The 54,201-nt window shown below is 71.0% G+C and carries 56 protein-coding genes, 1 pseudogene and 1 riboswitch (2 of these 58 only partly in view); of the genes and pseudogenes, 25 read left to right on the top strand and 32 right to left on the bottom strand.

Annotation, left to right across the window (positions count from 1 at the left end; genetic code table 11):
- On the bottom strand, window positions 1–61 hold the beginning of the coding sequence (thiO, locus tag ABFJ78_RS06635) for a glycine oxidase ThiO (protein ID WP_436384834.1). The gene continues 1,013 nt to the left of window position 1, outside the view; the window shows 61 of its 1,074 coding nt (coding positions 1–61); the start codon lies at window positions 59–61; its stop codon lies off the left edge, out of view.
- Window positions 56–161, bottom strand: a riboswitch (TPP riboswitch). (Overlaps the previous gene by 6 nt.)
- A gap of 31 nt (window positions 162–192) precedes the next feature.
- On the opposite strand from thiO, the gene thiE reads away from it, so the two are divergent.
- Complete coding sequence (gene thiE, locus ABFJ78_RS06630) at window positions 193–852, top strand: thiamine phosphate synthase (RefSeq protein WP_436384832.1); 660 nt, start codon at window positions 193–195, stop codon at window positions 850–852.
- Window positions 853–1,018: 166 nt separating this feature from the next.
- Here the strand turns inward: thiE and ABFJ78_RS06625 are convergent, their stop codons facing one another.
- On the bottom strand, window positions 1,019–1,756 hold the full coding sequence (locus tag ABFJ78_RS06625) for a hypothetical protein (protein WP_436384830.1): 738 nt from the start codon (window positions 1,754–1,756) through the stop codon (window positions 1,019–1,021).
- Window positions 1,757–1,903: 147 nt separating this feature from the next.
- Between ABFJ78_RS06625 and ABFJ78_RS06620 the strand changes: the two genes are divergently transcribed.
- Entirely contained in the window at window positions 1,904–2,854 is a 951-nt protein-coding gene (locus ABFJ78_RS06620; protein WP_436384829.1) for a threonine ammonia-lyase, read from the top strand.
- 159 nt (window positions 2,855–3,013) lie between these two features.
- Here the strand turns inward: ABFJ78_RS06620 and ABFJ78_RS06615 are convergent, their stop codons facing one another.
- Window positions 3,014–4,546 (bottom strand): MFS transporter, encoded by a 1,533-nt coding sequence (locus tag ABFJ78_RS06615; RefSeq protein ID WP_436384828.1) that lies wholly within the window; start codon window positions 4,544–4,546, stop codon window positions 3,014–3,016.
- Window positions 4,543–5,298: a GntR family transcriptional regulator gene (locus tag ABFJ78_RS06610; RefSeq protein WP_086678867.1), complete on the bottom strand. Its 756-nt coding sequence runs from the start codon at window positions 5,296–5,298 to the stop codon at window positions 4,543–4,545. Before ABFJ78_RS06610 ends, ABFJ78_RS06615 begins: the two co-directional genes overlap by 4 nt.
- Window positions 5,299–5,446: 148 nt before the next feature.
- Between ABFJ78_RS06610 and ABFJ78_RS06605 the strand changes: the two genes are divergently transcribed.
- Window positions 5,447–6,493, top strand: coding sequence for an SIS domain-containing protein (locus ABFJ78_RS06605; protein WP_436385404.1), 1,047 nt, complete (start codon window positions 5,447–5,449; stop codon window positions 6,491–6,493).
- Window positions 6,490–7,446 (top strand): N-acetylglucosamine kinase, encoded by a 957-nt coding sequence (locus ABFJ78_RS06600; RefSeq protein WP_436384827.1) that lies wholly within the window; start codon window positions 6,490–6,492, stop codon window positions 7,444–7,446. Before ABFJ78_RS06605 ends, ABFJ78_RS06600 begins: the two co-directional genes overlap by 4 nt.
- Before the next feature lie 108 nt (window positions 7,447–7,554).
- On the opposite strand, the gene ABFJ78_RS06595 is transcribed toward ABFJ78_RS06600, so the two are convergent.
- Entirely contained in the window at window positions 7,555–8,217 is a 663-nt protein-coding gene (locus ABFJ78_RS06595) for a DUF3159 domain-containing protein (RefSeq protein ID WP_436384826.1), read from the bottom strand.
- Between the two features lie 255 nt (window positions 8,218–8,472).
- Here ABFJ78_RS06595 and ABFJ78_RS06590 point away from each other — a divergent pair, with 255 nt between their 5' ends.
- From ABFJ78_RS06590 to ABFJ78_RS06565, 6 genes are all read left to right on the top strand, one after another.
- Window positions 8,473–9,291: an SGNH/GDSL hydrolase family protein gene (locus ABFJ78_RS06590; protein ID WP_436384825.1), complete on the top strand. Its 819-nt coding sequence runs from the start codon at window positions 8,473–8,475 to the stop codon at window positions 9,289–9,291.
- 291 nt (window positions 9,292–9,582) lie between these two features.
- Window positions 9,583–10,311 (top strand): OmpA family protein, encoded by a 729-nt coding sequence (locus ABFJ78_RS06585; protein WP_436384824.1) that lies wholly within the window; start codon window positions 9,583–9,585, stop codon window positions 10,309–10,311.
- A 15-nt stretch (window positions 10,312–10,326) separates the two neighbouring features.
- Entirely contained in the window at window positions 10,327–10,716 is a 390-nt protein-coding gene (locus ABFJ78_RS06580; RefSeq protein WP_436384823.1) for a hypothetical protein, read from the top strand.
- Between the two features lie 57 nt (window positions 10,717–10,773).
- Entirely contained in the window at window positions 10,774–11,250 is a 477-nt protein-coding gene (locus ABFJ78_RS06575) for a DUF6932 family protein (protein WP_436384821.1), read from the top strand.
- Window positions 11,247–12,131, top strand: coding sequence for a hypothetical protein (locus ABFJ78_RS06570; protein WP_372670141.1), 885 nt, complete (start codon window positions 11,247–11,249; stop codon window positions 12,129–12,131). The genes ABFJ78_RS06575 and ABFJ78_RS06570 overlap by 4 nt, the downstream gene beginning before the upstream one ends.
- Window positions 12,132–12,381: 250 nt before the next feature.
- Window positions 12,382–13,050 (top strand): DUF4190 domain-containing protein, encoded by a 669-nt coding sequence (locus ABFJ78_RS06565; RefSeq protein WP_436384819.1) that lies wholly within the window; start codon window positions 12,382–12,384, stop codon window positions 13,048–13,050.
- 287 nt (window positions 13,051–13,337) lie between these two features.
- On the opposite strand, the gene ABFJ78_RS06560 is transcribed toward ABFJ78_RS06565, so the two are convergent.
- The 8 genes from ABFJ78_RS06560 to ABFJ78_RS06525 all read right to left on the bottom strand — a co-directional run bounded on the left by ABFJ78_RS06560 (window position 13,338) and on the right by ABFJ78_RS06525 (window position 23,869).
- Entirely contained in the window at window positions 13,338–16,106 is a 2,769-nt protein-coding gene (locus tag ABFJ78_RS06560; RefSeq protein WP_436384817.1) for a BTAD domain-containing putative transcriptional regulator, read from the bottom strand.
- Window positions 16,107–16,517: 411 nt separating this feature from the next.
- Complete coding sequence (gene thpD / locus ABFJ78_RS06555) at window positions 16,518–17,420, bottom strand: ectoine hydroxylase (RefSeq protein ID WP_436384816.1); 903 nt, start codon at window positions 17,418–17,420, stop codon at window positions 16,518–16,520.
- A gap of 31 nt (window positions 17,421–17,451) precedes the next feature.
- Window positions 17,452–17,844, bottom strand: coding sequence for an ectoine synthase (locus ABFJ78_RS06550; RefSeq protein ID WP_436384815.1), 393 nt, complete (start codon window positions 17,842–17,844; stop codon window positions 17,452–17,454).
- A 12-nt stretch (window positions 17,845–17,856) separates the two neighbouring features.
- Window positions 17,857–19,110 (bottom strand): diaminobutyrate--2-oxoglutarate transaminase, encoded by a 1,254-nt coding sequence (gene ectB, locus ABFJ78_RS06545; protein WP_436384814.1) that lies wholly within the window; start codon window positions 19,108–19,110, stop codon window positions 17,857–17,859.
- A gap of 15 nt (window positions 19,111–19,125) precedes the next feature.
- Window positions 19,126–19,635: a diaminobutyrate acetyltransferase gene (gene ectA / locus ABFJ78_RS06540; RefSeq protein ID WP_436384813.1), complete on the bottom strand. Its 510-nt coding sequence runs from the start codon at window positions 19,633–19,635 to the stop codon at window positions 19,126–19,128.
- 219 nt (window positions 19,636–19,854) lie between these two features.
- Window positions 19,855–22,788, bottom strand: a complete 2,934-nt coding sequence (locus ABFJ78_RS06535) for a patatin-like protein (RefSeq protein WP_436384811.1) — start codon at window positions 22,786–22,788, stop codon at window positions 19,855–19,857.
- 104 nt (window positions 22,789–22,892) lie between these two features.
- Window positions 22,893–23,357, bottom strand: a complete 465-nt coding sequence (locus tag ABFJ78_RS06530; RefSeq protein ID WP_436385403.1) for a zinc-binding dehydrogenase — start codon at window positions 23,355–23,357, stop codon at window positions 22,893–22,895.
- Window positions 23,294–23,869: an alcohol dehydrogenase catalytic domain-containing protein gene (locus ABFJ78_RS06525; RefSeq protein WP_436384810.1), complete on the bottom strand. Its 576-nt coding sequence runs from the start codon at window positions 23,867–23,869 to the stop codon at window positions 23,294–23,296. The genes ABFJ78_RS06530 and ABFJ78_RS06525 overlap by 64 nt, the downstream gene beginning before the upstream one ends.
- Before the next feature lie 115 nt (window positions 23,870–23,984).
- Here ABFJ78_RS06525 and ABFJ78_RS06520 point away from each other — a divergent pair, with 115 nt between their 5' ends.
- Window positions 23,985–24,344: a winged helix-turn-helix transcriptional regulator gene (locus tag ABFJ78_RS06520; protein WP_436384809.1), complete on the top strand. Its 360-nt coding sequence runs from the start codon at window positions 23,985–23,987 to the stop codon at window positions 24,342–24,344.
- Here ABFJ78_RS06520 and ABFJ78_RS06515 read toward each other — a convergent pair.
- Window positions 24,341–25,576: a DUF445 domain-containing protein gene (locus ABFJ78_RS06515; protein ID WP_436384808.1), complete on the bottom strand. Its 1,236-nt coding sequence runs from the start codon at window positions 25,574–25,576 to the stop codon at window positions 24,341–24,343. The genes ABFJ78_RS06520 and ABFJ78_RS06515 overlap by 4 nt on opposite strands.
- Before the next feature lie 4 nt (window positions 25,577–25,580).
- Window positions 25,581–26,372 (bottom strand): Abi-alpha family protein, encoded by a 792-nt coding sequence (locus ABFJ78_RS06510; protein ID WP_436384806.1) that lies wholly within the window; start codon window positions 26,370–26,372, stop codon window positions 25,581–25,583.
- A 72-nt stretch (window positions 26,373–26,444) separates the two neighbouring features.
- On the opposite strand from ABFJ78_RS06510, the gene ABFJ78_RS06505 reads away from it, so the two are divergent.
- Window positions 26,445–27,266, top strand: coding sequence for a maleylpyruvate isomerase family mycothiol-dependent enzyme (locus tag ABFJ78_RS06505; RefSeq protein WP_436384804.1), 822 nt, complete (start codon window positions 26,445–26,447; stop codon window positions 27,264–27,266).
- 111 nt (window positions 27,267–27,377) lie between these two features.
- On the opposite strand, the gene ABFJ78_RS06500 is transcribed toward ABFJ78_RS06505, so the two are convergent.
- The 4 genes from ABFJ78_RS06500 to ABFJ78_RS06485 are packed head-to-tail and all read right to left on the bottom strand — an operon-like array spanning window position 27,378 to window position 30,617.
- Window positions 27,378–27,824 carry a LapA family protein gene (locus ABFJ78_RS06500; RefSeq protein WP_436384803.1) on the bottom strand — a complete coding sequence of 149 codons (447 nt, stop codon included), beginning with the start codon at window positions 27,822–27,824 and terminating at the stop codon, window positions 27,378–27,380.
- Window positions 27,825–27,870: 46 nt separating this feature from the next.
- Entirely contained in the window at window positions 27,871–29,010 is a 1,140-nt protein-coding gene (locus ABFJ78_RS06495) for a dipeptidase (protein ID WP_436384802.1), read from the bottom strand.
- Between the two features lie 42 nt (window positions 29,011–29,052).
- Window positions 29,053–29,655 (bottom strand): alpha/beta hydrolase, encoded by a 603-nt coding sequence (locus ABFJ78_RS06490; RefSeq protein ID WP_436384800.1) that lies wholly within the window; start codon window positions 29,653–29,655, stop codon window positions 29,053–29,055.
- Window positions 29,652–30,617 (bottom strand): ring-cleaving dioxygenase, encoded by a 966-nt coding sequence (locus ABFJ78_RS06485; RefSeq protein ID WP_436384799.1) that lies wholly within the window; start codon window positions 30,615–30,617, stop codon window positions 29,652–29,654. The genes ABFJ78_RS06490 and ABFJ78_RS06485 overlap by 4 nt, the downstream gene beginning before the upstream one ends.
- Window positions 30,618–30,700: 83 nt before the next feature.
- Here ABFJ78_RS06485 and ABFJ78_RS06480 point away from each other — a divergent pair, with 83 nt between their 5' ends.
- Both ABFJ78_RS06480 and ABFJ78_RS06475 read left to right on the top strand, forming a co-directional pair.
- A complete protein-coding gene (locus tag ABFJ78_RS06480; RefSeq protein WP_436384798.1) occupies window positions 30,701–31,147 on the top strand; it encodes a MarR family winged helix-turn-helix transcriptional regulator in 447 nt (148 codons plus the stop codon).
- 53 nt (window positions 31,148–31,200) lie between these two features.
- On the top strand, window positions 31,201–31,581 hold the full coding sequence (locus ABFJ78_RS06475) for a VOC family protein (RefSeq protein WP_436384796.1): 381 nt from the start codon (window positions 31,201–31,203) through the stop codon (window positions 31,579–31,581).
- A 24-nt stretch (window positions 31,582–31,605) separates the two neighbouring features.
- Here ABFJ78_RS06475 and ABFJ78_RS06470 read toward each other — a convergent pair whose 3' ends face one another.
- The 8 genes from ABFJ78_RS06470 to ABFJ78_RS06435 form a co-directional block, all read right to left on the bottom strand.
- Window positions 31,606–32,526: a S41 family peptidase gene (locus ABFJ78_RS06470; protein ID WP_436384795.1), complete on the bottom strand. Its 921-nt coding sequence runs from the start codon at window positions 32,524–32,526 to the stop codon at window positions 31,606–31,608.
- Between the two features lie 9 nt (window positions 32,527–32,535).
- The gene (locus ABFJ78_RS06465; RefSeq protein ID WP_436384794.1) at window positions 32,536–33,390 is read right to left on the bottom strand and encodes an amidohydrolase family protein; all 855 of its coding nucleotides are present in this window, start codon (window positions 33,388–33,390) and stop codon (window positions 32,536–32,538) included.
- Window positions 33,387–34,931 (bottom strand): benzoate-CoA ligase family protein, encoded by a 1,545-nt coding sequence (locus ABFJ78_RS06460; RefSeq protein ID WP_436384793.1) that lies wholly within the window; start codon window positions 34,929–34,931, stop codon window positions 33,387–33,389. Before ABFJ78_RS06460 ends, ABFJ78_RS06465 begins: the two co-directional genes overlap by 4 nt.
- Before the next feature lie 8 nt (window positions 34,932–34,939).
- Complete coding sequence (gene boxB, locus ABFJ78_RS06455; protein ID WP_436384792.1) at window positions 34,940–36,361, bottom strand: benzoyl-CoA 2,3-epoxidase subunit BoxB; 1,422 nt, start codon at window positions 36,359–36,361, stop codon at window positions 34,940–34,942.
- Window positions 36,362–36,366: 5 nt separating this feature from the next.
- A complete protein-coding gene (gene boxC, locus ABFJ78_RS06450) occupies window positions 36,367–37,986 on the bottom strand; it encodes a 2,3-epoxybenzoyl-CoA dihydrolase (RefSeq protein WP_436384790.1) in 1,620 nt (539 codons plus the stop codon).
- A gap of 32 nt (window positions 37,987–38,018) precedes the next feature.
- Window positions 38,019–38,456: a hypothetical protein gene (locus tag ABFJ78_RS06445; RefSeq protein WP_436384789.1), complete on the bottom strand. Its 438-nt coding sequence runs from the start codon at window positions 38,454–38,456 to the stop codon at window positions 38,019–38,021.
- Window positions 38,457–38,553: 97 nt separating this feature from the next.
- The gene (locus tag ABFJ78_RS06440; protein WP_436384788.1) at window positions 38,554–39,456 is read right to left on the bottom strand and encodes a GNAT family N-acetyltransferase; all 903 of its coding nucleotides are present in this window, start codon (window positions 39,454–39,456) and stop codon (window positions 38,554–38,556) included.
- 151 nt (window positions 39,457–39,607) lie between these two features.
- Entirely contained in the window at window positions 39,608–42,034 is a 2,427-nt protein-coding gene (locus ABFJ78_RS06435; protein ID WP_436384786.1) for a beta-glucosidase H, read from the bottom strand.
- A gap of 74 nt (window positions 42,035–42,108) precedes the next feature.
- Between ABFJ78_RS06435 and ABFJ78_RS06430 the strand changes: the two genes are divergently transcribed.
- Complete coding sequence (locus tag ABFJ78_RS06430; RefSeq protein ID WP_436384785.1) at window positions 42,109–42,690, top strand: TetR/AcrR family transcriptional regulator; 582 nt, start codon at window positions 42,109–42,111, stop codon at window positions 42,688–42,690.
- A 773-nt stretch (window positions 42,691–43,463) separates the two neighbouring features.
- Window positions 43,464–44,168, top strand: coding sequence for an MBL fold metallo-hydrolase (locus ABFJ78_RS06425; protein WP_436384784.1), 705 nt, complete (start codon window positions 43,464–43,466; stop codon window positions 44,166–44,168).
- Window position 44,169: 1 nt separating this feature from the next.
- On the opposite strand, the gene ABFJ78_RS06420 is transcribed toward ABFJ78_RS06425, so the two are convergent.
- Window positions 44,170–44,553 carry a PPOX class F420-dependent oxidoreductase gene (locus ABFJ78_RS06420; RefSeq protein WP_436384783.1) on the bottom strand — a complete coding sequence of 128 codons (384 nt, stop codon included), beginning with the start codon at window positions 44,551–44,553 and terminating at the stop codon, window positions 44,170–44,172.
- Window positions 44,554–44,572: 19 nt separating this feature from the next.
- Complete coding sequence (locus ABFJ78_RS06415) at window positions 44,573–45,160, bottom strand: dihydrofolate reductase family protein (protein WP_436384782.1); 588 nt, start codon at window positions 45,158–45,160, stop codon at window positions 44,573–44,575.
- 87 nt (window positions 45,161–45,247) lie between these two features.
- On the opposite strand from ABFJ78_RS06415, the gene ABFJ78_RS06410 reads away from it, so the two are divergent.
- Window positions 45,248–45,703 carry a winged helix-turn-helix transcriptional regulator gene (locus ABFJ78_RS06410; RefSeq protein WP_436384781.1) on the top strand — a complete coding sequence of 152 codons (456 nt, stop codon included), beginning with the start codon at window positions 45,248–45,250 and terminating at the stop codon, window positions 45,701–45,703.
- On the opposite strand, the gene ABFJ78_RS06405 is transcribed toward ABFJ78_RS06410, so the two are convergent.
- Window positions 45,704–46,150, bottom strand: a complete 447-nt coding sequence (locus ABFJ78_RS06405; protein WP_436384780.1) for a MarR family winged helix-turn-helix transcriptional regulator — start codon at window positions 46,148–46,150, stop codon at window positions 45,704–45,706.
- A 55-nt stretch (window positions 46,151–46,205) separates the two neighbouring features.
- Between ABFJ78_RS06405 and ABFJ78_RS06400 the strand changes: the two genes are divergently transcribed.
- The 5 genes and pseudogenes from ABFJ78_RS06400 to ABFJ78_RS06380 all read left to right on the top strand — a co-directional run bounded on the left by ABFJ78_RS06400 (window position 46,206) and on the right by ABFJ78_RS06380 (window position 51,372).
- Window positions 46,206–46,667 carry a DUF1579 family protein gene (locus tag ABFJ78_RS06400; RefSeq protein WP_436385402.1) on the top strand — a complete coding sequence of 154 codons (462 nt, stop codon included), beginning with the start codon at window positions 46,206–46,208 and terminating at the stop codon, window positions 46,665–46,667.
- Window positions 46,668–47,042: 375 nt separating this feature from the next.
- Window positions 47,043–48,932 carry an ABC transporter ATP-binding protein gene (locus ABFJ78_RS06395; RefSeq protein ID WP_436385401.1) on the top strand — a complete coding sequence of 630 codons (1,890 nt, stop codon included), beginning with the start codon at window positions 47,043–47,045 and terminating at the stop codon, window positions 48,930–48,932.
- An 84-nt stretch (window positions 48,933–49,016) separates the two neighbouring features.
- A pseudogene (locus ABFJ78_RS06390) lies at window positions 49,017–49,874 on the top strand (wax ester/triacylglycerol synthase domain-containing protein); the annotation flags it as partial.
- Window positions 49,875–50,023: 149 nt separating this feature from the next.
- Window positions 50,024–50,491, top strand: a complete 468-nt coding sequence (locus ABFJ78_RS06385; RefSeq protein ID WP_436384779.1) for a WSD1 family O-acyltransferase — start codon at window positions 50,024–50,026, stop codon at window positions 50,489–50,491.
- The gene (locus ABFJ78_RS06380) at window positions 50,491–51,372 is read left to right on the top strand and encodes an alpha/beta fold hydrolase (protein WP_436384777.1); all 882 of its coding nucleotides are present in this window, start codon (window positions 50,491–50,493) and stop codon (window positions 51,370–51,372) included. The genes ABFJ78_RS06385 and ABFJ78_RS06380 overlap by 1 nt, the downstream gene beginning before the upstream one ends.
- On the opposite strand, the gene ABFJ78_RS06375 is transcribed toward ABFJ78_RS06380, so the two are convergent.
- Window positions 51,356–52,111, bottom strand: coding sequence for a 2-keto-4-pentenoate hydratase (locus tag ABFJ78_RS06375; protein ID WP_436384775.1), 756 nt, complete (start codon window positions 52,109–52,111; stop codon window positions 51,356–51,358). The two genes, ABFJ78_RS06380 and ABFJ78_RS06375, sit on opposite strands and share 17 nt — an antisense overlap.
- Window positions 52,108–52,899, bottom strand: a complete 792-nt coding sequence (locus ABFJ78_RS06370) for a 2-keto-4-pentenoate hydratase (protein WP_436384773.1) — start codon at window positions 52,897–52,899, stop codon at window positions 52,108–52,110. The genes ABFJ78_RS06375 and ABFJ78_RS06370 overlap by 4 nt, the downstream gene beginning before the upstream one ends.
- 139 nt (window positions 52,900–53,038) lie before the next feature.
- On the opposite strand from ABFJ78_RS06370, the gene ABFJ78_RS06365 reads away from it, so the two are divergent.
- The 3 genes in view from ABFJ78_RS06365 to ABFJ78_RS06355 are tightly spaced (at most 56 nt apart) and all read left to right on the top strand, a layout consistent with a single transcriptional unit that may run on beyond the window.
- Complete coding sequence (locus ABFJ78_RS06365) at window positions 53,039–53,542, top strand: VOC family protein (protein ID WP_400867658.1); 504 nt, start codon at window positions 53,039–53,041, stop codon at window positions 53,540–53,542.
- 56 nt (window positions 53,543–53,598) lie between these two features.
- The gene (locus ABFJ78_RS06360) at window positions 53,599–54,171 is read left to right on the top strand and encodes a hypothetical protein (protein ID WP_436384771.1); all 573 of its coding nucleotides are present in this window, start codon (window positions 53,599–53,601) and stop codon (window positions 54,169–54,171) included.
- A 24-nt stretch (window positions 54,172–54,195) separates the two neighbouring features.
- A protein-coding gene (locus ABFJ78_RS06355) for a CoA-binding protein (RefSeq protein ID WP_436384769.1) crosses the window boundary here: on the top strand, window positions 54,196–54,201 show its beginning. It continues 396 nt past the right edge of the window; the window shows 6 of its 402 coding nt (coding positions 1–6); its start codon is at window positions 54,196–54,198; its stop codon lies beyond the right edge, outside the window.

The raw sequence follows: 54,201 nt of genomic DNA, 5'->3' as shown, positions 1-54,201 counted from the left end.
CCGCGCGCCACGCCGTGGACAGGCCGATCACGCCGCCGCCCACCACTGCCAGGTTCGTCATGGGAATCACGCTCCCTGCGCCGGCATGACCCGGATCAGGTTCCACGGTCGGAGCGGCAGCTCCCTCTCAGCCCGTCCCTCGGGCTCCCGTGCGGACCCGTCCACCCTAGCTCGCCGGGTACGGTCGCCGCTATGCCCGCCCTCTCCGGTGACAAGATCCGCGCCCGCCTCGACGCGGCGCGCCTGTACCTCTGCACGGACGCCCGCACGTCCCGCGGCGACCTGGCGTCCTTCGCCGACGCGGCCCTGGCCGGCGGCGTCGACATCATCCAGCTGCGCGACAAGACCGGCGCTTTGGAAGCCGCTCAGGAGATCGCGGCGCTGGAGGTGCTGGCCGAGGCCTGCGCGCGGCACGGAGCGCTGCTGTCGGTGAACGACCGGGCCGACGTGGCGTTGGCGGTGGGTGCGGACGTGCTGCACCTGGGTCAGGACGACATCCCGGTGGGGCTGGCCCGCCGGATCCTCGGGGACGAGGTGGTCATCGGCCGGTCGACGCACTCCGTCTCGCAGGCTTCCGCCGCTGCTTCGGAGCCGGGGGTGGACTACTTCTGCACGGGGCCGTGCTGGCCGACGCCGACGAAGCCGGGCCGGTCGGCGCCCGGATTGGACCTGGTGCGTTCGACGGCCGCGGCCGCGCCTGCCCGGCCCTGGTTCGCGATCGGCGGCATCGACGGCGACCGGCTCCCCTCGGTGCTGGAGGCAGGCGCGTCCCGGATCGTGGTGGTCCGGGCGATCACCGAGGCCGAGGACCCGGAAGCCGCGGCGCGGGAACTGCGCGCCCGCCTCCCCTGACCAAGACAGACGGCCCCCGCCCATCCCTGGGGGGGCGTCCCCGTCCCAGTCTATCGGCCCCCGACCTGCAAAAACGGCCTCGCGCGAAGTTGTGGACAACTTCGCGCGAGGTCGTCGAAACCGGCGATGCCTGTGGACAAGGCGTTGCGATCTCAAGCCGAACCGGCTACGGCGTCGGGGGCGCCGCCGTGCCTTTGCTGGTCGGCGGGGTCGTCGTCGCCGGGGCTGACGTCGACGGCTGCTGCGTCGTCGTGCTCGGCGTTGTCGTCGGCGTCTCCGACGAAGTCGTCGGGGCCGTCGATGTCTCCGTCGGCGTCGACTCGCTCGGGGACACCTGCGTGTCCTCCGTCGGAGTCGAAGTCGACGGCGTCGTCGAGGGTGTCGGGTCGGTCCGGCCACCGCCGTTGCCGAAGATCTTGCCGATGCTCGTGCCCGTGCCGCCGCCGATCTGGGTGCCCGTCGCCGACTCGAAGCCGACTATCGCCAGGATCGCCACCGCGAACGCCGCCACGCTCGTGCCGATGATCAACGGCCAGCGCAGCTTGCGCAGCCGCGCCGACAGTCCCGACGGCTCCTCGGCAGGCGGTTTCAGCTGCACCGTCGGCTGCTCGGTGATGTCGATCGCCGGTCCGCGCCGCCGGATTCCCGATGTCGCCAGCTGGCGCGCCCTGAGCGCCGCCTCGCGGGTGCGCTGCAGCGAGCGCAGGTACAGCTCGCTGCCGACCGTCGACACCACGCTCGCCACGCCCGCGCCGACCACCGTGCCCGCCACGCCGAGCGTCGATCCCAGCAGCGCCGCGGTCACCGCCGCGAGCGCCGCCGCCAGCACCTGCGCGATCCGCAGGCCGGACTTTTCTTCCTTCTTCGTGTCCAACTCGGAAGCCGCTGCGTTCTCCTTGCTCATGATCCCGATCCGCTAGAAAGTCTTCTCCCCGTTCCCAACGTGTAAGGCGCGCGAGGAACTCCCCGCGTTGCCGGAGCGTGAGGAGCGCCACTCTCACTGTCCACAATAGACACTTCACGCCGAACACTTTCTTGACATACTCGGCACATGGAACTGGTGACGATCTCTGACATCGAGGCCGCGGCGAAGCGCGTCCAGGATGTCGCCGTGCGCACGCCCCTGTTGCTCCAGACGTGGGATCCCCGCGGAACCCTGTGGCTCAAACCCGAAAGCCTGCAACCGGTCGGCGCGTTCAAGGTGCGCGGCGCGTTCAACGCCATCGCCGGCCTCGACGACGAACGGCGTACCCGGGGCGTCATCGCGTACTCGAGCGGCAACCACGCGCAAGCGGTCGCGTACGCGGCGCAGCGGTACGGCGTGCCCGCGGTGATCGTCGTGCCGGACATCGCGCCGCGGATCAAGGTCGAGGCCACCCGCTCCTACGGCGCCGAGGTGATCGAGGTGCCGATCGGCGAACACGAGGGCAAAGCGCGCGAACTGGCCGCCGAACGCGGGCTGAGCCTCATCCCGCCCTACGACGACGCGGCCGTCATCGCCGGGCAGGGCACGACGGGCCTCGAGATCGCCGAGGACCTCCCCGACGTCGACGTCGTGCTGGTGCCGGTCAGCGGCGGCGGACTCGCCTCCGGCGTCGGCACCGCGATCAAGGCCCGCGCGCCGCACGCGAAGGTCATCGGGGTCGAGCCGGCGCTGGCCGGCGACGCGACCGAGGGGCACCGCCTGGGCCGCCAGGTCGACTGGCCGCAGGCCGACCGCGCCCGCACGATCGCCGACGGCCTCCGCGCGCAGCCGTCCGAGCTGACGTTCGCGCACCTGCGCGCGGTCGTCGACGAGATGGTCACGGTCACCGAGGACGAGATCCGCGAGGCCGTCCGCACGCTGGCCCGCAAGGCCCGGTTGGTGGCCGAGCCCAGCGGCGCGGTGACGACGGCGGCCTACCTGTTCCACGAGGCCGAGCTGCCGGCCGGCAAGACGGTCGCGATCGTCTCGGGCGGCAACGCCGACCCGGCGCTGTTCGCCGAAATCCTCGCGGGTTAGGGAGCCCCAAAGCGCCCCAATGTGGCCTTGGTTGCGTTGAATCAGCACTGCGGCGCGAAGCGCCTCCGTTGAGGGTGGCGGTGGGGGCATCGGCGGAGCACCCAAGGCGGCCTTGGGTGCGTGAGACGCAACCAAGGCCGCCTTGGGGCGCTTGGGGCCCTACGAGCCGGCCACCGGGGTCCCACCGCCGCGGACGTGCGTCGGCGGGCCCTCGACTCCGCAGTGGTAGCACTCGCCCAGGTGGGGGCACTCGTCCGACGGTGCGTCCGGAGCCGGCGACGACGGCGGTGCCAGCACCCCGTTGTGGATGCCCAGCGCGATCAACCCGCCCGCGATCGCCAGCACCGCGCAGATGACCAGCGCCATCCGCCAGCCCGCGGTGAGCGCCACCGGGTCCGCGTACGCCTCACCCGTCAGGCCGGCCGCCGCGGGCAGCACCGCCACCGCCAGGAGCCCGCCCGACCGCGCGATCGCGTTGTTGACCCCCGACGCCACACCGGCGTAGCGGTCCGGGGCCGCCGCCAGCACCGTCGCGGTCACCGGGGCCACCACCGTCGCCAGGCCGAGGCCGAACACGACCACCGCGGGCAGCACCGCGCCGAGGTAGGACGCGCCGGGCGCGATGCGCAGCATCAGCAGCATCCCGAGGCCGACCACGATCGGGCCGACCACCAGCTGCGTCCGCGGCCCGATGCGCTGGGCCAGCGCCCCCGACCGGCCGGACAGCAGCAACATGATCACCGTGAGCGGCAGGCCGGCCAGGCCGGCCGCCGTCGGCGAGTAGTGCAGCGACACCTGCAGCTGCATGACCAGCAGCATCATCACGCCGCCGAGCGCCGCGTAGACGACGAACGTCAGCGCGTTCGAGAGCGTGAACGTGCGGTCGCCGAACAGCGACGGCGGCACCAGCGGCTCACGCGAGCGGTGCTGGACGACGACGAACGCCGTCAGCCCCGCGATCCCCAGCAGGCCCGCGACCAGCACGATCGGGTCGCCGATGCCGCGGCCGGGCGCTTCCACCAGCGCGCCGGTGACCCCGGCGAGGCCGATCGCGCCGAGCGCCGCGGCGCCGAAGTCCGGGTGCCCGGTCGCGTCCGGGTCGCGGGACTCCGGGACGAACTTCCGGGCCATCAGCACGACGACGAGCGCGATCGGGACATTGATCAGGAACGCGAGCCGCCACGACCAGACCTGGACGAGGAAGCCACCGAGCAGCGGTCCGGCGGCCGCGGCGATGCCGCCGAGGCCGGACCACGCGCCGATCGCGCGGGCGCGGGCGTCGTGCGCGAAGGACGACTGGAGGATCGCGAGCGACCCCGGGGTCAGCAGCGCGCCGCCGACACCCTGCAGGATCCGCATCGCGACCAGCATCTCGGTGGACACGGCCGCGGCGCACAGCCCGGAGGCGACGCCGAACCAGACGACGCCGATCAGGTACATCCGGCGCCTGCCGTACCGGTCGCCGAGCGAACCGGCGACCAGGATGAGCGCGGCGAGCGCCAGCATGTAGCCGTCGAGGATCCACTGCAGCCCCGCGACGGAGGCGTTCAGCTCGGCGCCGATGCGGGGCAGGGCGACGTTGACGATGGTGCCGTCGAGCATCGCCATGCCCGAGCCGAGGATCGTGGTGGCCAGCACGCCGCGCGCGGCGTGCGTCCCCCAGCGGATCCCGGTGTCTTCCGTGGCGGTCACGGCATCAGCGTCGTGACGAACTTGTACCGGTCGCCGCGGTAGACCGAGCGGGCGTACTCGACGGGCTTGCCGTCCGTGGCGAACGAGTGCCGGGTCAGCCGCAGCACCGGCATGCCGACGTCGGCGCCGAGCATCTCCGCCTCCTCCGGGCCGGCGAGCGACGTCTCGATCGACTCCTCGGCGCGTTCGAGTTCGACGCCGTAGTGCTCGCGTAGAACGGCGTACAACGAACCGCCCGCCGAAACGTGCTTGCGCAGCCCGCGGAATCGGCCGGCGGGCAGGTGCGAAGTCTCCAGCGCCATCGGCTGCGAGTCCGCCAGTCGAAGCCGTCGAAGGCGAAGAATTTTCGCACCAGTGCGGATTCCGAGCAGTTTCGCGAGGTCGCCCTCGGCCGGCAGCTCCTCGAGTTCGAGCAGCTTCGACGACGGCTTCAGGCCCTGCCGGCGCATGTCCTCGGTGTAGGACGACAACTGCAGCCGCTGCGCGAGCTTCGGCTCGGCCGCGAAGGTGCCTTTGCCCTGCACGCGGTGCAGGCGGCCTTCGGCGGTGAGGTCGGCCAGCGCCTGGCGCACGGTGGTGCGGGAGACCGTGAACTCCCCGGCGAGCGCGCGTTCGGTCGGGATCGGCGACCCGGGCGGCAGCACGTCCAGGAGGTCGAGGAGGTGCTGCTTCAGCGCCCAGTACTTGGGCTCGCGCTGCCCGCGCATCCCGGCGACGGCGCTCGCCTCGCCCGTGGTGGTGGTCTCCAACATGCCCGACTCCCTATGTCTTCCCTCATCGCACGCCACGTCCCCGTAAGAAACGTACCCTTTTCCCCAAACGCGCCGCCCCACTAACATTGGTCTAGACCTGACCGACGCCGCCTGAGTCCGGTACATAATGCCGGAGGTGGAGAGGAAAATGATGACCGAACAACGGCCCGGCGAGCACATGGCCGCGGAGATCGCCCAGCAGCCGGAGGTCCTGGCGGGACTGGTGGAGCGTCAGGCGGAAATCGCGGAGGTGGCGGAAAAGATCTCACAGAGGCCGCCGCGCTTCGCTTTGCTCGCCGCGCGTGGATCGAGCGACCACGCAGCGTTGTACGCGAAGTACCTGATCGAGGTACTGCTCGGCCTTCCGGCTGGTCTTGTCTCCCCGTCCACGGCGACGCTGTACGGCGCGCGGCCCGACCTGCGGGACGTGCTGTTCGTCACGGTCAGCCAGAGCGGCGGCTCGCCCGACCTGATCGAGGTCACCGAAGCGGCGCGGCGCCAGGGCGCGCTGACCGTCTCCGTCACGAACACGCCGGACTCGCCGCTGCGCGCGGCGTCCGAACTCGGCGTCGACATCGGCGCCGGCGTCGAGAAGGCCGTCGCCGCGACCAAGACGTACTCGGCGACGCTGATGGCGCTCTACCTGCTCATCGACGCGGTCCGCGGCGGCAAGGCGGCCGACGCCGAGAAGATCGGCGAGCTGGCGAGCCAGACCCTGGACGGCGCCGCCGAGGGCGTCCAGCGCGCGGTCGACCGGTACCGCTTCGTGGACCGGGTCCTCACCACCGGCCGCGGCTACTCCTACGCCACCGCGCTCGAAGGCTCGCTGAAGCTGGCCGAAACCAGCTACCTCGCCGCCCGCGCGTACAGCGGCGCGGACCTGCTGCACGGCCCGGTCGCGGCGGTCGACGGCGAGACCGCCGTCCTCGCGGTGACCAGCAAGGGCCAGGGCGGGCAGGCGATGCACGAGGTCCTCGACGCCGTCGGCAAGCGCGGCGCGGACGTCCTCGCGGTCGGCTCGGCCGCCTCGGAGGTGCCGGCGGCGCTGCGCATCGACGTCGCGCCGACGGTCGAAGAGCTCGCGCCGATCCTGGAGATCCTGCCCATCCAGCGGATCGCCCTCGGCCTGTCGCTCGCCCGCGGCGGCGACCCGGACAGCCCGCGTGGCCTGCTGAAGGTGACCAAGACGAGGTGAGCTTCGCGATCGGTGTCGACGCCGGCGGAACGTCGACCAGGGCCGCGCTGGTCGACGCCGCCGGCGCGGTGCTGGGCACCGGGCGCGGCGACGGCGCCAACCCCAACTCGCACGCGCCCGAAGTCGCCGCGGGGCGGATCGCCGACGCGATCACCGCGGCGCTGGGCGCCCACGACCCCGGCGACGTGCGCGCCTGCGTCGTCGGCATGGCCGGCGTCAGCAAGCTCAGCGACGTGCGCGTGGCGGCGGTGTTCGACGCGGCCTGGACGCGAATCGGACTCACGCACGTCCGGGTGGTCGCCGACGCCGAAGTGGCTTACGCGTCCGCGACGTCGGCGCCGGACGGGACCGTGCTCGTCGCCGGGACCGGTTCCATCGCGGGCCGGATCCGCAAGCGGCGGCTGGCCGGCACCGCGGGCGGCTACGGCTGGCTGCTCGGCGACGAAGGGTCGGCGTTCTGGCTCGGCCGCGAAGCCGTCCGATCCACTTTGGATGCTCTCGGGCGCGGGCTGCCCCTCGACGGGCTGCCTTCGGCGGTGCTCGCCGCCGCGCTCGGACCGTCCGGTTTGGACGTCCGGACCGACACCGGCCGGCTCGCGGCGTCGCGCGCGTTGATCACCGCGGCCAACGCCGAGGCGCCGGTCCGGCTCGCCCGGTTCGCCCCGTTGGTGAGCGCCGCGCACGACGCGGGTGAGCCCGCCGCGCGCGGGATCGTCACCCGTGCGGCCGAACTTCTGGTCGCCAACGCCCTCGCCGCGCGCGAACCCGGCGAGTCGACACCGGTCGTGCTCGTGGGTTCGGTGCTCACCGGACAAAGCCCGATCGGCGGGCTCGTGCGCCGCGGTCTGTCCGGGCTCGAGGTGCTGACCAGCTCGGACGGCGTGCTCGGGGCCGCTTGGCTCGCCGCCGTGGACGCGTTCGGCGAAGGGGTGGTTAGACCAGTATTTCCCTAGAACGAGCAAAACCCTGGCCGGGAACACGTCAAAACGTCGACTGAACCCGGGTTTTCCGGGTAACGTAGGCAGTGGCCCCCGGACCCTCCCCCCTCGCCGGGGGCCGCCTTATGTCCGGGGTACGTCTCCCCCGCCGGTTTCGGGGGCCAAGCGCAGCCCCGGGTGCTCCGGCGGCAGGGCCCGGTAGAGCACCCAGCCGCTCACCGCGACGGTCAGCGCGACCAGGGGCCACGACAGCACCGTGCGGGCCACGCCGAGCGCGATCACCTGGCCGGACCACCACAGCAGGCCGTAGACGACCACGCGCAGCGTGTACTGGCCGAACACCCACACCCAGCTGGCGCGCGAGTACGCCTTCAGCAGCACGGGGTCGCGGCGCCAGCGCGTCTTCTGGCCGAGCACCAGGCCGACGACGACGCCGAGCAGCGGCCAGCGGATCACGATGCTGGCCGCCCAGAGCAGCGCGCTGGCCACATTGGACATCAGCTGCAGCAGGAAGAAGTCCTGGGCGCGGCCGGTGTGCAGGGCGATCAGCGCGGCCGCGATGACGGCGGCCAGGCTGACGACCACCGCGCGGACCTTCCCGCCGCGGACGACCCGGTAGGCACCGAGCGCGACGGCGACCACGATCGCGGCGCCGGCGCCCCAGGCGATGGACTGCCCGGCCGCGAGCCAGCCGGCGACGAACCCGACGGGCGGGATGCTGGCGTCGAGGGCGCCGCGACGGCCGCCGAGGATCTGCGCGAGCGACTCACGGGGTTCTGCGGACACGCCTCCAGCGTGCCGGATCGCGCGCCGGAGGCTCCAAGCAGGGAGATTTTCGCCACACCGGATGTGGTAATGGCCTTCGAGTGTGCTGTCTCACGGCATGCGGAAGGTGAAGACTACGTAATAGAGAGGCGGAGAAGACCGACAAGATAAGACACTGTTACCACAGGCTGAACGCGGGCAGGGGGTCCCGACGGTTAGTTGTGGTGTACAACTACATGTCGGGGAGTCGGTCGCAGGACGGGAAGGGGACCCAACGTGTACGGATTCGACAGCTATGTGGCGATCGGGGACAGCTTCACCGAAGGGCTCAACGACGGGCTCCCGGACGGCTCGTTCCGCGGCTGGGCCGACCGGCTCGCGGAGATCCTGGCGGGCGGGCGCCCCGACTTCCGGTACGCGAACCTGGCCCTGCGCGGCAAGATGCTCGGCGAGATCATGGACGAGCAGCTCCCGATCGCGCTGGAACTGAAGCCCGACCTGGTCACCCTGTGCGCGGGCGGCAACGACATCATCGTCCCGGGGGCGGACGTGGACGCGGTGACGGCGCGCTTCGAGGAAGGCGTCGCAAAGCTGCGCGAGGCGGGCATCCCGGTGCTGATCTTCAACGGCCCGGACACGAAGGTCCTGTCCGTGATGTCGGTGTTGCGCGGCAAGGTGGCCATCTACAACACGCACTTGTGGGCGATCGCGGAACGCTACGGCGCCCGGGTGGTGGACCTGTGGACGATGGGGCCGCTGCACGACCGCCGAGCGTGGAGCGACGACCGGCTGCACTTCTCTCCGGAGGCGCATCGCCGGATCGCGTTGAAGTCGGCGGAGGTCCTGGGGATCCCGGTGGCGGACGACTGGCGCGAGCCGTGGCCGTCGGAGGTGGCACCCTCGCGGTGGATCGACTCGCGGCGGTCGGATTTGACGTGGACGAAGGTGCACCTGCTGCCGTGGATCCGGCGGCAGCTGCGGGGGCAGTCCATGGGGGACGGGTTGTCGCCGAAGCGGCCGCAGTTGGCGCCGTTGCTGCCGTTGGATGTGCTCGAGGTGCCGGACTCCGCTCAGGCTCGGCAGCAGGCCAGCTGAGGGTTTCGGTTCGGGGAGGCCGGTTTCGAGGAGGCCGCTACCGGGGTGCCGGTGGCGGCCTCCGCGCATTCCGGGGGTTTGCGCGCTGCCCACCCCCGAAACCCACAGACATCCCCCACCGCTCCCAGGGGGGGCGTCCCCGGGTCCATTCTATCGGCCCTCCCCGACACAAAGTGCCGAACCGATCACCGCACCCCGAGTTGTCCACATGTCGACTTGCCTGGGGACAACTTGTGGAAGACCACCCTTCCCCGGCTCGCCAACCCGCTCCACCCGGCTTACAGTCCCCTTATGTCCGGTGGTCGTCGCTGGATCCTCGTGGTCCCGATCGCGGTGCTGGTCACCGCCTTGCTGGCCGGGGTCGTCACCTGGGCCCAAGCCGGGAACATCCAGCGTGACCTCGCCGCCGACGCCCAAGCTGCCCTCACCCAAGCCGGCCTCGGAAAAGGCACCGTCACCTTCGACGGCCGGGACGCCACCCTCAGCGGCTTCCCGCCCGACCAAGCCCTGAAAGCCCTCGAAGTCGTCCAGAACGTCGACGGTGTGCGGGCCGCCCAGCTTCAAGGCGATGTCGTCCCCGTGGCTCCGAGCACGCCGCCCACCACCAGCGCGCCGCCCACGACCGAAAAACCCACCACCAGCGCCACCGCTCCGCCGCCGCCCACCGACAAGGCCGGGGTGCAAGCCGAGATCGACCGGATGCTCGCCGAGGCGCCGATCACCTTCGAACCGGACAGCGCCCGGCTCACCCCCGAAGGCGAGCAGGCCGCCCGCGCCGTCGCCGTCGCGCTCGCCAAGTCGCCCGACACCTTCCGGTACCGCGTCACCGGCCACGCCGCCCGCGGGACCGGCAGCGCGAGCGGCGCCCTCAAGCTCTCCCGGGACCGCGCCAGGGCCGTCACGCGGATCCTCACCACCAACGGGCTGACGGCCAAGCGCGTGACCTACCGCGGGCTGGGCGACACGCGCCCGTCCACCGGCGGCGAAGAAGACCGGCGCGTCGAGATCACAGTCGTTTGAAGGGGTGAGTAGCAGATGGTGTGGCTGTTCGGGCAGATCTGGCTGTGGCTGGTCATCGCCTTCGCCCTCGGCGCGCTCACCTCGTGGCTCGTCCTGCGCGCCGCCCAGCGGCCGAAGCCCCAACCCCAGCCCGAACCCGAGCCCCAGGACCACTACGACGAACCCTCGGCCGCCGAGCAGACCCAGTTCATCCCCGCCGCGTGGATGCAGCCCGGCACCGAACGGCCCCACGACGTCCACGAGGACGACGAACCCGAGCCCGTCGGCCACCGCGAAGGGCACCTGCCGCTGCCGCCGCAACGCGGTGCGCAGGCCGAAGACTGGCCCACCGAGGAAGAACCCGCCTGGCCCGAGTCCGAAGAGACGGCCCCGCAGTGGCCGCAGCAGCCTGGGCGCGGTGGCTGACACCCATCCTGGTAAGTTCGGCTACGCACTGTGAGCGAGGCCTGAGGAGGGGGTGGCGTGGCGCTCCCCCATTGGACGTCGCAGCAGGTCCTGCCGCCGGGCCGCCACACCGGCGACCTCGCCGACGTCTACGAACGCCTGGTCTTCGACGCCCCGCACCAGAACGAGCGCGAGATCCTCTTCAGCGCCCTCAACAGCTACCTCGGCGTCGCCCGGCGGATCATGCCGTCCGGGCGGGCCTGGATCGGCGGCGAGCTCATCACGCGCAGCGCGCACCCGCCGCGCAGCCTCGACGTCGTCCTCATCCCCGACGAGTGGGGCGCCCTGAAGCGGCTCGACGACGCCGGCCGGTCGGCGCTGTACGGCCTGCTCACGCTGCGCGGCGTGATCGTCGGGCAGCCCGCGATGTACCTCGATCAGGTGCAGCCGGTCGGGGGCATGCTGGACGGCTTCCTCTGCCGGCCCGGCGACGAAGACGTCTGGGCCGAGGTCTGGGCCGACGGCGGCAGGGGCTACCCGGAGATGGTCTGGTGAGGAACGAGTTCCGGCGCATCGCCGACGAGATCCCGGGCGGCACGTGGCTCGACGACCTGGCGCGCGCGTCGGCGATGGCCGCGAACGCCAAGTTCGAGCGGACGTCCCGGTCGCCGCTGCTGCACGTCTCCGTGATCGGCGAGCAGACCATCGACGCCTACACCTTCTCCGACATCAGCCGCGCGCTGCAGGACGCGACGGCGAAGATCGGGCACATCATCCGGAACCCGTCCGGCGAGGTCACCCAGGTCCAGCAGGCCGACCGCGACAAGGCGCCGCTGATCCAGCGCGGCCAGGCGGGCAACGCGATCTTCTTCGGCTTCCCGGAGCTCGACGTCTCCGACGACGCGCTGATCGTCGACGGCATCGAGACGCTGTCCGAGCGCGCCGTCAAGGAGCTCTGCGACTTCCTGCCCGCCAACGGCTCGGACGACGGCGCGCTCGACGCCGTGCTGCTGCAGCGCGACACCGTCCGCAACGCCGTGAGCGACATCGTGAACGCCGTCGCGAAGAACGCCGGCATCGGGATGGCGCTGACGCCGACGTCGGGCGAACAGGTCACCCGCAGCATGACCACCGAGCAGGCGCGGATCCTGCAGGGCAGCCTCCGGGAGTCGCGCGAGGCGGTCGGCTACGAAACGGTGCGCGGGCGGCTCGACGGCGTCCGCACCCGGCGCCGGATCTTCTACCTCGACCGCGAGCCGGGCGGGACGATCCAGGGCGCGGTGGCGCCCGACCTGCTCGACCAGATCAAGGAGAACCTCGACCGCCCGGTGACCGCCCGGTTGCGCGTCGTGCGCACGACGACGATCGACGGCCGCCGCGGCCGGCCCGTTTTCGAGCTCCTCGAAATCACCCCCGAAGTGAGCCTTTTCGACTGAAAAGTCCAGGTTGCGACTTTCGTCTTGAACACCGGCACCGACGGTCGTAGTAGGCCGTACGCCCACGAAAACAGTGGGACCCCCGATATTCTCGCCATTGATCACCCGGCCACACCCTGCTCGCGATGTCAGGAAATACCGATACTTCGCGGGAAATGGTGGGACAATGACTTTTTCCAGAATGTAACAATTTCGTTCGCGGGCACTCTTATGGGTTAACGTCGTCGCACTCCCACCCGAAGGGGCCCGCATGATGACCGACCCGCAGTACCCGCCGCCGACCACCGCGCGCCACGGACGGCCCGCGCCACCGGTGACGGCCACGGAGCGTCGTCAGGCCAACGCCAAACCCGGGCGGAACATCCTCGCCATCGTCGGCCTGCTGCTCGGCGTGGCCGCCCTGGTCGTCACGTTCGTCCCGGACATCGGATTCGTCGCGTGGCCGTTGGCCGGGATCGGGCTCGTGCTGGCGATCACCGGGCTGGTCCAGGTCAAGAAGGGCACCGTGGGCGATCGCGGGCTCGCGATCACCGCGCTGGTGGCCACGGTCGCCGCGCTGCTGACGACCGCCGGGATGCTGCTGTACTCGACGTTCCTCGGCGGCGGCGAATCCGGGCTGCACCTGCCCGCGGTGAGCGGGGACAAGCACACCGTGACGTTCCAGGTCACCTCCGCCGGCGGCGCCACCGTGCGCTACGGCAGCCTGTCCGACCAGCGCACCGAGAACGCGCCGGCGAGCACCGACGCGTGGGAGGGCGCGGCGTCGTACAACAATGGTTCGTACCTGTTGACGCTGACCGCCGACACGCGCAATTCGAACATGACCAACGAAATCAGCTGCGCCATTCTCGTCGACGGCAAGAAGGTCGCGGAAAACAGCGGGACGACGATCGCGCTCTGCACGGCGAACGTGAACTGAGCCGAGCCTGGCGACCGGCCGGCCTACCCCCACGTCGGCCGGCCGGGCCGCCACGAGCCGCTCCTGGCGGCTCCCGGCCCCGGCGGGGTTTTCCCGCACGGGGCCCGGCGCCGGCGTCTCAGCCTGCCCCTCCCCTAGGGCTCAGCCGGCACTGCCGAACCTACGCGGACGCCGCCCGCGGGCACTAAGAATCCACTAAGGATTCACGCTGATCGGCGCAGCCGTGATCCATTCGCAATGGTCTTCACGAATGTCGATCAGCGGTGCGGAGTTGTCGCGCGAAAGCCTCACTGGAGTTCGGCGAGCTCGCTCCGCACCTCACCGACGAGCTTCGGGTGCACCCGTTCGTAAATGCGCACGGACAACGCCAGCTGCTCCCGCGCGCCGTCGAGATCACCCCGCGCCCGCAGCACCCGCCCCAGCGTCAGCCGCAAGGCGCCCTCGCGGGCCACGAACTCGCGGCTGATCGCCAGGTCGATCGCCTCCCAGACGTACCGCTCCGCCGCCCCCAGGTCGCCCGCGCGCAAGCTCAGGTCGGCCAGCTTGTCCAGCGCCACCACGACCCGGTCGTCGTCGCCGAGCGAACGGTCGATCTCCAGCCCGGCGAGCTGGTGGGCGACCGCCTCGGCCAGCCGGCCCGCCCGCTTCTCCGCCTGCGCGCAGCTGCTGAGCGCCTGGCCGCGCAGTGTGACGTCCGGGGCCTCCGCGATCGCCTTCGCCAGCCGGTCGATCGCCTTCTGGTGCTCGCCGCGCCGGCTCAGCGCGCGGCCCAGGTGCAGGTCGGCCGACGTGGTCAGCCGCGTGTCGGCCGACCCCGCCGCCAGCGCCGCCGCCCGTTCGGCGTCCGCGAACCCGAAGCCCGGCAGTTCGAACGTCAGCGCGATCTCGCACCGCGCGAGCCGCAGCCAGCACTGGCCCTCGACGTCGCCCGCGGCCTCCGCCGCCTCGACGCCGAGGTCGGCCATCCGCGTCCACTCGTCCAGCAGCGGGCACACCACGCGGTAGGTGTGGCCCAGGAGCGCGAGCCGCCAGACGTCGTCGTGGCGGCCTGCCGCGTACGCCGCGTCGAGGGCCGCGAGGAGGTTCGGCCACTCCGCCGCGAACCAGTCCTGCGCCTCGGCGAAGCCGGTCAGCGGCGGCATCGCCTCGTCGGCGAGCACGCCGGTGAAGTCCAGCGGGTCGGCGACGTGGCCCAGCCGGCGCCGCGCCCGGTCGGCCACCGCCTGGTAGTAGCGGACCGTCCAGCCGAGCGCCTCGTCGCGCTCCTTCTCGCCCAGCTCCTGCTCAGCGAGCTCCCGCAGGTAGAGCCAGACGAGGTCGTGCGGCGCGAAGACGTCCCTCGCGGTCTCCTCGATGAGGTTGTGCGCGGCCAGCGCGCGCAGCCGCCGCCGGGCTTCGGTGACCGGGATCTGCGCGACCGCGGCCATCAGGTGCGGCCCGACCAGCACCCCGGGTACCGCGCCCAGCTGCAGGAACGTCTCGGCGATCTCGCCGGGCAGGCCGCGGAAGGAGACGTCGAAGGCAGCGCGCACGCCGTCGTCGGCGCCCTCGACCTGCAGTCCGGCCAAGCGGGTGCGTTCGTTGCCCAGCTCGTCGACCAGCTCCTCCGCGGTCCGCTGCGCGCTCGCCGAGAGCCGCGCGCCGGCGATCCGCAGGGCGAGCGGGAGGTAGCCGCAGAGCCGGGCCAGTGCGTGGTTGAGCGCGGCCGGCCCGGCGAGCTCCTCGATGAGCCGCACGGCGTCGTCCGGCGCGAGGGTGCCGAGGACGCGCTGCTTGGCCGCGTTCGACACGGCGAGCCCGTCCAGGCGCGACCGGCTGGTCACGACGGTCATCGTCCGCGCGCTCGGCGGCAGCAGCGGGCGCACCTGCTCGGCGGTGCGGGCGTCGTCCAGCAGCACGAGCATCCGCCGACCGGCGATCAGCGACCGGTAGAGCGCGACGCGTTCGTGCAGCAGCTCGGGGATCTTCGCGGTTTCGACGCCGAGGCCGAGCAGGAACTGCGTGAGCAGGTCGGCCGGCTCCAGCGGCGGGTGATGCGGGTCGAAGCCGCGCAGCGACGCGAACAGCACGCCGTCCGGGAACCGCGGCGCGACGCGGTGCGCCCACCACACGACCAGCGTGCTCTTGCCGACCCCGGCGGTCCCGGTGACGACGGCGATCGTCGTCTCGCCGGCTTCCGCGCGGGTGACCAGTCCGTCGAGCCAGGCGAGCTCGTCGGCGCGCCCGGCCAGGCTCGGCACCGCGGCGGGCAGCTGCGACACCGGCTGCCCCGAAGCTGCACTTTCACGTGAAAGTGCCGCCCCCAGGTGGGCACTTTCACGTGAAAGTGCCGGGAGCGTGTCGTTCAGGACGCGCTCGTGCAGCCAGCGCAGCTCGGCGCCGGGCTCGACGCCCAGGGTGCGCAGCGTGGCGCGGGAGACGGTCCGGTACAGCTCGAGCGCGTCCCCGCGCCGCCCGGCGTGGTACAGCGCGCGCATGAGCTGGCCGGCGGTCCGCTCGGCGAGCGGGTCGGCGCGGACGATCGGGCTCAGCTCGACGATCAGCTCGGCGTGCCGGCCGAGGTCGAGGTCGGCGTCGACGCGGGCGCCGTGCACGGCCAGGCGCAGGTCCTCCAGCTCGGGGGCCCGCAGCGAGTCCGGGACACCGCCCAGCGCCGGGCCCTGCCAGAGCGCGAGCGCTTCGGCCAGCAACGCGGCGGCGGTCTCCGGGGCGGCGAGGGACGCGCGGTCCAGCAGGCTGCGCGCCCGGTGGACGTCGACGCGCTCGGGCTCGACCGCCAGCAGGTAACCCGGCGGGGTGGTCAGGATGCTCGGGCCGTCGATGTCGCGCAGGATCCGCCGCAGGTGGGAGACGTTGCCGTGGACGATGGTGCGCGCGGTGGCGGGCGGGTCGTGGCCCCAGAGCGCGTCGATGATCTCGTCGAGCCCGACGACCTTGCCGGGCTTGAGCGCGAGGAGAGCGAGCAGGCCGCGGACCCCGGGACCACCGATCGGGACGGCGACGTCACCGGCGAAGAGCTGAACGGGCCCGAGCAGCTGGAACCGGCATTCGGCCATGCTCGCGCCCACCTCCCCGGGGGTTCACGGTCGGTTCGGCGTCTCCCTCGCCGGGAAGTCAACCTACCGTGGACACCGGCTGTCGAGCAGGGCCGGTACCAGGAGTTTTGGGGCGTCTGCGGATTCCGTAGCGGTCAGCGGGACGCGGTGCGGCATCCACCGGCGGACATGGCACGACCCCCTACCAGCGGTCCCGATCCGCTGGTAGGGGGTCGTGGTGGAGCAAACAGCCGGGCCGCCAGGGGGCGCGGTCCGCCCGTCCGTCACCGCGGGCGACCAGGCGGGTGAGCTCACCCCGAGCGAAGCACCCACCGATCGTCCGCGAAGACGTCTGTTGCGCGGACCACACGCCCGCACGGTGGCGACACGGTAACAAAGCGCACCGGGTCGGTCACCGGCGGGCCTGCCAATTCAGCGCGAAATCGGGGTCGAGTCGCGGCCGGCGATGAACGCGGGCCGCGGCGTGCTCGCCGCGAACGGCTCCTGCAACGCGTTCTCCACGCTGTTGAACACCAGGAAGATGTTCGAGCGCGGGTACGGGGTGATGTTGTTGCCGGAGCCGTGCATGATGTTCGAGTCGAACCACAGCGCCGAGCCCGCCTGGCCGGTGAACTGGTCGATGCCGTACTCGGCCGCCATCTTGGTGATGTCGTCCTCGCTCGGCACGCCCACCCGCTGGTCCTTGAGCGAGCTCTTGTAGTTCTCGTCCGGCGTCTCGCCGGCGCACTGGACGAACGTCCGGTGCGAGCCCGGCATGATCATCAGGCCGCCGTTGAACGGGTAGTTGTCGGTCAGCGCGATGGAGCAGCTGACCGCGCGCGGGGACGGCATGCCGTCCTCCGCGTGCCAGGTCTCGAAGTCCGAGTGCCAGTAGAAGCCGGTGCCCTTGAACCCGGGCATGTAGTTGACGCGGCTCTGGTGGATGTACACCTCGGAGCCGAGCAGCTGCCGGGCCCGGTCCAGCACACGCGGGTCGCGCACCAGCTCGGCGATCAGGGCCGAGATCTCGTGGACGTCGAAGATCGACCGGACCTCACCGGTCTTCGCCTCGGTGATCACGCGCTCGTCCCGGGCGAGCTCCTCGTCGGAGGACAGCCGCACCAGCTCCTGCCAGTACGTCTGCACCTCCCCGACGGAGAGCAGGTCCTCGACCACGGTGTAACCCTTGGTCTCGTGGTTCGCCAACGTGGCGGCGTCGATCGGGCCGTCGGCTTCGGTACCCCACACCGTGGGGTGCACGCGCGGCAGATGCGCCGGCGTACCGGTGATCCGGGTCGGGTAAGTGTCGTCGACCCGGGTGTCCGTCAGCGTCACGGGCTTCGCCTCCTGTTTCCTCTCCGGTGTTTTACGCGTCCTCGGTGATCAGCGGGTACACGCCGTTTTCGTCGTGGACCTCGCGGCCGGTCACCGGCGGGTTGAACACGCACACGCACTTGATCTCGGTCTTCGGCCGGACCTGGTGCTTGTCGTGGTCGTTGAGCAGGTAGAGGGTGCCGGGCTTGAGCTGGTGCACCTCACCGGTCGCGAGGTCTTCGATCTCGCCCTCGCCGGAGGTGATGAACACCGCCTCGATGTGGTTGGCGTACCAGAAGTCGTTGACCGTCCCCGCGTACAGCGTGGTCTCGTGCACCGAGAAGCCGACGCCCTCCTTGGCCAGGATGATTCTCTTGCTGCGCCAGTTCGGGGTCTTGATGTCGGCGTCGGTGTCGGTGATCTCGTCGAGCGTGCGGACGAGCACGGGCGATCTCCTTTACTTCTTGAGGACGGCCTTGATCGACTCGTCGATGATCGACAGGCCCTGCGTGAGTTCGTCGTCGGTGAGGGTCAGCGGCGGCAGCAGCTTCATGACTTCGCCGTCGGGCCCGGAGGTTTCCATCAGCAGGCCGCGCGCGAACGCTTCCGCGCAGACGCGGCCGGCCAGGTCGCCGTCCGGGAACTCGATGCCGCGGGCGAGGCCGCGGCCCTTGGCGAACAGCTTCGCTTCCGGGTAGGCCTCGACGATGCCGGAGAAGGCCGCGGCGATGCGCTCGCCCTTGGCCTTGGTCGACTTCTCGAGCTCGTCGTCGCTCCAGTAGACGTCGATCGCCTCCTTGGCGGTGACGAACGCCGGGCTGATGCCGCGGAAGGTGCCGTTGTGCTCGCCGGGCTCCCAGACGTCGAGCTCCGGCTTGATCAGCGTCAGCGCCATCGGGATGCCGTAGCCGCCGATGGACTTCGAGAGGCAGACGATGTCCGGCTTGATCCCGGCGTCCTCGAAGCTGAAGAACGGCCCGGTGCGGCCGCAGCCCATCTGGACGTCGTCGAGGATCAGCAGGATGTTGTGGCGCTTGCAGAGGTCGTCGAGACCCTTCAGCCACTCCAGGCGCGCGGCGTTGATGCCGCCCTCGCCCTGCACGCCCTCGACGATCACCGCGGCCGGCTCGTTGAGCCCGCTGCCGGAGTCTTCCAGGAGCTTTTCGAAGTACAGGAAGTCCGGCATCGCGCCGTCGAAGTACTTGTCGTACGGCATCGGGGTGGCGTGCACCAGCGGGACGCCGGCGCCGCCGCGCTTCATCGAGTTGCCGGTGACCGACAGCGCGCCGAGCGTCATGCCGTGGAACGCGTTGGTGAAGTTGATGACCGACTCCTTGCCGGTCACCTTGCGCGCCAGCTTCAGCGCGGCTTCGACGGCGTTCGCGCCACCCGGCCCCGGGAAGACGACCTTGTAGTTCAGGCCGCGGGGGTCGAGGATCTTGTCGCGGAAGGTCTGCAGGAAGTCGCGCTTGGCCACGGTGAACATGTCCAGCGCGTGGGTGACGCCGTCGCGCTGGATGTAGTCGATCAGCGCCTGCTTGAGCGCCGGGTTGTTGTGCCCGTAGTTCAGCGCGCCGGCGCCGGCGAAGAAGTCCAGATAGGGCTTTCCGCTCTCGTCGTAGAGATGGCTGCCCTGGGCGCGGTCGAACACGACCGGCCAGCCACGGCTGTAGCTGCGGACCTCGGATTCGAGCTCTTCGAAGATGCTCATGACGTTTCTTTTCTCCTACTCGCCCGGATCTTTGCGCGGCTTCAGCGGACCGATGCGGTAAAGCTCTTCGGGGAGGTGCCCGGCTTCGGGGAATTCCTCCCCGGCGAACAGCACACTGGTTTCCATCGCGGCGTTCCAGCGCTTCGCGAACGACGTGAACAGCCGGATGGACGCTTCGTTGTCCGGGGTGATGGTGGTCTCGAGGTAACGCACTCCGTCGGCGACGAGTCTCGTGTAGAGCGCGTCGAGCAGCGCTCCGGCCAGGCCCTTCCCGCGTTGCGACGCGTCGACCGCGACCTGCCAGACGAGCGCCACCTCCGGCGCGTCCGGCCTGCGGTAGCCGGTGACGAATCCGACCGCCTTGCCGTCTTCACGCGCGACGACCGAGGACTCGGCGAAATCGCGGCACCACAGCAGGTATGCGTACGGCGAGTTGAGATCGAGCTTGGCGGAATCGCGCGCGATTCTCCACAGCTCCGCGCCGTCCGCCTTGGTCGGGGATTCGATCAAGTGCGTTACGGACATACTCAGGAAACGTAACAGAGAATTTTCCGCCCGCCAGCGACCCAGCTCACGACCCCCGTGATGACCTGCGGCGACGTGGAGTACCCGGTGAGCAGTCCCACAAACATGTTTGAAGCGGCCGGTGCTTGGGCACACGCCCGCCTGGGTCGCTCGCGCGTGGCTCGTGACCTATCCGCACCTTGAACCCTCGGGCCCGTGATCGCAAGGCGACGGGCCGGTTCAGGCTCGCTTGCGGTGGCGGACGCGGCGCCGGATCCCGCTCAGCGGCATCACCACCGCGGGCAGGATCAGCAGCCCGGACACCACGAGCCACCACACCGCGCCTTCGCCGCGCCGCCAGCCCGCGACCACGCGGGCGAGCCAGCCGAAGAACGGCCCGGCGATCGGCGGGAGGAACGCGGCCAGCAGCAGCGCCGCGACCACCAGCACGCCGAGCGCGGCGAGCAGCCGCCGCGCGAACCGGCCCATCGTGAGCAGCGCCGTCGCGAGGTAGACGACCGCGCCGGCGAGCACCGGCAGGCCGATCCACTGCAGCACCGCGCCGCCGTTGTTGCCGAGCACCAGCCCGGCGAGCAGCGCGAGCAGGCCGGCCCCCAGCGAGCCCGCCGTGCCGAGGCGGGACGCGCCCTGGGCGACCTTCGCCGTGCTCCTGGCCACCGTCCGCAGCATGCCCGCCACCGTCTGCGGCCATCCGCCGGGCAGCCGGAACGCGACCGTGCCGGCGTTCACCACGGCCGCGCCGAGCGCGACGAGCGTGCGGGTCAGCCGCGCGGTGCCCTGCTCGCCGGCGAGCTTCTCGGCCGAGACGCGGCAGGCCTGGAACCGGGCCTGCGCGGCGCCGACGTCGACGCGGGGACGGTCCTCGGCCAGCGCTTCTTCGATGTTCTTGGCGTCCCGGGCGTCGTGGCGGACCGCGAGGTCGACGACCGGCAGCTCCTCCGCGGCGATCTCGGCCTGCCGCGGCCGGGCCAGCACCATCGCCGTCACCGGCAGGCCCACCGGCCGCTCGGACTTGAACTCGACCGGCTTCAGGTCGGCGTCGAGGCCGAGGAAGGCCAGCTCGGCCGTGAGCTGGTCACGCAGCTGCGCCGCCTCCTGGGGGGTGCAGCGGTCGCGTTCGTCTGGCTTGCGCCAGGACGGGCCGAACGCGGCGACGAACTCGTCGCGGAACCGCTCCCGGCCGAGGACGTCCCGCAGCGTCTCGAGGCGGACGGGGTCGAGCAGGCACTGGACGAGCCAGCCGGCGCCGTCGACACGGCCCCACATCCAGTCACTGGCCCGCCACGACGCCTTGTAGAACGCGCCGAAGTAGCTCGCCTGCAGCCCGGTCAGCTTGTCGCCCGACCGCTGCCGGGTCATGTCCAGCAGCGTCCGCGAATCGGCGCTGACCTGCACCAGGTCGACGCGCTGGTCGACCGACGGCGCTTGGGCGAGCAGCCCGCGCGTCGCCACGTGCAGGGCCAGGAGCCGGGCTTGGACGACCTCGTCGGCGTTGTCGGGCGTCAGTGCCAGCCAGTCCAGCAAAGTGGTCACGGTGCTGTCGCCGTCGGCCAGCGCCCGCAACGTCGGCGCCGCGGCACGCAGGCCGGCGACCACCTTCGGCCAAGCCTCGGCGACGGCGGCCGAGCGGCCCAGCCCGGCCCACTCCTCGGCCAGCTCGCGGATCCAGGCTTCGAGGGTGCTGCTCGCGCCGGGCCCGGCGTGCGCGGCCACCCACTGCCCGAGCCGGACCCCGCGTGAAGCCGTCGAACGCGCCGCGTGCAGCTCGGCGCGGGCGTCGTTGAGCTCCTTCGCGCGCGTGGCGTCCGGCTGCAGCCGGAACCCCGCGTTGACCAGCTGCAGGCCGGTGGCGACGGCGTCGTCGAGCGCGGTCGTCCGGTAGCCGACCAGGTGGGCGACGGCGAGGCTCGCGGCCGGCGGGGCGGCCGGGACCCCGCTGCTCAATCCGGCGACGGCGATCGCGCGCAGCTGCCGCGACATCCCGGACGCCCAGTCGCGGTCGGGGGTATCCGCTTCGGACAGCGCGTACCGCCGGGCGGCGACCCGGACGAGCTCGGCGGCGTCCTCGGCGGTCCGCCGCTCGAGGTAGGCGGCGGCGATCCGCTCGTCGACGAGGTGCTCGGGACCGCCGCGAAGTCCCAGTGCGGCAAGGGAAACGCGGGTGTCCCGCGCCCGGAGCACGGCGTCGTTGTGCCGGGTCAGGTCGTCCAGCTCGGCGCTGATCGACTGGCTCATCACGGTGTTGACGACCTTGGCCATGGCGTGCGACAGCAGCGGCGGGTTCGCCGCGTCGCACTCGACGGCGTCGACGTCCTTTTCGCCGGTGGGCACGACGTACAGCAGCAGCCGCCGGACGTCCGAGTGCGACTGGCGTTCGAAGATCTCGCGCAGCGCGGGCCGCAGCGGTTTGTTCAGCAGCACGCCGCCGTCGGTGAGCCAGTGCGAGCGGGTCAGCTCGGTGTACGGCGTCATGTCGGGGTGCAGCCGGTCGGTGCCCTCGGCGCCGATGGGCATCCGCGACAGCTCGAACGCGCCGGGGAACGACGCGGTGGAGCGGGCCGCCAGCGCGAGCGGCCCCTCCACCCCGGGTGTCCACAGTGGACCACAGAACCGGAAGAGCATCCGGTGTTCGGTGTCCCGCACGAGGTTCCCGAGCGCGTCGTCGAACCGGGTGGTCTCGCCGTCGATCATCGTCCCGGTGAGCAGCACGGTGACATCGGGTTCGTCGGCGGGCGGCCGGCCTTTGCCGGTGATCCGCCGCAGCGCTTCCTCGAGGTCGTGGAGCAGCACGCGATCGCCGTCGAGCACCGACCGTGGTTCCTTTTCGCGCGCGTCCCGGATCAGGTTTTCCAGCGAGCCGGTGGTGATCCAGGTGTCGCGCAGGACTTCCGGCGTCGAGCCGAAGGCTTCGGCCAGCCCCAGGCAGGCGGCGTTGATGCCCCCGGCGCTGGTCCCGGTGAGGACGTCGACGGAGACGGTGGCGCGCAGGAGGTCGAGGAGTTTCCGGTAGAGCCCGGGCTCGGCTTCCCCGCGCGATTCCCGCAGCAGCCGCGACGTCTCGGTGGCGACCCCGCCCATCCAGATGGCGAGGCTGGAGCCGCCCACCATGGTCACCGCGAGGCGGATCTCCTGCGGCCAAGGTTCAGCAGTCATTGGGCTCCCCCGCCCGGTCGTCGTCCTGACGCAGACTAGTGGCGCAAGGTAAGCACCGGGATACGTCCGGGTGTACGGCCGTTCGGGTGGAGTTGCTCGCCCGCTCAGCCCCCCGCGGTGACGACCACCTTGCCGAACTGGCCGTTCGCCTCGAGGTACCGGTGCGACTCGGCGACGTCGGCGAGGTCGAACGTCCGGTCCACGCGCGGCCGGAAGGTACCCGCCCGCACCCCGGCGCGCACGAAGTGCTGGGCGCGGGCGAGCCGGTCCGGGTCGAGCGTCAGGTCGAAGGCGTTGAACAGCCGCATGGTCGGCACGAACCACAGCGGGAACGGGGTTTCCTTCGTGTCGAGTGCGCCGTAGACGACGAGGGTGCCACCCTTGGCGGTGGCCGCGGCCAGCTCGCGCACGCCTTCACCGGCGACGGCGTCGAAGACGAACTCCGCGCCCCGCCCGTCGGTGATTTCCTTCGTCCTCGCGGCGACGCTTTCGTCGTCGGTGACGATCACGTGCGCCGCACCGGCGTCCAGCAGCCGGTGTTTCTTCGCTTCGGTGCGAGTGGCGGCGATGGGGACGGCGCCGATGTGGTTGACGACGTCGATGGTCGCGAGCCCGACACTGCTCGACGCGGCGGTGATGAGGACGTGGTCCCCGGGGCGGACGCGTCCTTCGTCGACGATCGCGCCGTAGGCGGTGAGGAACGGCCCCCAGAGGGCGACGGTTTCGGCGGCGTCGAGTCCTTCGGGCCGGCGGACGCGGGGACGATCGCCGCTTCGCCGTAGACGCCGTAATCCCGCATCGAGAAGCCGGCGACGGTGTTGACGGCGTCTCCGATCGCGAAGCCGGTGACGCCGTCGCCGAGGGCTTCGACGATCCCGGCCGCGGAGTAGCCGAGCTTGGCGGGAAATTCGCGGGGGCGCTCGAAGTAGGTGCCGGCGCGGAACATCGCCTCGGCCCGGTTGAGCCCGATGGCCTCGACCCGCAGCCGCAGTTCGCCTGGTCCCGGCTCGCCGAGGTCGACGTCCACGAGCTCCAGCACATCCGGTCCGCCTTCGGCGGCGAACCGCACGGCTTTCGTCATTCCTGGTTCCTTTCCGGTGGGTGCCGGAATCGATCGTGGACCGGCGACGTTCCCGCTGGAAGACGGCACTTTCCTGATACGACGGCACAAGCCTGTTACGAACGAGGTCACAGCGATGGACGACGGCGAAGTTCTTCCGGCCGAGATGTGTTCCCTGCGCGAGGTCCTGGACCTGGTGGGCGACAAGTGGGCGATCCGGGTCCTGGTTCAGCTGGGCTCGGGGCCCCGGCGGTTCAGCGAACTGGAGCGGGCACTGGACGGCGTCTCGCGGCGGATGTTGTCGCTGACTTTGCGGGGGCTGGAGCGCAACGGCTTGGTGACGCGGACGGTGTACCCCGAGGTTCCGCCGCGGGTCGAGTACACGATGACGCCGCACGCGGCGGAGCTGGACGAGCCGTTGCACGCGCTGTCGGCGTGGGCGGCGAAGCACCGGGCGAAGGTCGCCGAGGCGCGCCGGGCCTACGACGTCGCTTAGGCCGCCAGGTGCTCCAGCACCAGCACCTGCCCCTCACCGACCGCGAACCCCAGCACCGCCCCGGTGGCGATCAAAATCCACTCGTCCTGCTCGAAGGCCGGCCGCAGCAGCCGCTCGAACTCCCGGGGCGACAGCTCTTTCATCTTCGACACCAGCACGTTCCGGATGTCCATCGCGTCGGTCGCGTAGTCCTCGATGTACCGCATCGTCTCCGGGAGCCGCGACATGATCTGCGAAGCGATCGCCAGCTTGACGTCCTGGTACTTGCGCGAACCCACCGCGAACACCAGCAACGGCTTCGCGACACTACCCAGTTCCCGGTCCAGCTGACGCTGGATCAACGCCAGCACCCGGTCCGACAGCGGCCCGTGCAGGATCGCCTCGATGACGTTGTGCGGGGTGATGATCTCCTTCGCGATCAACGACCCGTACGCCTCCGCGACCTCCGCGCGCCGCTTCAGGAACAATCCCTGCCACGTGACGCCGAAGTACTTGCGCGGCTCGATCGGGTAGAAGATCATCCGCAGCGCCAGCCAGTCGGTGAACCAGCCGGTGAACAACCCGAAGATCGGCATGATCGGCGGGAACTTGAACAGCACCCACGCCACCATCTGGATCACGCCGATCGCGCCGCCGAAGACCAGCCCGGACCGGGCGATGAACTTGAACTCCTGCGCGCCCGCCTCCTGGAAGATGCGGTTCAGCAGGCGCTTGTCCTTGACCAGGCTGGTGACCACCATGCCCTTCAGGTCGAACACACTGTCCACATCGGACTTGATCAGGTCGAGCACCGCCGCGACCATCCGTGGTGACTCGTGCTGGACGCGCTCGATCACCAGCCGCTGGACGCGGACCGGCAACGACTCCCACAGCCCCGGCTGGTAGTGCCCGGCCACCTCGCGGACGATGTCCTCGACGCCCGCCAGCAGCGGTTTCTCGATCTCTTGCGCGATGCGGGAAGCGTCCAGCCGGGCCACGACCTCGGCCGGCTTGATCAGCTGCTCGGTCATCGTGTCGCACGCGATGCTCGCCATCCGCGCCGCGCGTTTGGGCACGATGCCCTGCCAGCCCAGGAACGGCTTGACGCCGATGAACTCCACCGGCTGGAACATCATCCGGATCGCGACGAGCTTGGTGCCGTAACCGATCAGCGCGGCCACGACCGGGATCGAGACGTAGAGGGGCCAATGCTGCGCGAAGTCGGCGAGGATGCCGCTGAGGAAGGCCCCCATCCGGCTAGGCGAAGCTCGGGTCGCAGGCCTGCCAGAACTGCGCCCCCAGGCGCGAAATGTGGATCGTCCGCCGGACGTACTTCGCGCGTTTGACGTGCTTCTCCGCGTCGCGCACGGTCTCGTCGGTCAGCAGGATCTCGTACTGCGTCTCCAGCGAGGGCACCTCTTCGTCGAGGTCGACCAGGCCCAGCCCGATCAGCCGCGTCACGTACCCGGGCACCTGGTCGGGCAGGGACACTCCGGCCGCCTTGCCGACCGTCGACGCGTTGCGCAGCGCGACCCGGCCCGTGCCGCCGATGCCGGTCCGCTCGACGACGTCGATCGCGGGGAACGGCGAGCCGTCCGACAGCGCGGACAGGATGCGTGCCTCGTCGGGCGTCAGCTGGCGCAGGATGATCGCGTAGAAGTATTCGCGGGCCCGGTCGCGGCCGAAGCCGATGGAGTGGTTGAGCAGCTCGGCCATCGCGGCGCGCAGCGGCTCGGCGTGGTTGTCGCGCGCGGGGACGAGCGTGACGGTCGCTTCGGCCTTTCCGGGCACCGCCGGGCGGTTCATCGCCGACGCCGCCGTCAGCGCCGCGTGGTACGGGTCGTCGACCTCGTCGAGCCGGCGCCGCAGCTCGGCCAGCAGCTGGTGCTCCACCTGCCGCACCGTGCGTTCGGCGGTCTCGACGCCGGGGAGCTTGCGCCCGAGAGCGAAGCTGGTGCGCGCGGCCCAGCCCGCCAGCTGCCCGGCGCGGCGGGCGAGGTCGGCCACCTCGTCGCCGGTGCCCCGGCCGTTCGGTCGCTCTGCGTTCACCGGCGGACTCCCCTCTGCGTACGCGGTGATGCTACCTGCGGGTAGGCCGAACAGCGGTGTTTGGATGCACACATGAGTCCGACGCGCTGGGGCCCGCCGATCGACGTCCTCCCGTACTTCTCCAAAGAGGAACAGGCGCTGATGACGCTGCTCGGCGCGCTGACCGACGAAGACTGGACGCGCCCGACGATGTGCGCGGGCTGGACGGTCAAGGACGTCGCCGCGCACCTGCTGGGCGACAAGGTCGGCCGGCTGTCCCGCGGCCGCGACGGGCACACCTCGGAAGCCCCCCGTCCGGGTGAGTCGTTCCCGCGGTTCATCGACCGGATCAACGAGGAGTGGGTCGTCGCGTGCCGCCGGCTCTCGACGGACGTGCTGCTCACGATGATGTACGAGTTCATGGGCCAGACGACCGAGTACTGGGCGAAGCTCGATCTCGACGTCGACGGCGAGCCGGTGAGCTGGGCGGGCGACGAGCCGGCGCCGCGCTGGCTGGACGCGGCCCGCGACTATTCGGAGTTCTGGGTCCACCACGTCCAGATCCGCGAAGCGCTGGAACACACGCCGCTGGAGGGCGAGTACGCCGAGCCGATCGCCGACACGTTCGTCCGCGCGCTGCCGCACACCCTGCGCGACGTCGACGCGCGCGTCGGCAAGCAGGTCGGCTACACGGTGACCGGCGCCGGCAAGTGGTACGCCCGCCGCGAGCGCGACGGCTGGACGCTCGACCGCGGCGCCCCGCCGTCACGCACCCCGCTGGCCACCGTGACGACGGACCTGGACACGTTCTGGCGGCTCTGCACGAGGAACGCGGCCGACCTCGCCCGCGTCCGCACAACGGGAGACGAAAACGTTTGCGAGGCCATCCTGGGCATGACCTCGATCATCGTCTGAGAGCACTTTCACGTGAAAGTGTTGTGGAGATAAGCCCTCCGGATCACTTTCCCCGAGAAAGTGTTGTGGAGACCGTGCCTCCGTAACACTTTCACGGGGAAAGTGACGGGTTCAGCGGCGGCGGGCTTGCTTGCGCAGCTGCAGGATCCGGGCGCCGCCGATCAACGCCACCAGTACCGCGCCGCCGATCGCCGAGAACAGCATCGCGATGGCCAGCGGCAGGCTGCCTTCCGCGCCGAAGAAGTGGACCGTCGCCGGGTCGAGGTTCTGCAGGATGAAGACCAGCAGCACGACCAGCACGACGAGGCCGGCGATGACCGCGACCCACGTCCCGCTGATCCGGGTCGGCCGCGGCTTCTTGGCGGTGGGCCGGGCCGGCGCCGGCTGGACCGGCGCGACCTCCTCGGCGCCGGGCCGGACGTCGCCCGCCCGCAGCTCGGCGGGCTCGAGAGCGCCCTCGGGCACTTCGGCGCCGGGCACGTCGTGGCTGCTTCCGGGCAGGTCGTGGCTGGTGGGGCCGGTGGGGCGGTCGGCCGCGCCCCCGCGCGCGTGCGTCATGTACTCAGTGTCCGTCCGGCACGCGGGGAGCGCCGCGTCAAACCCCCTAACGGGCGAAACCGTCAACCTCCCGGAGCACGCGGAGCGTGTTCTTGCCGGCCAGCTTCGCGCAGTCTTCCTCACTCCACCCGCGCTCGAGCAGCGCGGCGAACAACACCGGGTACTTGGACGTGTCCTCCAGGCCCTCCGGCAGCGTCCCGACGCCGTCGTAGTCGCCGCCGAGGCCGATGTGGTCGATGCCGGCGACCTCGCGGGCGTGCTCGACGTGTGCGACGACGTCGTCGACGGTGGCCTTCGGCTTGGCCGGGCCGTCCCACTCCTTCGCGAACTTCCCGCGCAGCCCCAGGTTGCGGTAGTCCTGGCCCGCCGCCTCCATCGCGGCCTTCAGCTCCTGGTCCCAGGCGGACACCTTCGGCGAAATGAACGCGGGTACGAACGTGGTCATCGCGACGCCGCCGTTGCCGGGCAGCAGCGCCAGGACGTCGTCCGGGATGTTGCGCGGGTGGTCGTTCACCGCGAGGCACGAGGAGTGGCTGAAGATCACCGGCACCGAGCTGACCTCGATCGCCGCGCGCATCGTCGACGGCGCGACGTGCGAGAGGTCGACCATCATGCCGATCTTGTTCATTTCGCGCACGACGTCGCGGCCGAACTCGGTGAGCCCGCCGTGGGCCGGCTCGTCGGTGCCCGAGTCGGCCCAGGTGGTGTTGTAGTTGTGTGTCAGCGTCATGTAGCGGACGCCGAGGCGGCGCAGGATCCGCAGCACGCCGAGCGACTCGGCGATGCTGTGCCCGCCTTCGGCGCCGAGCAGCGACGCGATCCGGCCGTCGGCGAACGCGGCCTCGGCCTCGTCCGCGGTGTCGACCAGCCGCAGCCGGTCGGGGTAGCGCTCGGCCAGCTGGTGGACGACCTCGATCTGCTCCAGCACCGCCGTCACGGCACTGTGGCCCTCGAACTCGCACGGCACGTACACCGACCAGAACTGCATGCCGAGCTTCCCGTCGGCGAGCTTCGGGAAGTCGGTGTGCAGCGCGGGCTGCCGGACGGTCAGGTCGAGCGACGCGGCCGCCTCGACCGGGTTCGGCCCGCCGTGCTGCCGCAGCTCCCACGGCAGGTCGTTGTGCCCGTCGGCGAGGATGACGGCGTCCAGCAGTTTCGTAGCACGCTGTAGTGCCTCGTTAGTCATCGCCCGATAGTAGGGCGAGCCGATATACGCTCCGTACAAACGTCAGGTCATGATCCACTTCGCGGCCGCGCGGACGCCGTCGAGCGTGATCTGGTGCCCGCCGGGGTGGCGCTGCGTGACGACGTCGGCACCGCGCTCGCGCAGCAGCCGGATCAGCTCCTCGGTGGACGCCAGCGGCGCCATCGGGTCGCGTTCGCCGTTGGCCAGGAAGACCCGGGTCGCACTGAGATCGTGCGACGGCGGCTCCGGGACCGGCGACATCGCGGCGAACAACGCGGCTTCGCGGACGACCTCCGGCCGCAGCAGCGTCACCGCGGCCGCGATGTTGGCGCCGTTCGAGAACCCGACGGCGACCAGCCGACGGTCGTCGAGCCCGTACTTCTCGCGGGCTTCGACGACGAAGTCGGCGAGCTCGTTCGCGCGCTTGACGACGTCCTCGTGGTCGAAGACGCCCTCGGCGAGCCGCCGGAACCAGCGCGCGGCGCCGTACTCGGACACCGGGCCGGCCGGGGCCAGCACGGCGGAGTCCGGGCTCAGCTCGCGCGCCAGGCCGAGCAGGTCGTCCGGGCCGCCGCCGGTGCCGTGCAGCAGGAGCAGCAGCGGCGCGTCCGGCGAGCCCTCGACGTACTTGTGCGCCAGCGTCATGACAGCTCCGGGTTGTTCTCGGCCGGGAGGTTGAGCTTCGGCAGCATGTGCTGGATCTCTTCGCGGCGCGGCTCCAGCCACGGCGGCAGCTTGAGCGCGCGGCCCAGCTCCAGCAGCGGCTCGTCGATGGCGAAGCCCGGTTCGTCGGTCGCGACCTCCAGCAGCGTGCCGCCCGGCTCGCGGAAGTAGATCGAGCGGAAGTACTGGCGGTCCAGGATCGACGTGACGTGCACGCCCTGGTCGACGAGCTCTTCGCGCCAGGTCTTCTGGGTCTCCTCGTCCGGCGCGCGCCAGGCGACGTGGTGCACGGTGCCCGCGGCGACCAGCCCGCGCGGCGCGTCCGGCGTCACGAGGACGTCGACCAGCGCGCCCGGCCCGCCTTCACCGGCGGCGAAGCGCAGGCGGTTGCTGTCCTGGTTGGCGAAGGTGAGGCCGAGGCCGTCGGTGAGCATGCCGGCGGTGGCGTCCTCTTTGGTCACGGAGAGCGTCACCGAGTGCAGGCCGCGGATGGCGTGCGCGGCCGGGACGAGCTCGGTGTCCCACGGGTCGCGCGGGTCGCCCTGCGGGTGCGCGACCAGGGCGAGCTTCAGGCCGTCGGGGTCGCGGAAAGTGATCGTCTCTTCGTCGTCGGCGTTGCGGATCTGGCCGGTTTCGATGCCGTTCGCGGCCAGGTGCTGCTTCCACCAGCCCAAGGACGCTTCGGGGATGGAGAACGACGTGGTCGTCGCCTGGCCGGTGCCGTGGCGGCCGCTCGGCGCGTCGGGCCACGGGAAGAAGGTCATCAGCGAGCCGGGCTTGCCGGAGCTGTCGCCGTAGTAGAGGTGGTAGGTGCCCGGGTCGTCGAAGTTCACGGTGGTCTTCACCAGCCGCAGGCCCAGGGTCCGCAGGTAGAAGTCGGCGTTGCGCTGCGGGTCGCCGCCGATCGCGGTGACGTGGTGCAGGCCGGACGTCTTGATCGACATGGTTGCCTCCTGTTTCCAAGGTAACCGCAGAACCTCTCGCGAGCAAGATATATTCCGTGCAGACTTTCGGGTAGGCTGGCGCCGTGGATCCGAAGACCGACGACGACGAGATCGTCACGTGGTGGGGCCTGGTGATCGAGGGCTACCTGGCCACGCAGGACAAGCTGATGGGCGAGATCGCCGACCGCCTCGGCCTCGCGCCGGCGTCGTTCGACATCCTGCTGCGCCTGGTCCGCTCGCCCGAGCACCGGATGCCGATGACCAAGCTGGCCACCGAGGCGGCGCTGTCCAGCGGCGGCTTCACGAAGGTGGCTGACCGCCTGGTCGCGGCGGACCTGATCTGCCGCGTCCCGAGCCCGGACGACCGCCGCGTCACGTTCGCGGCGCTGACCGACCACGGGCTGGACATGGCGAACAAGGCCCGCGCGGCGGCGGCGGAGATCCTGCGGCGCATCGTGCTGACCCCGCTGGGTGACGACGCGCAGCCACTCGCGGAAGCGATGCGGACACTGCGCGCGTTCAACGCCTGACGTTGAAAAAGCCTCGCTGGCCAGCGGCTTTCCCGGCGCGCACGATGAAGTCCATGCTGACCGAATCGACGATCACGACGATGCTCCCGGTGACCGACAGCGAACGCGCCGGCCACTTCTACGCGGACTCCCTCGGCCTGAAGCAGACGGGGAAGGGCGAGGACGGAACGCTGTACTTCGCGGCGGGCGCGGGCGCGATCGGCCTTCGCCTGATGCCGGCGGGGACCCAGAGCGACAACACGGCGTTGAGCTTCGAAGTCGACGACCTCAAGGCCGAGGTCGGCGCGCTGGAAGGCCGGGGCGTCCGGTTCCAGGACTTCGAAATGGAGGGCCTGAAGACCGTCGACCACATCGCCGAGCTGGGCAACGAACGGGCGGCGTGGTTCACCGACTCCGAGGGCAACGTCCTTTGCCTGCACCAGGTCCTGGGCTGAGCCTCTGGGGGCGCGGGGGTGCCGTCACGGGCACCCCCGCGTGCGCAGCCATTCTCGAGCCGCAGCTTCGGGAGCACCGGTCGGCTCGTCCGGCGGAATGGGTGAGTCGCCGTAGGTCCGCCCGGTCCGGTCGCTCTCCCTCGCGACGGTGAGCAGCAACCGGATCCCACCACCGAGGTCGACGACGTCGTTGCCGGTCGCGAACCCCGCGGTCGCCGCGCCGAAGGAGCGCGAGAGGCCGCGCAGGGCCACCAGCGACGCTTCGCCGGAACTGGTGGTGTTTCCCGAGGTGAGCACGGCGATCGGCCGCCGCGGCAGGCGGACGGGGTTGGGGCGCGCGGACATCGAACGGCCGGCCAGCCAGAACTGCCCGTCGTGGATTTCCCACGGCGTGCGCTCGCCGCCCGGCGTGACGAACGAACCGGCGGGACCGTCGCCGAGCAGCGGGGCGAGCACCGTGAGCATCGGGAACATCGTCCCGCCCGTGTTCGTCCGCAGGTCGATGATCCAGCCGCACACCGACGGCGCGCTGCCGAGCGCCGCGAACCCCGCGTCGAGATAACGGCGCTCAGCGGCGTCGTCCCCGGCCAGGCCGGGCAGGCGCAGGGTCGCGACGCCGTGGTCGGTCCCCACCGTGGGCAGGTCGCTCGGCGAAGTGAGCCCCTGCCCCGGGAACACCAGCATCGTGTGCGGATCGTGCAGTTCACCGATGACGTACTGGAGCGCCTCCAGCGTCCCGAGATCGGCTACCGCACCCCGCGCGAGGTAGGCCGCCCGCGCCTCGACGCGCGGCCAGTCCACCCCAGCCGCGTCGAGAGATTCCGCGCGGATCAACGCGATCGTGCGGTTCAGGAACTCGGCGGGCGTGTGCGGCCGGACCGGCGCGGCGCCGCCGGCGAAGAACAGCACCACGGCGGCCACCAGCAGCGCGACACGTCCCCCCATGAGGCCAGGTTACGCGAGCGAGGGCATCAGCTTGACCGCGTTGCCCGACAGGACTCCGGTCAGGACGTCCTCCGGCAAGCCCAGCCCGAGCAACGTCCGGACGTTCGCGGCCACCGACGGCACGCCGGGCCAGTCCGTGCCGAACACGAACTTGCCCGCCAGCCGGGCCAGGTCGAAGCGCTGGTAATACTCCGGCAGCTTCTTCGGCGGCAACCCGGCCAGGTCGAGCCAGACGTTCTCGCGCGCCAGCGCGAGGAACGCCGCCACGTCGTACCACCAGCCGCGGCCGCCGTGGGCGAAGACGAACTGCAGCGACGGGAAGTCTTCGACCACGTCGGACATCAGCTCGGGATTCCCGAAACTCGTGCGGGAGCCCGGGAAACTCGACGTTCCCGAATGGAGGATCACCGGCACTCCACGTTCAAGACACAGCTGGTAAACCGGGTACAGCTCCTTGTCCGCCGGCGAAAACGCGCCGTGCACGGGGTGGATCTTCAGCGCCACCGCGCCCAGGTCCAGCTGCCTCGCCACCTCCGCCGCCGGTGGGTGGTGCAAGTACGGGTTGACGTTCGCCACCAGCCGGAACCGCGCCGGGTTGTGCTCCACCAGCGGCAGGTTGTCCTCAATGGACTGGATCCCCGTCGCCCGTGGGCTGTACTCGCAGAACAGCAGCACCCGGTCGACGCCTTCGGACTCCATCAGCTCGTCCATCGCCGACGGGACCACCGAGCCGTCGGCGGAATACACCGAACGCCACGGGTAAGACCCCGCGAAGTCGTGCGCCCACTGCAACCACGCGGGTTTGAGCGTCGGCAGGCGCGGTGTGTGGACGTGCGCGTCGACCACGAAGTACCCGTCGATCACGGACTGGGCACCACCCGCAGCACGTCGCGGACCTGCTCGCGGATCACGTTGCGGCGGATCTTGCCGGTCGCCGTCTTCGGCAGTTCCGCCAGTTCGACCACTCCCCGCGGGCGCTTGAACGCCGCGAGGCCCTCGCGGCAGAACTCGATCAGCTCGTCCGGGTCCACCGCGAAACCGGGCGCGGCCACCACGCACGCGACCGGCTTGTCGAGCCCGTCGGCGTCCGGCGCGGCCACGACCGCGACCTCCGCCACCGCCGGGTGCTGCCGCAGCCGTTCCTCCACTTCGGACGGTGACACCCAGATCCCGCCCGCCTTCAGCATGTCCCCGAACCGGCCGAGGCACGTGTACGTGCCGTCCTCGTTGCGCACGTAGCTGTCGCCGGTCCGCAGCCACTCGCCCTGGAACACGAGCTTCGTCGCGTCGTACCGGGCCCAGTAGCCGGTCGCCGTGGACGGGCCGGCGACGAACAGCTCGCCCGGTTTGCCGGCCGCGTCGATCACCGCGCCGGCCTCGTCGCGGATCTGCAGCGAGTACCCCGGCACCGCGACACCGGTGGTGCCCGGCCGCACCGCTCCGGGCCGGTTCGACAGGAAGATGTGCAACGCCTCCGTGGAGCCGATGCCGTCGAGGATCTCCAGCCCGAAGCGCGCGCGGAACCGTTCGAACAGCGACGCGGGCAGCGGCTCGCCCGCCGAAACCGCGTGCCGGACCGAGGCGAACGAGTCGTCCGGGACGTCGCTGGCGAGCAGCGCCGCGTAGAACGTGGGGACGGCGAAGAACAACGACGGCTGCTCTTCACGCGCGCGCCGCGCGAACAACGCCGGGGTCGGGCGCGAAGGCTCGAGCAGCGTCGTGCCGCCCGCGCCGAGCGGGAAGAAGCAGGAATTGCCCAGCCCGTAGGCGAAAAAGAGCTTCGGCACGGACAGGAACCGGTCGGCCGGCGTCGTCGCCAGCACGCCGCGCGCGTACGTCTCGCACACCGCGCGGATGCTCGCGTGCCGGTGCATCGCGCCCTTCGGCTGCCCCGTCGTCCCGGACGTGTACAGCCACAACGCGGGCGAGTCCTCCCACGTCCGTCCACTTCGGAACGAACCGCTCAGCGACGACCACTCGTGCGTCCGCACGCCGAAGCCCGCCGCGTCCGCCCGGTCCAGCAGGACGTCGGTGGCCTCGGGCGCGAACCCGAGCGCGGTCACGGCCTGCTCGGCGAACTCTCCGGACACACACAGCAGGCGCGCCCGCGAGTCGGCCAGCATCTTGCCGAGTTCGAGCCCGGTGACCATGGTCGACACCGGCACGGCGACCGCGCCGGCCAGCATCGCGCCGAGGATGCCGGTGAGCAGCTCGACGTCGTCGACCATGCAGAACATGACGCGCTCTTCGGGCCGCACGCCGAGCTCGACGAGCCCGCCCGCGACGCGGCGGGACTCCTCGGCCAGCTCGGCGTAGGTGAGCGTGCGGCGGGGCGACACGACCGCGGTCGCGTCCGGGTGCCCGGCGCCGAGCAGGTACTCCGCGGCGTTGAACGCTGTCGCCACCAGACCTCCTACGTGAGGTACACGTACTCGTAGTCGAAGGGCTTCCCGTTGATGCCCTGCCGCGGCGGGGCCACCCAGCTCGCGATCTTCCCCCGCTCGTACACCGGGTGCATCAGCGAGCGGACGAACGCGAGGTCCTCGGTGGTGGGCAGCCACTTGCGTTTACCGGCCTCCCAGGTCGCCTCGTCGACGATGGTGCCGTCGGGAGTGACGTGGTGGCCGGAGTTTATGCCGACTTCGCGGTTGAAGCCAGGGTGCGGCAAGCGGAACGTGTGGTCGATGCCGGCCTCGGCGAGGATCTTGTTCCAGCGGTTGACGCCGGTCTGGCAGTCGGCCACGTACTCGCTGCGCAGGTCGAGGTTGAGCAACAGGATCGCCTGCAGCTCCTCGGACGTCCAGGTGCCGTCGGCGGCCGGTTTCTCGAGCGTGCGGGCGTCGTCGGTGAGCTTGTGGTCGTCCTTGCGGCGGGTCTCCTGCCAGCGGCCCTTCAGCCCGGCGGTGTAGTAGTTCGCCGCGTTCGTCGACGTCTCGCTGCCGAACAGGTCCAAGGACACCGTGTAGTGGAAGTTGATGTACTTCTGGACGAGCTCCAGCGGAATGCCGCCGTGCGGGCCGATGTCGAACGTGTCGTGCTCGCGGATCAGCTCGGCGCTGCGGGTCACCACGCGGTCGACGCCGGTGGTGCCGACCATCATGTGGTGCGCCTCCTCCTTCAGCATGAACTCGCAGGTGCGCGAGAGCGGGTCGAAGGAGGACTCCTTGAGCGTGCCGAGCTGGTACTTCCCGTCGCGGTCGGTGAAGTAGGTGAACATGTAGAAGGCCAGCCAGTCGGCGGTCTCCTCGTTGAACGCGCCGAGGATGCGGGGCGCGTCGGGGCTGCCCGAGTTGCGCAGCAGCAGCCCTTCGGCCTCGTCACGGCCTTCGCGGCCGAAGTAGGCGTGCAGCAGGTACACCATCGCCCACAGGTGCCTGCCCTCTTCGACGTTGACCTGGAACAGGTTGCGCAGGTCGTAGAGGCTCGGCGCGGTGAGGCCGAGAAGCTTCTGCTGCTCGACCGACGCCGGTTCGGTGTCGCCCTGGATGACAATCAGCCGCTGCAGGTCGGCGCGGTACTCGCCGGGCACCTGCTGCCAGACCGGCTCGCCCTTGTGCTCCCCGAAGGCGATCCGCCGGTCCGGGTCGCGCTCGGCGAGGAAGATGCCCCAGCGGTAGTCCGGCACGTTGACGTGGTCGAAGTGCGCCCATCCTTCGCGGCCGACGCTGACGGCGGTGCGCAGGTAGACGCCCTGGGTCTCCAGCGTCGGGCCCATCTCGCCCCACCAGTGCATGAACTTCGGCTGCCAGCCCTCCAGCGCGCGCTGCAGCCGCCGGTCCTCGGAGAGGTTGACGTTGTTGGGGATCTTGGCGTCGTAGTCGATCTTCTCGGGCATCTGCGCTAGACCCGCTTCCTGTCGAAGACGGCCTTCTGCCCGGTACCGTATCGGCGCAGCGCGCCTTCCGGCCCGGACGCGTTCGGCCGGGTGAAAATCCAGTTCTGCCAAGCCGCCAGCCGGCCGAAGATCTTGGTCTCCATGGTCTCGGGACCGACGAACCGGTGGTTGGCCTCCATGCCGGTGAGCGCGTCCGGGCTCAGCGACGCCCGGCCTTCGAGGGCGATCCGGATCTCGTCCTCCCAGTCGAGGTCGTCCGGGGCGTCGGTGACCAGGCCGAGCTCGACGGCTTCGGCCGCGCTCAGCTCGTGGTCCTTCTCGCGCGCGAGCCAGGCGAGGTGGTCGTCGTCGCCGTAGAAGCGCGTCTGCAGCCGGGTCAGGCCGTTGCCCATCGGGAACGGGCCGAAGTTGGCTTCGGACAGGCGGATCGTCGCTCGCTCTTCGGAGTCTTCGTCGTCGATCGGCGGCCCGTCGAGGATGTACTGGCGGTCGGCGGCCAGCGCGAGTTCCAGCAGCGACCCGGCGAAGCAGCTGCCGGGCTCGATCAGCGCGATCAGCGTGCGGCTGGTGACGTCGAGCCGCTTGAGCGTGCGCTTGAAGTAGTGCGTGATCTCGTTGCCCAGCCAGTCCTTCGAGCCGAGGACGGCCTGCTCGTGCGCGAGCACCTTCTCCGGGTCACCTTGCGTCTTCAGGATCCACGTGCCGGCTTCGACCTCGTTGGTGCGCAGCCGCAGGATGGCGTCGTCCAGCTCGCGGGTCATGGCGAGGAACCAGCCGTCCGCGCCTTCTTCGTGCAGGTCACCGGGGTCGTTTTCGGGGCCCTTGACGGTGATCGTGGCCTGGTCTTTGATGACTTCCATGTCGACATAGCGATGTTCCAGCGGAGTCAGCTCGATGCCGCCCTCGCCGGTCCGGTCGGACTCGCGCGCGATCTCCCGGGCCCGTTTCGCCACGGCCTCGCGGAACCCCTGGCGTGGCACCAGTTCGTCGACCAGCCGCCAGTCGACCGCCGTCTTGCCCTTGACGCCGTCGGGACGCGTCGCGAAGACATCGGCGAGGTCCTTGCGCACCCGCCGCTTGTCGACGACCCGCGTCAGGCCGCCGGTGCCGGGCAGGACGCCGAGCAGCGGCACCTCGGGCAGCGCGACGGTCGAGGAGTTGTCGTCGATCAGCAGGATCTTGTCGCAGGCCAGTGCGATTTCGTAGCCGCCGCCGGCGCAGGTCCCGTTCACCGCGGCGACGTACGTCTGGCCGGAGTGCTCGGTGGCGTCCTCCATGCCGTTGCGGGTCTCGTTGGTGAACTTGCAGAAGTTCACCTTCCAGTGGTGCTCGGACGCGGCGAGCATCCGGATGTTCGCGCCGGCGCAGAAGACCTTGTCCTTCGCGCTGGTCACCACCACCACGCGGACCTCGGGGTGCTCGAACCGCAGCCGCTGGGTGGCGTCGTACAGCTCGATGTCGACGCCGAGGTCGTAGGAGTTCAGCTTGAGCTCGTAGCCCGGGACCAGCCCACCCTGCTCGTCGACGTCCATTTCGAGCCAGGCCACCTCCCCGTCGACGTGGAGGCGCCAGTGGCGGTACTCGTCCGGACGGCGGTCGAAGGCAACCGGTGTGGTGGTGGTCACTCAATCGATTGTCTACATGAGTCCGACGAACGTCAATGTTGTGTAGAAACTTGATCTCGCGAGGTCACCCGGTTGAGCACCGCCCACGCCCACGTTACGAACACCCACAGGGCCAGCGCTGCCGCCGAGTCGGTGAAGATCGTGGCGAACCAGAACGCCGGGATGTGCACTTCGCCGACCAGGAAATGGCCGGCGCTGGCCAGCCCGGACAGCGAGTAGACCAGCAGGAACGCGAGCGCGCGCGGGTAGTTGCCCCGCTCGTACGCGCGGTAGCCAAGCCAGCCGAACACCGTGAACAGCACCCAGCCGAACGCCACGACGACCTGCGTGACCAGCAGCGGAACGCCGGGGAGCGGCGGGTAGTCCGCCGCCCGGACGACGTTGTGCGCGTAGTGCAGCGTGGTGCTGACGAGCGAGAACCCGAGGATCGCGCGAAGCGGCGTCAGGCCTTTTTCATGCAGAACGTCCATCACAGCCCCCTGGATTTGATAGATCGCTCTAGCGAAGATACCGCGCCGAGCTTTCACGTGAAAGCTCGGCGCGGAGCTTTCACGTGAAAGCTGCGGGTCAGACCAGGTCGATGCGGTGCTGCGTCACCGGGTAGCCCGCCTTGGCGAACGCCTTGGCCATCGGGACGTTGCCGACGTCGGTGCCCGCGACGATCCGCTCCGCGCCGTACCCGACGAGGTCGTGCGTGGCCTCGACCAGCAGGTCGTAGGCGTAGCCGTGACCCCGCTGCTCCGGCACGACGGCGACGTAGCCGACCACCGGGTCGTAGGCGTTGCGGCTCGGCAGCGTGAGCCCGACCAGCTCACCGTCGGGCGTGTACGCCAGCCGCCACCAGTCCCGGGGCGCCGGCATCCACTTCATGATGTCGAGGTCCTCTTGGGCGGCGGCGTCGAGGCCGTGCTCCTCGATCGTCTTGCGGACGTGCGCGTCGAGGCTGCCGACGTGCACTCGCTTGAAGACGTCGAGGATGACGTCGTCGTCCGGCTCGGGCCGGAACTCGAGCCGGCCCGGCTTCTCCGGCAGGCCGTTCTCCGGCGTCCAGCAGAACCGGTAGCGCTCCACGAGCTTGCGGTAGCCCGCCTTCTCGGCCGCTTCGACGCGGATGGTGACCTCGTGCGCGACGTCGGGGTCGTCCTGCCACGCGGGCGGCGTGGTCAGCGAGTACTCCGCGCGCAGCGGCACCTTCTTCAGCAGCTCGACGCCCGCGTCGAAGTCGGTGAAGTCGAACCAGTCGAGCGCGATCGGCGTCTCGTCCTTCGGCGTGCCCCACCAGGCGGCCCGCGCCACGACGGCGTCGTCGCGCAGCGCGACCCAGACCCACCCGGGCCGGTACTCGCCCTTCGCGGCCATCTCGGTGAAGTCGTTGCCGAACAGCTTGCGGCCGACGAGACCGCGGTCGGGCAGGGAGGTGAACAGGGCTTCTTCGCCCGCTTCGAGCGGGCGGATGACCAGATCGGTCACGGGATTCCTTCCAGGAGTACGCGCTCCCGGTCAGATACCCGGCACCCTCGTTCCGAGGTGGGAGCGCGTGATCGGTTGCGTGATCATCGGTCCCACCTCCTTTCGCTGCTCATGGGTGCCTGCGTGAAGTTAGGGGCTTGCCCGGCCGGCGTCAACGTATTTTCTGGAGGACGACCCGCGTGCTCAGCCGCGGCTGGTCGTAGGAGTGCGACGCCTCCAGGACGTACTCGCCGGCGATGTGCCGCCAGCCGTCGCGCCAGACCTCGGCCGACCTCGGCGCGATGACGATGTCGGTCTCGACGGCCTCGCCGGGCCCGGCTTCGACGCTCGCGAAGCCGGCGAGCCAGCGGGGCGGCCGGTCGCCGCGCTCGGTCGGGGCCAGGTAGAGCTGGACGACTTCGCGGCCCCTCCGCGTCCCGGAGTTGCGTACGCGGACTCGCACGCGCGCGCCGCCTTCGTCGTCCGGGTAGCAGTCGAGTTCTTCGTACACCCAGGTCGTGTAGCCCTGGCCGTGGCCGAACCAATACGCGGGTTGGGTTTCTTCTTTTGCGTACGCGCTGTACCCGATGTAGACGCCTTCGCCGTACTCGAGAACGCCTTCCTCCGGTGTCACGTCGGTGACCGGCGCGTCTTCGAGCTTCGCCGGCCAGGTCGTCGGCAAGCGGCCGCCGGGCTCTTCGCGGCCGAAGAGGACGTCGGCGAGCGCGTCGCCGCCCGACTGGCCGGGAAACCACGTGAGCAGCACCGCGGCGACGTCCCGCCGCCACGGCATCTCCACAGGCGAGCCGGCGTTCACGACGACCACGGTGTTGGGGTTGGCTTTCGCGACCCGCGTGACGAGTTCGTCCTGCCTTCCCGGCAGCGCAAGGGAAGTCCGGTCGAAGCCCTCGCTTTCGACCTCGGCGGTGGTGCCGACCACGACGACGGCGACGTCCGACTTCCCCGCCAGGGCAACGGCTTCGGCGAGGGCGGCGTCCGGGGCGGGCACCGGACCGCGGTGGCCGAGGGCGAAGGTGACCCAGGCGAACGTCCCGCGCGCGAACTCCGCCATTTCCGACGGGATCCAGTACGTCAGGCTGACGTCGACGAGCTCGCCCGCGGTCAGCTCGGCCTCGCGGCGCTGCTCGATCACCTGCATGACCGACGTGAAGACGTCACCGCCTTCGGGCAGGTTGACGCCGTCGAAGAGGGTTTGGCCACCCACGGTGAGGCGCAGGTCGCCGGGGCCGGTGACGGCGAAGGTGTGCGTGCCGCCGCGTTCCGGCAGGTAGGTGCCGTGGATTTCGACCGAAGCGAGCGTGGCCAGGTCGAGGCCTTCCGGGAGCTCGCCGATCCAGTTGATTTTGGCTTCCCTGAGCGGAAATTCAGCCAATCGGGTGCCATCCGCGGCTTTGGCGGTCGCACGGAGCCGGAAATTGTCGGTGGCCGGCGGTAGCGTCGTTCGCGGATCGGCACCCATGGCGAACGCCAGGTCGGTGCCCGGGGGAACGGCCTTGCGGAGGCCGTCGAGAGGGGAGACGACATGATCGGGGAACACGGTGGCGCTGCCGCCGCCGAGGATCTTGGGGTCCGCGGCCAGCGCGCCGATCAGGGCGATGCTCTGCGGTTGCTTGAGCGGGAGGACGCCGATTTCGTTGCTGAGCAGCACGAACGACCGGTGCGCGACCTCGCGCGCGACCGCGTCACCGTCTACATAGGACTGAGTGGCGGCCGGGCCGCCGTCGAGCGCGCCGGTCCGGTGGGCCAGCAGGAGCACGCGGCGGACCATGTCGTCGACGACCTCTTCGTCGACTTCGCCGCCGCGCACGGCTTCGGCGAGCTGCTCGCCGAAAACCGTGCGGGGGCCGGGCATCGCGACGTCGAGGCCGCCGTTGGCGGAGGCGACGGTGTCGCGCGCGGCCAGCCAGTCGGAGACGACGAAGCCGTCGAAGCCCCATTCGTCGCGCAGCACGCCGTTGAGGAGCTCGGCGTGCTGGGTCATCGTGGTGCCGTTGACGCTGTTGTAGGCGGCCATGATCCCCCACGGCTTCGCCCGCCGGACGATGAGTTCGAAGGGCGCGAGGTAGAGCTCGCGCAGCGCGCGTTCGCCGACGTGGACGTCGGCGGTGAAGCGTTCGGTCTCGAAGTCGTTGGCGACGAAGTGCTTGACCGTGACGGCGACCCCGCCGTCCTGCACGCCGGTGACGTAGCCGGCGCCGATCATCCCGGTGAGGAGGGGATCTTCCGAGTAGCACTCGAAGTGGCGGCCGCCCAGGGGCGAGCGCTGGAGGTTGACCGTCGGGGCGAGGAGCACGTGCACGCCCTTGCGGCGGGCTTCCTGCGCGAGCAGCCGGCCGACGCGCACGGCCAGCCGCGGGTCCCAGCTCGCGGCGAGCGCCGTCGGGCTGGGGAGCGTCACCGAGGGGTCGTCCGGGCTCCACCGGACCCCGCGGACGCCGACGGGGCCGTCGGAGAGGACGAGGGAGGCCAGGCCGAGGTCCGGCCGGGCGGGCAGGCTCCAGACGTCCTGGCCGGCGAGCAGGCTCGCCTTGGCGTCCAGGTCGAGCCCGGCCAGCAGCGCGTCGACGTCGAAGCTCATGGGCGCCTACTCTACCTGGCGATGAGTAGCGAACGTTACAGTTTCGTGACAGCGCGTCCCGTAGGCTCGGGATCATGACCCGGGCCAGGGGCGCCGACCGCCGCGCGAGCATCGTCCGAGCGGCGTTCGAGGTGATCGCCGAACGCGGCTATCGGGGCACGTCACTGGCGGCGGTGGCCGACCGCGTCGGGCTGACACAGCAGGGGCTGATGCACTACTTCCCGACGAAGGAGGACTTGCTGACGGCGGTGCTGGAGACCCGCGACGAGTGGGACCTGCTGCACTTCGGGCACGCCCCACCGGGCGACGAGTCGTCGATGACGGTCAACCAGCTGGCCGACCTGGTCGACTACAACGCGACCCGGCCGGGGATCGTCCAGACGTACACGGTGCTGTCGGCGGACAGCGTCACGGAGGACCACCCGGCGCGCGAGTACTTCCACGACCGGTACGCGAGAGTGCGCGCGGGCATGACGCAGATGCTGGAACGCCACCGGGACGAGCTACCCCCGGGGACGACACCGGAGCAGCTGGCCCCGATCGCGATCGCGATCCTGGACGGGCTGCAGCTGCAGTGGTTGCTGGACCCGTCGGAGGTCGACATGTCGGCCGGGTTCCGCACGTTCTTGACGCTGCTGGGCATCAAACCGGACTGACGCGCCCTGGCCGCGCCGCCGCGGCTCCGCTCGGGCCGGGGGCCGGGGCCCCGGGCAGGGTCCCGGCAAAGTCAGGTCAGCGCGGCCGATCCGGTCGCCCGTACGTCATGAACGGGTCGTTCACCTCGTCAGACGACATGAACGACCCTTTCATGACATCGCCGCGACGCCCGGGCAGCCCGCGCGGCCACGACTTTGCCGGAGCCGGGGGCCCGGGGCCGGCGGCCGGGGGCCGGGGCCCCGGGCAGGGTCCCGGCAAAGTCAGGGCAGCGCGGCCGATCCGGTCGCCCGTACGTCATGAACGGGTCGTTCACCTCGTCAGACGACATGAACGACCCTTTCATGACATCGCCGCGACGCCCGGGCAGACCGCGCGGCCACGACTTTGCCGGAGCCCTGGGCCCGGGGGCCGGGGGCCGGGGGCCGGGGGCCGGGGGCCGGGGGCAAGCTACCCAGCCAGCCACGCCGGCCCGCACCAGGTCGCCCAACTCGCCCGGGCGGCCCCGCCAGCGCACGCCAGGCCGCCCAACCCTGCCAAGCCAGCCACGCCGAGCCGCACCAGGCCACCCAACCCGCTAAGCCAGCCACACCAGGCCACACCAGGCCGCCCAACCCGCCCGGGCGGCCCCGCCTGCGCACGCAGACAGCCCACCGTTCCCAGCCCGCCCTGCCGCCCGGCCACCCCTGCTGGCCCCGAGGTTCCACACCGCCACCGCCGAAACCGCTCCCCCACCGTGATTGCGTCCGGCCGGCCCACCTGACACCGTGTTCCGATGCTGAAACAGGTCGCCGACGGCGTTTGGGTCCGGCAGAGCGAGTGGGTCTGGAGCAACACCACCGTCATCCGCGCGGACGACGGCCTGGTCCTCGTCGACCCCGGCATCACCGGCGCCGAACTCAACGCACTCGCCGACGACCTGGACCAGCTCGGCCTCCCCGTGGTCGCCGGGTTCTGCACCCACCCCCACTTCGACCACCTGCTCTGGCACTCCCGCTTCGGCGACGTCCCCCGCTACGCCACCGCCGCCGCGGCGCAAGTCGCCACCGAAGCCCGGGAGCGCGCGCAAGCCATGGCTGCCGAGACCGCGCCCGACATCCCCCTCGACCTGGTCGCCCTCGTCACCCCGCTACCGAACGACAACCCGCTGCCCGGCGAGCTCGTCGAGCACGACGCGCACGCCGTCGGCCACGCTGCCCTGCGACTCGCCGACCGGGGCGTCCTGCTCGTCGGCGACATGCTCTCCGACGTCCTCATCCCGCTCCTCGACCCCCGCCGCTCCGGCCAGGAGGATGCCTACCCAGCCGCGCTCGACCGGCTCGAAGCGGCCGCCGAGGATGTCGACGTCCTGATCCCCGGCCACGGCTCCGTCGCCGAAGGGAAAGAGATAGCCGCCCGCTTCGCCACCGACCGCGCCTACCTCGAAGCGCTGCGCCGGGGCGAAGAGCCGGCCGACGAGCGCTGGGGAAAACGCAAGTAACTCAGCCCATCCCGATGCTCTGCCGCTCGACCTCGATCAGCCCGACCACCCGCTCCTGCTCCCGCCCGTAGCCCTGCCCGATGTACTTCGTCGCGATGCGGTCGACGATCTCCCAGCCCGCGTCGCCGTCGAGCCACTCGACCACGCGGCCGCGGATGATCACCGGCTCGAACGGGTTGTCCGCCGGGGTCAGGGACAGCGCCACCCGCGGGTCGCGCCGGAGGTTGCGGGCCTTGCGCGAGTCCGGCCCGGTCATGATCGCGATGTAGTCGCCCTCCGGGTCGACCCACAGCGGGATCGAGTGCGGGGCGCCGTCGGGCAGGACGGTGGCCAGGTGCGCCACCACGTTCGTCGAGAGGATGCGGCGGATGTCTTCGTTCAGCATGGCTTTCTCCTTCGAAAGATCAGGCGACCGAGTAGTGGAGGTGGGTGACGCCGGGGGCGGCGACGGCTTCGACCAGCCGCAGCCGCACGTGCGCGGGCAGTTCGTGGAAGAACGAGCGCCCGCCGCCGAGCAGGACCGGGACCTGGTGGAGGACGATCTCGTCGACCAGGCCCGCCGCCAGCGCCGACGTCAGGACCCCGCCGCCCATCAGGCCGACGTCCTTGCCGCCGGCCGCCTCGCGGGCGGCCTCGATGGCCTCCTTGATGTCGCCGGCCAGCGTCTGCTGCGGCGTCAGCTCGGGCGCCGGCCGGTGGCTGAGCAGGAAGAGCGGGGCGCCCGGGTGCGGGCTGCCGCCGCCGAAGTGGTCCGAGTCCTCGTAGGTGTTCCGGCCCGCCACGATCGCGCCGACGCGCCCCGCGAGCTCGTCGAAGACGCGGGCGCTCGGTTCGCTGAGCTTGAAGAAGTCGAACACGCGGCTCTGCGTGCCGCCGTCGGTGTACCAGTCGAAGAGCGTCCCGCCGTCACCGAGGCCGTGCCCCGGACCGGCGCCGCGGCCGGTGATGTACCCGTCGACCGACACGGCGTGGGCGCTGAAGACCTTGCTCATCGCGATCCTTTCGGAGTTCCCTGAGGAGACTCCGTAACCGTAGCAGCGCAAGTTCCCTAAGGGAACCCCGAATGCTAAAGTGGTCTCATGCAGCGCACGAACTTCAGCGAACTGGCCGCGTGCTCGATCGCGCGCACGCTCGACGTCATCGGCGAGCCGTGGTCGCCGCTGATCCTGCGGGACGTCTTCGCCGGGTTCAGCCGGTTCGAGCAGATCCAGGCGGACCTCGGCATCTCGCGCAAGGTCCTCACCGAGCGGCTCCACCACCTCGTCGAGCAGGGCATCCTCGAGCGCCGGCCGTACGACCGGCGGCCGCGCTACGAGTACGTCCTGACCGAAAAGGGCGCCGACCTGGTCGACATGCTGATGGTCATGACCCGCTGGGGCGACAAGTGGCTCGCGGGCGAGGCCGGCCCGCCGGTGCTCTACCGCCACCACACCTGCGGCGAGATCAGCAGCGTCGAGCTCCGCTGCGCACACTGCGGCGAACCGATGAACGGAAGCAACGTCGACCCGCTCCCCGGCCCCGGCGCCGGCTTGTAACTAGAGCAACCGCGGCTGCGCCACGACCTCGCGCAGCCGGCGCAACGTCCGCAGCGTCGTTTCCAGGTCCTCCTGGGACACCGCGCCCGCCACGTCCTCCGCCCACGCGACCTGCGCCGCCCCCAGTTCGCGCATCGCCGCCTTCGCCCGCCGCGTCAGGCACAGCAGCGGCGCCCGCGCGTCGGCCGGGTTCGACAGGCGGTCGAGCATTCCGTTGCGCAGCAAGCGGTTCACCGTCTCCTGGACGCTCTGGCGGCGCAGTCCGCGGCGCCGCGCCACCTCGGCCGCCGTCGCCGGGCCGTCTTCGAGGAAGCCGAGGACCTGCCACTGCGCCGCCGTCAGCCCGACCGGCTCGGTCAGCGCGTCACCCGCCGCCAGGAAGCCGCCGTTGCAGGCGAAGACCGCGTCGATCACCCGGGTGAAAGTCTCGGCTCGAGGGGACCGCATGCGTGCTAGTCTCGCACATCGACAGGTACCTGTCGAAATGGAGACGACCGTGGACATGCCCACCCTCGGCCCCGCGCACGACGCACTGAAGACCTTCGCCGGCGACTGGACCGGCACCGAGGAGCTCGCCGCCTCACCGTGGGCGCCGGCCTCGACCGCGCGCGCCGAATGCCGCTATCGCCTGGAGCTCAACGGTTTCGCGCTGCTCCAGGACTACCGGCAGCTGCGCGAAGACGGCGCGGAGTTCCTGGGGCACAACGTCTTCACCGTGGACCCGCAGACCGGCGAGACGCTCTGGTACGGCTTCGACAACTACGGTTACCCGCCCGAGTCGCCCGCTCGCGGGGACTGGTCCGGCGCGACGCTCGTCCTCGAGAAGCAGACCGCCCGCGGGGTGGCCCGGCACCGGCTCACCCCGGACGGCCACACCCTGACCCACGAAATCGACGTCAAGATGGGCGAAGACCGCGAATTCAGCCCATTCCTGCGGGCGCGGTACACCCGCGAAAACGGGTAGGAGGAAACAGGCGACGCCCCTCCCCCCTTGCACGAGGACGTCACCTGTTTCCGGTCTCTGCCACCACATCCGCGGACCTGCCGACCCGGGCGGTCCAGCGGCGGGGTCAATTTCACAACAATTATTAGTTATTCGGTGTTGCTCGATTCGGGGTTCTGCAGCGAGTGTGTCCCCGATACTCGCGAAGGCCCAGAGAAATCGATTACTTTCACCCGAACGGCCTAGCTCCCGCACCCGCTCACCGGTGCCCCGGCGGACCTCGGCGCTCCGGAACTGTCGTACCCCCGGAGTAGAGATGGATGCGTGCGCAGACCCGCCCGAACACCCCAGGACGCCACGGACTCGCCCCCGCTGATCGGGGTCGAGAACGTGAAGATGCCCGAATGGGCGCGCGTCGACGAGCGCGTGGCCGCGGCCGGCTTCGGCCAGGCCGTGCGCGCCCTGCCGACCGCGATCGCCGTCGTGCTGCGGCTGGCCTGGCGGACATCGCCACGGCTGACGCTGCTGGCCGGCTTCGTGCACGTCGTCTCGGGCTGCGTCACGGCGTTCGGGCTGCTCGCGACCGCGAACGTCTTCACCGCGCTGCTCGAGCAGGGCCCGACCCCGGACCGGGTCCTGCAGTCGCTGCCCGCGATCGCGGTCGTCACCGGGTCGTACGCGGCGCGGGCGTTGCTCGACGCCGCCGTCGCGGCCGTCGAAGGGGCGTTGCGGCCCCGCGTCACCGCGGCGGCGGACGACGCGGTGACGGCGGCGGTCGTGCGCGTCGGGCTGATCGCGTTCGAGGACGCGGACTTCCGCGAGCTGGCGCGGCAGGGCGCGCGGTTCGGCGTCCGGTCGATCGAGACGAGCCTGCGCCGGCTGGCCGACCTGACGTCGTCGGTCATCTCGCTCGCGGCGGCGATGCTGACGGCGGGGCTGCTCAACCCGTGGCTGGCGCCGGTCCTGCTGCTCGCCGCGGCGGCCGACGGCTTCGCCGCCGCGCGCATCGCGAAGCTGAACTACCGGCACTTCATCGACACGGTCGGGCGCAACATCCGCAAGTCGGTCGTCGAAGAGGTCGCCACCTGGCGGTCGATGGCCCTCGAACGGCACGCGCTGACGTTGCAGGAGCCGCTGCTCGGCGAGTACCGGCGCATCTCGCGCAGCCTGACGCGCGAGGAGGTCCGGCTGGCGCACCGCAGCAACCTGGTGCGGACGACCGGCCGGGCGGCGGCCGGGTTCGGCACCGCCGTCGCCTACCTGGTGCTCGGCTGGCTGCTCTACTCCGGCGGGATGGAGCTGGCGCTGGCCGGCACGGCGGTGCTGGCGATGCGCACGGCGTCGACGGCACTGTCGAACACCATGCGCGCGGTCAATTCGCTGTACGAGGACTCGTTCTACATCGGGTTCTACAACCAGCTGCTGGTGGAGTCGGTGCGGCGGCAGCCCCCGCCGACGGCGCTGGCCGCGCCGGCCGACCCGGCCGAGATCCGGTTGGAGGGCGTCTCGTTCACCTACCCGGGCCGGCAGCGGCCCGCACTGCGGGACATCTCGGTGACCATCCGGCGCGGCGAGGTGGTCGCGCTCGTCGGGGAGAACGGGTCGGGCAAGACCACCCTCGGCAAGCTGCTGACCGGGCTCTACCCACCGGACGAAGGGGTGGTGCGCTGGGACGACGTCGACCTCGCGCACGCGGACCCGGCGTCGGTGCACGCGAACATCGCGGTGATCGCGCAGGAACCCGCGGAGTGGCCGATGACGGCGGCGAACAACGTCACGGTGGGCCGCCTCGGCCGCGCGGACCCGGACGGCCGCGCGTGGCGCGAAGCGGTGGACTACTCGGGCGCCGGCGAGGTGATCGAGTCGTTGCCCGCCAAGGAGAACACGGTGCTGTCCAAGAAGTTCGACGAGGGCCACGACCTGTCCGGCGGCCAGTGGCAGCGCATGGGCATCGCCCGCGGCATCTACCGCGACGCCTCGGTCCTGGTGGCCGACGAGCCGACGGCGGCGCTCGACGCCCGCGCGGAGGCCCGCGTGTTCGCCGGCCTCCAGCACGCGAGCGCGTCCCACCACGGCAGGCGCACGACGATCCTGGTCACCCACCGGCTGGCGAACATCCGCTCGGCGGACCGGATCCTGGTGCTGGAGAAGGGAAAGCTGATCGAGCAGGGCACCCACGAGGAGCTGATCGCCGAGGGCGGGGTGTACCACGAGCTGTACGAAATCCAGGCGCGCGCCTACCGCGCCGGTGCCGAAGTCCCGGCACCGCGCACCACTGCTTCATGACCGGGTCGTTCGCCTACTCCGCCCAGCGGATTTACCCCGCCGATCCCCGGAGGCAGACTGGCCTGTCGAGCCCGAGGAGGCCTGATGCGCCAGCTCTCCGCCCTGGACGTGCAGTTCCTCAACGCCGAGTCGACCACCACCACCGGGCACGTCGGGGGCCTCTCGATCCTCGACCCCTTGACCGCGCCCGGCGGGAGACTCACCCTCGACGGCCTGCGCGAGCTCATCGGCTCGCGGCTGCACCTCGCGAAGCCGCTCCGGTGGCGGCTGCTGCCCGTGCCGCTCGGGCTCGACCACCCCTACTGGATCGATGATCCCGAGTTCGACCTCGAGTACCACGTCCGCGAGATCGCGTTGCCCGCTCCCGGCGACCCGAAACAGCTCGGGGAACAGATCGCCCGCCTGACCGCTCGACCACTCGACCGGCGGCGGCCGCTCTGGGAGGCCTACCTCATCCACGGCCTGCACGACGGCAGCAAAGCCGTCTACACGAAGGTCCACCACAGCGCCATCGACGGCGTCTCCGGGGCCGAGCTCATCGGCGTCCTCATGGACACCACCGCCGAACCGGCACCGCACGAACCGCCGAAGACACCACAGAAGGAGCCCATCCCGACGCCCGTCGCGCTCGCCCTCAACGGGACGAAGAAGCTCGTCCTGCATCCCGTCAAAGCCGCCCTGCAGGTCCCGAAGCTGCTGCAGCACCTCGACGACGTCCCCGGCCTCGGGCGCTACCCCGGCGTCGGCCTGCTCGCGAAGGCCGGCGGCGTGCTCAACCGCGTCACGCGCCAAGGCTCCGGACGGCACGAGGCCGCCCGGCCGCGGCTCAGCGCGCCCGACACGCCGTTCAACGGCCCGATCAGCCCGCACCGCCGCTTCGCGTACGGCTCGCTGCCCCTCGACGAGGTCAAGCACGTCAAGAACACCTTCGGCGTCACCGTGAACGATGTCGTGCTGGCGTTGTGCGCGAGCGTCCTGCGCCGGTGGCTGGCCGACCACGACGCCCTGCCCACCAGCCGCTCGTCACGCTCGTCCCGCTGTCGGTGCGCACACCCGAGCAGGCCAAGGACGCCGGCAACCAGGTGTCCGTCATGCTCGCGCCGCTGCCGACGCACCTCGCCGACCCCGCCGCGCGGCTGGCCGAAGTCACCAGCGCGATGGTCGCCGCGAAGCAGCGGTACCAGCCGCTGCCCGCGTCGTGGCTGGTCGACTTCAGCGGGATGCTGCCGGCCGCGCTCGGCGGGCTCGCCGCCCGCGCCACGATGAAGTTCCTCGGTGCCACCGCGCCCGTCGTCAACCTCGTCGTGTCGAACGTGCCGGGCTCGCAGAAGCCGCTGTACCTCGCGGGCGCGCGGCTGCTCGCGAACTACCCGGTGTCCGCGATCACCGACGCGAGCGGCGGGCTGAACATCACCGTGATGTCCTACGCCGGCAAGCTGGACTTCGGGTTCGTCGCCTGCCGCGAGCTGATCCCGGACGTCTGGGACCTGGTCGACCACCTGCACGACGCGCTGGCCGAGCTCACCAAGCCGGCCGCCGAGCACTCCCGGGAGGTCTGATGGCGGAGCGGGTCACCGAAGTCGGCGGGATCGAGCTGTGCCACGAGACGTTCGGCGACGCGGGCGGCCGGCCGCTGCTGCTCGTCATGGGCCTCGGCGCGCCGATGATCTGGTGGGACGAAGAGTTCTGCGAACTCCTTGCCGCGCAAGGGTTCCACGTCGTCCGGTTCGACAACCGGGACGCCGGGCGGTCGAGCCGGCTGCGGGGCCGGGCAAACCTCGCGCAGGCGTACCTGCTGCACAGCGCGCCCTACTCACTGGCCGACATGGCCGCCGACGCCGCCGGGCTGCTGGACGCGCTGGGCATCCCGGCCGCGCACGTCGCCGGCGCGTCGATGGGCGGGATGATCGCGCAGACCCTGGCGATCCGGCACCCCGCGCGGGTGCTGTCGCTGACGTCGATCATGTCCAGTACCGGCGGGCGGCTGGTCGGCCGCCCGAGCGGCAGAGCGATGTCGATGCTGCTCGGCGCGCCGCCGCGCAACCGCGCGGACTACGTCGAGATGCTCGTGCGGACGTTCCGGCTGATCGGCTCGCCCGGCTACCCGTTCGACGAGGCCCGCATGCGGGACCGCGCCGAGCGCACGTTCGACCGCGGCGTCCACCCGGGTGGCACGCTGCGCCAGCTCGCGGCGATCATGGCCGAACGCGACCGGGCCCCACGGCTGCGGAAGGTGCGAACACCCGCGTTGGTGGTCCACGGCGCCCGCGACCCGCTGGTCCACGTCTCGGGCGGCCGCGCGACGGCGAGAGCGATCCCGGGCGCCGACCTCGACGTCGTCCCGGGCATGGGGCACGACCTGCCCCGCGAAGTCTGGCCGCGGATCGTGCGCGGCATTTCGCGGATCGCCGACCGCGCCGAAGTCACCCGGAGAGCGTGATCGAGCCCAGGTGGGAGAAGTGGGCCGCCACCCGGGATCCGCGCCGGAGCGGGACCGCGTCCGTCATGCCGCCGGTCAGGACGATCCAGCCCGGCTCCAACGCCAGCCCGCGCGCGCCCAAAGCGTTGGCCGCCAGGGCCAGCGCCTCCGCCGGGTGGCCCTGGACCGCCGCGCCCGTCGCCGTGTCGACGATCTGGCCGTCGACCTCCAGCAGCGCCGCCTCCAGCGACAAGTCCAAAGCCGACGGTGGCAGCCCGACCGGCCCGACGCTGAAGTACGCCGACGAGCCGTTGTCCGCGACGGCGTCCGGGAGCGTGAAGCGGTAGTCCGCGTACCGGCTGTCGATGATCTCGATGCCGCCGTACACGCGGTCGACCGCGGCCAGCGCCGTCGCCGCCGTGACGCCCGGGCCCGCCAAGCGGTCCCGCATCACGAAGACCAGCTCCGGCTCGGCACGCGGGTGGATCAGCTGCGGTACCGGGACGCCCGCCGGCAGCACCATCGCGTCGGTGAGCCAGGCCAGCAGCGGCGCGTCGATGCCCATCCGCTCCTGCTTGGCCCGGGACGTCAAGCCCAGCTTCAGCCCGACGAGCGTCTCGCCGCGGGTCCGCCGCTGCCGCAACGCCTCGTCCTGGATCGCGTACGCCGTGTCGACGTCCAGCTCCGGCCACTCCTCCGACAGCGGCGAACGCTCCGAAGTCGTTCCCAGCAGCGCCGCGGCCGCCTCGCGCACGTTCACGATTCCTCCGAAAAGACCGCGGTGACACTGCCCAGGCCGGCGATGGTCGCGACGATCGTGTCGCCCGGCGACACCGGGATCGCGCGGGTCATCGAGCCCGGCAGCACGACGTGCCCGGGCTCGAGGGTGACGCCCAGCGGCCCGACCGTGTTCGCCAGCCACACGAGCGAGTTCAACGGCGACCCGAGCACCGCGCCACCCGCGCCCGTGGCCGCCACCGCACCGTTCTGGTACAGCACGCAGCCGGCCAGCCGCAGGTCGGCGTCGCGCAGCGCCGTCGGGCGGCTGCCCAGCACGACTCCGCCGGACGACGCGTTGTCGGCGATCGTGTCGAACAGCGAAATCTTCCAGTCCCGGATCCGCGAGTCGACGATCTCCAGCGACGGCAGCACGAAGTCGACCGCCCGCACCGCGTCGGCGACCGTGACGCCGGGGCCGCGCAGCGCCGAGCCGAGCACGAACGCGATCTCCGGCTCGATCCGCGGCTGCAGGAACGCCGTCGTCGGGATCGGCTGGTGCTCCAGGTGGAACATGCTGCCGGTGAGGTGCCCGTAGTCGGGCTGGTCGACGCCCATCTGCCGCTGCATCGCGGCGGACGCGAGCCCGACCTTGTGCCCGCGGACGGCGTCACCGCCCTCGACCCACCGCCGCACCTGCTCCTGCTGGATCCGGTACGCGTCCTCGACCCCCGCGTCCGGGTAGGTCTTGATCAGCGGCTCGATCGGTTCGCGCGTCGCGTAGGCCCGCGCCAGTACGGCGGCGGCCTCCTGCACCAAGCTGGCATCCACGCCCCGGACTCTGCCGTGCGGCCACCCCCGGCACAAGCCTCGCTGTTCCGCCCAACGGAACTCTCGCCAGACAACCTCTTGCACGCGAGATAAATGAAGCGTACCGTCGGCGACACCACCAGGAAGGGACGTGAGGGACATGGCACCGACCCAGGCCGAGGTCACCAAGCTCGCCGAGATCCGTGACGAGCTGCGCGAGCGCCACCTGCGCCCGGCCGCCGACCGCCCGGCGACGAACGGGCGCGGCATCCACCACACCGCGCTGATCTCCAGCGACGTCGAGCGGACCATCGAGTTCTACCAGGACATCCTGGGCTTCCCGCTCACCGAGCTGATCGAGAACCGCGACTACCCCGGCTCCAGCCACTTCTTCTTCGACGTCGGCAACGGCAACGCGGTCGCGTTCTTCGACCTGCCCGGTCTGGACCTCGGCCCGTACGCGGAAGTCCTCGGTGGACTGCACCACCTGGCCCTGTCCGTCACGCCCGAACGGTGGAGCGCGATCAAGGACAAGCTCGACGAAGCCGGCGTGCAGTACTTGCTGGAGAGCAAGACCTCCATCTACCTGTCCGATCCGGACGGTGCCCGCGTCGAGCTGATCTCCGACCCGCTCGGTGAGATGTACGGCGAGAAGATCGGCTGAAAGCGTGTTCCGGACGCCGCGCGGCGTTTAGCCTGTGCGCGACGTCTGGAGGTTCGATGTCCGACTGGTCGCTTTCCCGCGCGAAGGCACGGCTCGATCGCCGTGAGCTGCTCGACGAACTCACCGCGCGCACCCGCTTCGAGGTCCGGCTGCACCTGAACGAGCCGGCGACGAACGGCGCCTACGACGAGCTGACGAGCATCTTCGCGATCGGGCACGGCGAGTGCGCCGCGCTGCTGGCCCACCACCGGCTGCTGCCGTGGTGGGAGCGTGCACTGCTGTTCCGGTACGCGCGGCGCCTGCACGGCAAGGCGATCATGCGCAGCGTCGGCGTGGTGCCCGCCGAGGTCGCGCCGCAGGCCGCCCGCGCGTTCGGCGCCGAGATCGCCGAGCTGGCCCCCGACTCCGGCGACACCGGCGCGAAGTACGACCTGCAGGGCCGCGGGCTGCTGACGGTGTTCCGCATCGCGGTCGGCGCCAAGGGCGCGGTCTGGCCCGACCGGCACGAGGTCGCGACGACGTCCGCGCGCAACATCCTGACGTGCGCCGCGACCTTCGCCCGCCGCAAGCCGTGGCATGTGATCTGGCCCGTGTACCGCGTGCGTGGCCTGCGGCTCTGGAAGCTTTGACGCCCGCGGAGCGTTCTGAGTGACATGAAG

It is taken from the genome of Amycolatopsis sp. MEPSY49 (assembly GCF_051337345.1).
Taxonomy (GTDB): Bacteria; Actinomycetota; Actinomycetes; order Mycobacteriales; family Pseudonocardiaceae; genus Amycolatopsis.
The sequence above is the reverse complement of the archived record's forward strand: the minus strand, read 5'-3'. Positions and strand labels throughout refer to the sequence as shown.

Excerpts from the sequence above, each read along its gene's own strand:
- thiE (WP_436384832.1), top strand. The coding sequence starts at position 193 with ATGCCCGCCCTCTCCGGTGACAAGATCCGCGCCCGCCTCGACGCGGCG.
- ABFJ78_RS06625 (WP_436384830.1), bottom strand. The coding sequence starts at position 1,756 with ATGAGCAAGGAGAACGCAGCGGCTTCCGAGTTGGACACGAAGAAGGAA.
- ABFJ78_RS06620 (WP_436384829.1), top strand. The coding sequence starts at position 1,904 with ATGGAACTGGTGACGATCTCTGACATCGAGGCCGCGGCGAAGCGCGTC.
- ABFJ78_RS06610 (WP_086678867.1), bottom strand. The coding sequence starts at position 5,298 with ATGTTGGAGACCACCACCACGGGCGAGGCGAGCGCCGTCGCCGGGATG.
- ABFJ78_RS06605 (WP_436385404.1), top strand. The coding sequence starts at position 5,447 with ATGATGACCGAACAACGGCCCGGCGAGCACATGGCCGCGGAGATCGCC.
- ABFJ78_RS06585 (WP_436384824.1), top strand. The coding sequence starts at position 9,583 with ATGTCCGGTGGTCGTCGCTGGATCCTCGTGGTCCCGATCGCGGTGCTG.
- ABFJ78_RS06580 (WP_436384823.1), top strand. The coding sequence starts at position 10,327 with ATGGTGTGGCTGTTCGGGCAGATCTGGCTGTGGCTGGTCATCGCCTTC.
- ABFJ78_RS06565 (WP_436384819.1), top strand. The coding sequence starts at position 12,382 with ATGATGACCGACCCGCAGTACCCGCCGCCGACCACCGCGCGCCACGGA.
- ABFJ78_RS06560 (WP_436384817.1), bottom strand. The coding sequence starts at position 16,106 with ATGGCCGAATGCCGGTTCCAGCTGCTCGGGCCCGTTCAGCTCTTCGCC.
- ectB (WP_436384814.1), bottom strand. The coding sequence starts at position 19,110 with ATGAGCATCTTCGAAGAGCTCGAATCCGAGGTCCGCAGCTACAGCCGT.
- ectA (WP_436384813.1), bottom strand. The coding sequence starts at position 19,635 with ATGTCCGTAACGCACTTGATCGAATCCCCGACCAAGGCGGACGGCGCG.
- ABFJ78_RS06535 (WP_436384811.1), bottom strand. The coding sequence starts at position 22,788 with ATGACTGCTGAACCTTGGCCGCAGGAGATCCGCCTCGCGGTGACCATG.
- ABFJ78_RS06525 (WP_436384810.1), bottom strand. The coding sequence starts at position 23,869 with ATGACGAAAGCCGTGCGGTTCGCCGCCGAAGGCGGACCGGATGTGCTG.
- ABFJ78_RS06520 (WP_436384809.1), top strand. The coding sequence starts at position 23,985 with ATGGACGACGGCGAAGTTCTTCCGGCCGAGATGTGTTCCCTGCGCGAG.
- ABFJ78_RS06515 (WP_436384808.1), bottom strand. The coding sequence starts at position 25,576 with ATGGGGGCCTTCCTCAGCGGCATCCTCGCCGACTTCGCGCAGCATTGG.
- ABFJ78_RS06505 (WP_436384804.1), top strand. The coding sequence starts at position 26,445 with ATGAGTCCGACGCGCTGGGGCCCGCCGATCGACGTCCTCCCGTACTTC.
- ABFJ78_RS06500 (WP_436384803.1), bottom strand. The coding sequence starts at position 27,824 with ATGACGCACGCGCGCGGGGGCGCGGCCGACCGCCCCACCGGCCCCACC.
- ABFJ78_RS06495 (WP_436384802.1), bottom strand. The coding sequence starts at position 29,010 with ATGACTAACGAGGCACTACAGCGTGCTACGAAACTGCTGGACGCCGTC.
- ABFJ78_RS06490 (WP_436384800.1), bottom strand. The coding sequence starts at position 29,655 with ATGACGCTGGCGCACAAGTACGTCGAGGGCTCGCCGGACGCGCCGCTG.
- ABFJ78_RS06485 (WP_436384799.1), bottom strand. The coding sequence starts at position 30,617 with ATGTCGATCAAGACGTCCGGCCTGCACCACGTCACCGCGATCGGCGGC.
- ABFJ78_RS06475 (WP_436384796.1), top strand. The coding sequence starts at position 31,201 with ATGCTGACCGAATCGACGATCACGACGATGCTCCCGGTGACCGACAGC.
- ABFJ78_RS06470 (WP_436384795.1), bottom strand. The coding sequence starts at position 32,526 with ATGGGGGGACGTGTCGCGCTGCTGGTGGCCGCCGTGGTGCTGTTCTTC.
- boxB (WP_436384792.1), bottom strand. The coding sequence starts at position 36,361 with ATGCCCGAGAAGATCGACTACGACGCCAAGATCCCCAACAACGTCAAC.
- ABFJ78_RS06445 (WP_436384789.1), bottom strand. The coding sequence starts at position 38,456 with ATGGACGTTCTGCATGAAAAAGGCCTGACGCCGCTTCGCGCGATCCTC.
- ABFJ78_RS06435 (WP_436384786.1), bottom strand. The coding sequence starts at position 42,034 with ATGAGCTTCGACGTCGACGCGCTGCTGGCCGGGCTCGACCTGGACGCC.
- ABFJ78_RS06430 (WP_436384785.1), top strand. The coding sequence starts at position 42,109 with ATGACCCGGGCCAGGGGCGCCGACCGCCGCGCGAGCATCGTCCGAGCG.
- ABFJ78_RS06425 (WP_436384784.1), top strand. The coding sequence starts at position 43,464 with ATGCTGAAACAGGTCGCCGACGGCGTTTGGGTCCGGCAGAGCGAGTGG.
- ABFJ78_RS06420 (WP_436384783.1), bottom strand. The coding sequence starts at position 44,553 with ATGCTGAACGAAGACATCCGCCGCATCCTCTCGACGAACGTGGTGGCG.
- ABFJ78_RS06415 (WP_436384782.1), bottom strand. The coding sequence starts at position 45,160 with ATGAGCAAGGTCTTCAGCGCCCACGCCGTGTCGGTCGACGGGTACATC.
- ABFJ78_RS06410 (WP_436384781.1), top strand. The coding sequence starts at position 45,248 with ATGCAGCGCACGAACTTCAGCGAACTGGCCGCGTGCTCGATCGCGCGC.
- ABFJ78_RS06405 (WP_436384780.1), bottom strand. The coding sequence starts at position 46,150 with ATGCGGTCCCCTCGAGCCGAGACTTTCACCCGGGTGATCGACGCGGTC.
- ABFJ78_RS06400 (WP_436385402.1), top strand. The coding sequence starts at position 46,206 with ATGCCCACCCTCGGCCCCGCGCACGACGCACTGAAGACCTTCGCCGGC.
- ABFJ78_RS06395 (WP_436385401.1), top strand. The coding sequence starts at position 47,043 with ATGCCCGAATGGGCGCGCGTCGACGAGCGCGTGGCCGCGGCCGGCTTC.
- ABFJ78_RS06385 (WP_436384779.1), top strand. The coding sequence starts at position 50,024 with ATGCTCGCGCCGCTGCCGACGCACCTCGCCGACCCCGCCGCGCGGCTG.
- ABFJ78_RS06380 (WP_436384777.1), top strand. The coding sequence starts at position 50,491 with ATGGCGGAGCGGGTCACCGAAGTCGGCGGGATCGAGCTGTGCCACGAG.
- ABFJ78_RS06365 (WP_400867658.1), top strand. The coding sequence starts at position 53,039 with ATGGCACCGACCCAGGCCGAGGTCACCAAGCTCGCCGAGATCCGTGAC.
- ABFJ78_RS06360 (WP_436384771.1), top strand. The coding sequence starts at position 53,599 with ATGTCCGACTGGTCGCTTTCCCGCGCGAAGGCACGGCTCGATCGCCGT.